The organism is Mitsuaria sp. RG, assembly GCF_028369275.1.
GTDB lineage: Bacteria > Pseudomonadota > Gammaproteobacteria > Pseudomonadales > Pseudomonadaceae > Aquipseudomonas > Aquipseudomonas peradeniyensis.
Map to the genome: position 1 here is coordinate 55,435 of NZ_JAQMYQ010000019.1, position 42,629 is coordinate 98,063.

A 42,629-nucleotide genomic window follows, 5' to 3' on the forward strand; every position below is an offset into this window, starting at 1 on the left:
AGGATCCCCGCTGTGACCGATCTCCTGCGCAATCCGCTGCTGCAGTACCTTGCCCGCCTGGCCCCGTCCAGCCAGCTGACCATGCGCTACATCCTGCAGGATGCCGCCGACCGCCTGGGCTTCGCCGATGTCGATATCGCCGAGGTGCCCTGGCACCGACTCGAACCCGGCCATGTGATTGCCCTGGTCGCGGCGTTGCGCGCCGATGGCTATGCGCCCAATACCTCGTCGCTGTACGTCAATGCGGTGCGCGGGGTGATGAACGAGGCCTGGCGCCAGGGGCTGATCGACCACGAGCAACTGCTGATGATCCGCGAGGTCAAGCCGGCTGGCGGCAGCCGCCTGCCGCCGGGGCGCAATCTGCGACGCAACCTGATCCGTGAGCTGATGGACGTGTGCGCCGCCGACCCGCGCCCCCAGGGCGTGCGCGACGCGGCGATCCTGGCGCTGCTCTACGGCACCGGCATGCGCAAGTCGGAATCGGTGGACGTCGACCTGGACCAGGTGGACTTCCAGGAGCGCAGCGTGCAGGTGCTGGCCAAGGGTAACCGCCAGCTGGTCAAGTACGCCCCGGCCTGGGCCTTCGACAAGCTGCAGGCCTGGCTCGACCTGCGCCGCCAGCACCTGCCCGCCGGCGAGCGCGACGACAGCTTCCTGTTCAACCGCATCCGCCGCGGCAGCCATATCACCCGTGCGCGCATCACCAAACACGCGATCTACTACATCGCCCGCCAGCGCGGAGCGCAGGTGGGGGCCAAGATCATGCCCCATGATTTTCGCCGGGCGTTCATCACCCGGGTGATCGAGGAGCACGATCTGTCGATCGCGCAGAAGCTCGCGCACCATGCCAACATCCAGACCACGGCGAGCTATGACCGGCGCGATGACAACGAGCGGCGGCGGGCGGTGGAGCGCTTCGACTACTGAGAGGGATCAAGGGCGTCAGGACACCTCGGCATAGCGCAACACCCGGCCACGCCCCTGTTGCTTGGCCGCATACAGCGCCCGGTCGCCCATCGACAGCAGCCGCGACAGCTCGCCTTGCGCGGCCGGCTGGCTGACGATGCCGATGCTCACGCCCAGCAGCCCCGGCTCCAGCAGCGCCAGCCCGGAAAACCCGGCGCAGATCCGCTGCGCCACCTGTTCGGCCTCGGCTTCGCTGGCGCCGCGCAGCAGGCAGGCGAACTCCTCACCACCGATGCGCGCAAACAGGTCGTCCCGGCGCAGGTGGCGGGCGGTTTCCCGGGCGAACGCCAGCAGTACCTCGTCCCCGACGGGGTGGCCGAAGCGGTCGTTGATCCGTTTGAAGTGGTCCAGGTCGCACAACAGCAACGCCACCGGTGCCTGGCCTGCCGCGCAGTCATGCAGCAACTGCGCGCCGCGCTCCATGAACGCCCGACGGTTGTCGATGCCGGTCAGCGGGTCGCTGTAGGCTGCGGCGCGGAGCAGGATCTCGGCGCGCTCGCGGACCATCGCCAGGGTCACATAAGAGATGCCGATGGCGAAAAGCATCGACTCGAACAGGATGAAGGCGAAGAAGCCCGGGCTGGCGCCGCCGCTGTTGATGGCGTGGTCGAGGGCGACACCGTCCTCGAGCAGCGTGCGCATCAGGTAGAGCGCTGCATGCAGGGTGGTCAGGATCAACGCCGGGGTATAGGACACCTGCAGGCGCACCCGTGGCCGCAGCAACTCGCCGATGCTCAGGCAGGTGTAACCCAGGGTCAGCAGCGAATACACTTTCACCCGCAGGCCGAGATCGCCGTAAAAACCCGGCCACAGGCTGAACAGCCCCCAGAACACGGCACCGGCCAGCAGCAGCGGCCAGTGCGGTTTGCGCCCGCCGAGCACGCGCATGGCCGTCCAGCCCAGGCCGGTGCCGACCAACAGGACGATGTTGCCCAGCACCAGGGCCAGGTAGTCCATGTCAATGCCACGCAGGGCATTCAGGCTGACCCCCAGGGCCGAGAGCAGCAGCATCGCGCCCAGGTAGCCCAGGCTCGGATCGCTGGCGCAACGCCGCCAGGCGTGCAGGGTCAGGATGCCCGTCAGGGCCAGGATGAAAACGGCGACCAGGGTCAGGGTCGGCAGGCTAAGCGGCACGATACAAGGGCTCAAAGGGCAAACCGGCGATGCTAAGCCATGCGCATGGCCATTTGCTACCTTGCTCAGTGAATGCTCGACGCCAGCTCGAAGATCGGCATGTACATGAGGATCACGATCAGCCCGATCAGCAGGCCGATGAAGGTCATCAGCAAGGGCTCGAACAGCTTGACGAACCATTCGACCCAGCGGCCGATTTCCTGGTCGTGGAAGTCCGCGCAGCGCTCGAGCATCTCGCCGAGGTTGCCCGACTGCTCGCCGGCGCGCAGCAGCCGTAGCGAAACCGGCGTGACCAGTTGCCCGGCCTGCAGCGCATCGGACAGCGGCAGGCCCTCGGCGACCCGCCGGCTGGCCTGCTCCAGGCCTTCGGCCGCGCTGCTGCCCAGCAGTCCCCGGGCCATGCCCAGGGCGGTGAGGATGGGAATGCCGCCTTGCAGGAGAATCCCCAGCGAGCGATAGAAACGCGCCAGTTCGTACATCACCAGGCGCTGGTGCAGGGCCGGCACCCGCCGCAGCAAGCGGCCGGCGCCACGGCGCAGCGCCGGATGGCGACGCAGGGCGACCAGCGCGCCGATGCCGATGAGCGTGCCCAGCCCCAGAGGCAGTTGCTGGGCATGCAGGAACAGGCCGATGCGCATCAGCACCCGCGACAGCCAGGGCAGCTCGGTGCCCATGCCCTCGAATACCAGGCTGAAGCGCGGCACCACATAGCCGAGCAGGAACAGCACCACGCCGCCGCCCACCAGCAACAGCAGCAGCGGGTAGACCGAGGCGCCGACCAGCTTCTGGCGCACCAGGTCCAGGCGCTGGCGATAACCGATATAGCGGTTCAGGGCGTCGCCCAGGGCGCCGGTGCGTTCACTGGACTGCACCAGGGCCACGTACAGGGCGGGGAACACCCGTGGCTGCAGGGCCAGGGCCTGGGACAGCGAGCGCCCCTCGTACAGCTGGCGCACCAGTTGCTCCAGGGTCTTGCGCATGGCGCCGCCCGGGGCTTTCTCGGCCAGGCTCTCGAGGGCGTCGATCAGCGGCAGGCCGGCGCCGAGCAGGGTGGCCAGTTCCTGGCTGAACAGCATCAGGTCGAACGCCGCCGGGCGCCGGCGCAGGGCCAGGCCCTGGCTGCGCACGCTGAGCACGCGCAGGCCCTGGTCCTCGGCCTGGCGCCGGGCCTGGTCGCTGTCCTCGGCTTCCACCTGCAATTGCACCACGCCCTGGCTGCCCAGGGCCTTGAGCTGATAGCGCATGGCCGGGCTCCTCACTGCCAACTGGTGATCTCGGCGTTTTCCCCGTCACCGCCGGGCTGGCCGTCCTTGCCCATCGACAGCAGGTCATACTCGCCGCCGTTCTCGCCGGGCTGCTTGTAGATGTAGGGGCGTCCCCAGGGGTCCTGGGGAACGGCTTTCTGCAGGTACGGCCCCGACCAGCGCGCCTCGCCGCCGGGTGCGACCACCAGGGCCTGCAGGCCCTGTTCGCTGCTGGGGTAGTGGCCGACTTCCAGGCGATAGAGGTCCAGGGCCTTGCCCAGGCCTTCGATCTGCGCTCGCGCCACCTTGGCCTCGGAGCGGCCCAGCTGGCTGAAATACTTGGGCGCGACGATGCCGGCCAGCAGGCCCAGCACCACCAGCACCACCAACAGTTCGAGCAGGGTGAAGCCGCGTTGGTTATGGATGTTGCGCTGCATGGTGAAACCCTCCAGTGCGTTTGCCCCTGCCATGCAACAGCCGTGCACGTCTGCGTCGGGCCCTTGCGCCGTGCGTGATGGCGGGCGGCACGGCGCTTGCGTCATAGCTGAAAAGCCCGGATCGACGGGGCATATCCCCCACATCGGGGGCCACTCTTGATCTTGTGCGACGGGAGGCGACCGACATGCGTGGACTGATCCTGGGACTGGCGGTGGGGCTGATGGCGTTTGGCGCCCAGGCCGACATCTACATCTCCAGCGATGGCAAAGGCGGCTTCGTGCTGTCCAACGTGCATCGGCCAGGACGGCACTATGAGCGGGTGATCCAGGAGAACGGGGTGGCTGGCGGGCCGGTCAACGCCCAGCTGGTCACCGGGAGGCCCTATGCCGACCTGGTGGCGGCCGCGGCCCTGGCCAACGGTGTGTCACCGGCGCTGCTGCATGCGCTGATCAAGGCCGAGTCCGGCTACAACCCCAAGGCCCGCTCGGCCAAGGGCGCGGCGGGGCTGATGCAGCTGATGCCGGACACGGCGAAGGAGATGGGCGTGGCGGATGTGCTGGACCCGGCTTCCAACGTGCAGGGTGGGGCGCGCTATCTCAAACGCATGCTCAAGCTGTTCGACAACGACATCACGTTGGCGGTGGCGGCCTACAATGCCGGGCCCGATGCCGTGCTCAGCCGGGGGCGGGTGGTGCCGCCGTTTGCCGAGACGCGGCGGTATGTGCCGGCGGTGTTGCGTGAGTATCGGTTGTTGCGGGGGTTGGCTGAGGATGCGCCGCTTTGATCGGGGTGGGATTTCTAGGTGTTCGCCGAAAGTTTTGCAGCGCCTACAAGATCGAGCGCCGCCCGCGCGGCGCTCGATCTCACAGGCGCTGCAAGGGTTACGACAAGCACCTGGCAGCCCTCACACGATCAATAGCTCCCCAACACCCCATGCTTCCCCCAACTCTGGGCTATAACCTCTAGAGGTGCCCAGCCGCGGAGCCCGCCATGGACCTCGCCCCACGTCCCGACACGTTGCCGCCCGCCGACACCGGCCCGGCGCGCAAACCGTTCAACATGTTGCGCTGGTACGCCTGGGTGAGCCTGGCCATCATCCTCTCGGTGGGTGTCGGCCTGGGCCTGATCTCCAGCCGCTTCATCATCGACGAGAGCGTCGAGCGCGACGCCTTGCTCACCGCGCAGTTCATCACCTCCATCGCCGATGCCGAAGTGCGCCATGTGTCGATCCCCAACGTGCGGACCATGGGCGAGCTACTCGATCCGCGCACCGACCACGCCCTTTCGGACGTCGATCCCGAGGCCCGGCGCCGGGCCCGGGGCGAGTTCCTCGACCATATCGCCCACCTGCCGGACATGCTCCTGGCCAACATCTACGCCCCCGACCGCACGGTGATCTGGTCGAGCAACCCGGCGCTGATCGGCAAGCTGATCGAGTCGGACGACGACCTCGACCGGGCGTTCGAGTACAAGATGCGGGTGTCGGCCAGCTACCACGACTTCGAGCAGGCGCGCAGCGAGCAGAAGTTCGTCACCCCGCCCGAGCAGCTGTTCATCGAGAACTACATCCCCCTGTTCGATGCCGACGGCGAACATGTCACGGCCATGGTCGAGATCTACAAGGAGCCCCACGACCTGATCGTGCGCATCGAGCACGGCCTGCTGCTGATCTGGCTGGCCATTGCCGTGGGGGTCGGCCTCGTCTATGTCGGCCTGTACGGCATCATGCGCCGCGCCGCCCGGTTGATGGCGGTGCAGCAGAAGCGGCTGATTGGCAACGAAACCTTCGTCGCCCTGGGCGAAGTGTCGTCGGCTGTGGCGCACAGCCTGCGCAACCCGCTGGCGAGCATCCGCTCCAGCGCCGAACTGGCCCAGGCGTTCGACGAAGGCCCGGCGCAGAAGAACATCAGCGACATCATCAACCAGGTCGATCGCATGTCGCAGTGGGTGCGCGAGCTGCTGCAGTCGCTGCGCCCGCTCGGCGACGAGGCTGTGCCGGTGGATGTGGCCCAGGCCCTGCGCGACAGCCTCCAGGCCCATGGCCAGGCGCTGCAACAGGGTGGTGTACGGTTGGTCCTGGCCGACCTGCCGACGGTCCGGGTGCTGGGCCAGCCGGCCTTGCTCGGGCAGATCTTCAACAGCCTGATCGCCAACGCCCTGGAATCGATGGAGGCGGGCGGAGAGTTGCGCGTGGAGGTGGTGCGCCACGACCGACGCACCCTCAGCCTGCGTCTATCGGATACCGGCAAGGGCATGAGCGAGCAGCAGCAGCGCATGGCCTTCCGGCCATTCTTCACCACCAAGCAGGGTGGCGTGGGGGTAGGGCTGATGCTGGTCAAGCGGATCATGGAGTGCTTTGGTGGTTCGGTGCGGTTGAGCAGTCGCGAGGGGATGGGGACACGGGTGCTGTTGAATTTTCGCGTCGCAGCAGTGTGATGTGTAACGGTAGAAATGTCTCTTAATTGATTGTTTTATAAGGAATTTATTGGATGTGGGTAGCAATTCCCCAAAAGTGGGGGGTTTTTCAACATTTAGTATTAACAAATTTATTTAAGTCTATGATTTATAATAAAAAATAGAATATTGAATGTACTGGCTGAGTTTTTGCTAGACCTGATACAGGCCTGAGGCGGCATCGTCTGTCCGGGCTCAATGGAGTCACTTTGCTACCACCGGTAGCAAGGGCATGCCGATAGCCCTCATCGGCCCCAGGCGGGAGCGACGCGATGCAGACGCTCGAAAACGAAGCCCCAGACAAGCCCGGCGCCTCCGCCAGCGGGTTGGCCGCGCCGCTGCGCGAGTTCAACCTGCTGCGCTGGTTCTCGCTGGTCAGCCTGCTGATCATCGCCTCGGTCGCCGGCGGGCTGGGGTACGTCTCGACGCGTTTCGTGGTACGCGACAGCGTCGAGCGCGACGCCATGCTCACCGCCCAGTTCATCCAGGCCATGGCCCAGGCCGAGGTGCGTCACTCGCAACTGCCGCCGGGCATCACCATGGGCGAGTTGCTTGACCCGCGCCTGGACCAGCAACACCTGCAGTTCACCCCGCAGTTGGCGGAGTCGACCCGGGTCGAGTTTCTCGACCACGTCGAACACCTGCCCGACACCCTGCTGGCCAATGTCTACGCCCGCGACCGCCTGGTGGTCTGGTCGACCAACCCCAACCTGATCGGCAAGCGCATCGACGAGGACGACGACCTGGAGCATGCCTTCCACTCGCGCAAGGCGGTATCGGCCAGCTACCACAAGGCCGACGAGGACCGCGAGGAACAGAAGTTCCAGCGCGAGCCCCGGCACCTGTTCATCGAGAACTACATCCCGCTGTTCGACAGCCAGGGTGAACAGGTGCTGGCCATGGTCGAGATCTACAAGGAACCCCAGGACCTGGTGCGACGTATCCAGCGCGGCTATGTGCTGATCTGGGCCTCGACCCTGGTCGGCGGGGCGCTGATCTACTTCGGCCTGTTCTGGATCGTGCGCCGCGCCGCCAGCCTGCTGCACCACCAGCAGGACCGCCTGGTGGCCAGCGAGACCTACGTGGCCCTGGGCGAGATGTCCTCGGCGGTGGCCCACAGCCTGCGCAACCCGTTGGCCAACATCCGCTCCAGCGCCGAACTTGCGCAGGACATCGCCAGTCCGGCGGCGCAGAAGAACATTGGCGACATCATCACCCAGGTCGACCGTATGTCGCGCTGGGTCCGCGACCTGCTGGTGTCGCTGCGCCCGACCAGCGACGAAGCCGAGTCGGTGGACCTGGTGGCGGCCATCGAGGATGCGCGCCAGGCCTTCGCCCCGCAGATCGAGCGCAACGGCGTACGTTTCGCCTTCGACGGGCCGCCGGCGCAATGGGTGGCCAGCCAGCCGCTGCAACTGACGCAGATCCTCAACAGCCTGTTCGCCAACGCCCTGGAGGCCATGCCCCAGGGTGGCGAGCTGCGCGCCGAGGTGCGCCAGCTGGAGGGCCAGCAGGCCCAGCTGCAGCTCAGCGACACCGGCAAGGGCATGAGCGAGCAGCAGCGGCGCATGGTGTTCAAGCCGTTCTTCACCACCAAGCAGGGCGGGCTGGGTGTCGGCCTGGCCCTGGTCAAACGGATCATGGAACGCTTTGGCGGCGCGGTCGAACTGACCAGCCGCGAAGAGGAAGGAACCCGCGTCAGCCTGACTTTCAACATTGCAGCGGGAGGGGACCATGGAGCACAGCATCCTGGTGGTAGAGGATGATGAAATCCTTGCAGATAACATTCGCACCTACCTGGGCCTGAAAGGCTTCGAGGTCACGGTGTGCCACAGTGCGGAACTGGCGCTGGAGCAGATCAAGCGCGCCCAGCCGGACGCCGTGCTGACCGACAACTCGCTGCCCGGCATGAGCGGCCACGACCTGCTGCGCACGCTGGTGGCACAGGCGCCGGAGCTCAAGGTGATCATGATGACCGGCTACGGCAACGTCGAGGACGCCGTGCTGGCGATGAAGGAGGGGGCGTTCCACTACCTGACCAAGCCGGTGGTGCTGGCCGAGCTCAAGCTGATGCTGGACAAGGCCCTGGCCGCCGAACGCATGGAGCGCACGCTGTCGTTCTACCAGGAGCGCGAGGCGCAGAAGTCCGGGTTGCAGGCGCTGATCGGCGAGTCGCCGGCCATGCTCGAGCTCAAGCACACCCTGCGCCAGCTGCTCGACGCCGAGCAGCGCATGGCCAGCGGCGACCTGCCGCCAGTACTGGTGGAGGGTGAGACCGGCACTGGCAAGGAGCTGGTGGCCCGCGCCCTGCATTTCGACGGCAGCCGGGCCAAGGGTCCGTTCATCGAGTTCAACTGCGCCTCGATTCCCGCCAACCTGCTGGAGGCCGAGCTGTTCGGCCATGAAAAGGGCGCCTTCACCGATGCCAAGGAACGTCGCGTGGGCCTGGTCGAGGCGGCCGACGGCGGCACTTTGTTCCTCGACGAGATCGGCGAGATGGACCTGGTGCTGCAGGCCAAGCTGCTCAAGCTGCTGGAGGACCGCACCATCCGCCGCATCGGCGCGGTCAAGGAGCGCAAGGTCGACCTGCGGGTGATCAGCGCCACCAACTGCAACCTCGAGCAGATGGTCCAGCAGGGCAAGTTCCGCCGCGACCTGTTCTTCCGCCTGCGCATCATCGCCCTCAAGGTACCGCGCCTGTACGCGCGCGGGCAGGATATCCTGCGCCTGGCCCGGCATTTCCTGGCCCACCACGGGCGGCGCTACGGTAAGCCCAACCTGCGTTTCTCGGCCGAGGCCGAGGCGCTGATGCTGGGTTACGGTTGGCCGGGCAATGTACGCGAACTGCGCAACATGCTCGAGCAGACGGTGCTGCTGGCCCCCAGCGAGGTGATTGGCGCCCATCAGCTGAACCTGTGCCTGACCCTGGTCGACGAGCCGCCGGCGCAACCCGCGCAGGTGCTAGCGTTCGAAGCACCGCGCCACGAACCACAGGGCACCGCAAGCCTGCCGGACATGGAGCGCGACATGGTCTGCCGCACGCTTGATCGCACCGACTGGAACGTCACCAAGTCGGCACGGCTGCTGGGGCTGTCGCGGGACATGCTGCGCTACAAGATCGAAAAGCTAGGCCTGACCCGTCCAGACAAGCGCCAGTGGTAACCAGCCCAGCGCAATCCCTGTAGGAGCGGCCTTGTGCCGCGAAAGGGGTGCGAAGCGCCCCCAGGATTCGTGCATCAAGCCGATATCGCCGGGGCTGCCTTGCAGCCCTTTCGCGGCACAAGGCCGCTCCTACAGGGACCGAGTAGCGTTGTGAGCTCAAGGTTTCCCGCCAGTCCCTGACCCACCACCGTCACGCCCCATCCCCTCCGATCCACTACCTCCCATCCCCGGCAGATCACGATCATCGTTCTGTTCGGCCGGCGGACTTTCCGGGTCATTGCCCTTGATCCGCGGGTCGGTATCCCGCGGCATGGGCTTCTCGATCGGGTTGAGGGTGCTGTCGACCCCCGGCTGTGGCGCCGGATTGTGCGGATCGTCAGGGTAGGTGGCGCCGGTACCGGCGGCCAAGGCCAGTGGCGAGGCGAGCAGGGCGGCGAGGAGGAAGGCGTGTTTCATGGGGCAGGCTCCTTTGCGACGGAGAAAGCGGCCCTGCCAGCGCAGGGCCTCTGTCTCACTTGGGCCTGTGGCCCGTCAGCAAGGTGCCATGACGGCGACCAACGGTCACACCACCAGCGACAGCAGCATGATGAAGATGATGCCGACCACCGAGAGGATGGTCTCCATCATGCTCCAGGTCTTGAAGGTCTCGGCCACGGTCATGTTGAAGTACTGCTTGACCAGCCAGAACCCGGCGTCGTTGACGTGGGACAGGATCAACGAACCGGCGCCAGTGGCCAGCACCAGCAACTCCCGGTTGACCCCCGGCACCAGGTCGATCACCGGGGCGACGATGCCGGCGCCGGTGATGGTGGCCACGGTGGCGGAGCCGGTGGCGATGCGGATCACCGCCGCCACCAGCCAGGCCAGCAGGATCGGCGAGATCTCGGCCTGTACCGCCATCTGCCCGATCACGTTGCCGACGCCGGTGTCCACCAGCATCTGCTTGAAGCCGCCGCCGGCGCCGACGATCAGCACGATGGCGGCGGTGGGCGCCAGGCTCTGGTCGAGCATCTTCATGATCTGCTGGCGGTTGAAGCCGCGGGCCGAGCCGAAGGTGTAGAAGGCCAGCAGCAGGGCGGCGAGCAGGGCGGTGATCGGATGGCCGATCAGGTCCATCCACTGGCGCACGATGTGCTCGGCCGGCAGTACCACGTCGGCGAAGGTTTTCAGCAGCATCAGCACCACCGGCAGCAGCACGGTGATCAGGGTCACGCTGAAACTCGGCAGGTTCTGCTGGTTCGACTCGCGGGCGATCTGGTCCATCAGCTCCTGGGACGGGTTGCCCGGGATGTAGCGCGAGATGAAGTTGCCGAACAGGGGGCCGGCGATCACCGCGGTCGGCAGGGCCACCAGCAGGCCGTAGAAGATGGTCTTGCCGATGTCGGCGTGGAAGATGCCGATCGCCAGCAGCGGCCCCGGGTGCGGCGGCACCAGGCCGTGCACCACCGAAAGGCCCGCCAGCAGCGGGATGCCGATCTTCACCAGCGACACGCCGGAGCGGCGGGCGACGATGAACACCAGCGGGATCAGCAGCACGAAGCCGATCTCGAAGAACAGCGGGATGCCCACCAGGAAGGCGGCGAACATCATCGCCCAGTGCACCTTCTGCTTGCCGAAGGCGCGGATCAGGGTCTGGGCGATCTGGTCGGCGCCGCCGGAGTCGGCCATCAGCTTGCCGAGCATGGTGCCCAGCGCCAGGACGATGCCGACGAAGCCGAGCACGCCGCCGAAGCCGTCCTGGAACGATTTCATCACCTTGGCCACCGGCATGCCGGAGGTCAGGCCGAGAAAGCCTGCGGCCAGGGTGAGGGCGACGAAGGGGTGGACTTTGAAATGGGTGATCAGCAGGATGAGCCCGACGATGGTGACCAGTGCGTCGAGCAACAGGAAGGTATCGGTAGCCAGTCCGAACATGGTTCGTGAACCTCGGTCTTTTCGTTGTTGTTTTGGTGTCGCGTGTCTTGCGTCATTGCGTCTTGAGAAGCATGGAGACAGCGCTGTCTTTGGTGAGCCGGAAAAACCGCCGGATCAGGCAGTCCGCGCCAGCGCCTGCTCACCGCAAGGCTTTAGCCATTGGTGCACGTCCTCGGCCAGGGTAATCAGCGGGCGGGTGGCATCCAGGGCCAGGGTCAGGGGCTCGGCGTGCGGCGGTTCCAGCGCGGCGAACTGGCTGTCGATCAGGCTGGCCGGCATGAAGTGGCCGGGGCGGGCCAGCACGCGCTTTTCCGCTTCCTGCGGGGTCAGTTCGAGGAACACGAAGCACAGTTCGGGCACGGCCTGGCGCAGGGTGTCGCGGTAGCGGCGCTTGAGGGCCGAGCAGGTCAGGATTGGGCGTTCGCCGGCGGCCAGGGTGTCTTGCAGCTCCTGGCCCAGACGCACCAGCCAGCCGGCGCGGTCGTCGTCGTCCAGGGGAATACCGGCACTCATCTTGGCGATGTTCGCGGCGGGGTGGAAGGCATCGCCTTCGATCAGGCGGCCGCCGCTGCGGGTGGCGATGGCGGCGCCGACGCTGCTTTTACCACAGCCGGCTACGCCCATGACCACGATCGCGGACAGGGTAGGGTTCATCTGTACCTCCTGCTGGGTGAGATAGCGCTGTCTCGGTCGGGACGAACCGAAGGTCTTGCGCCACCCTCCCGGGTGTTATTGATCTTGTCTTTGGCAGTATGGACGCTGAACGCATGCCTGCTACCAAGATTGCATTGCCTGCATTCAGAGACAGCGCTACCTTAGTGACCGTTCCCCATTCCTGCAAGCGGTAAAATTACAACACTCATGTCCCGCACTGGCTCGCGCACTACCGGTCGTCCCACCCTGGCGGAAGTCGCCAGGCTTTCCGGGGTTTCCCCCATCACCGCCTCCCGCGCCCTGCGCGGCGTCAGCACGGTCGCGCCGGAACTGGCGCAGAAGGTCATGGCCGCGGCGGCCAGCCTGGGCTACGTCGCCAACCCGGCGGCGCGTGCCCTGGCCTCGGCGCGCAGCCAGTCGGTGGTGGTGTTGATCCCGTCGCTGTCCAACCAGCTGTTCATCGATACCCTCGAGGCCATCCACGAGGTGATGCGCCCCCGTGGCCTGGAGGTGCTGATCGGCAACTATCACTACGATATCGCCGAGGAAGAGAACCTGATCCGCAACTACCTGGCCTACCAGCCGTGCGGCATGCTGCTCACCGGCTTCGAACGCAGCGACGCCTCGCGGCAGATGCTCGCCGCCAGCCGGGTGCCGTGCGTGCATATGATGGAGCTGGGTGGTGAGGCCGATGCCCTGTCGGTGGGCTTCTCCCAGCACGAGGCCGGGCGCGCCGCAGCGCGCCACCTGATAGAGCGTGGCCGGCGGCGCCTGGGCTTCATCGCCGCGCAGCTCGACCCGCGGGTGATGCAGCGCGCCGAGGGCTTCCGCCAGGCCCTGGCCGAGGCCGGACTGCAGGCGCCCGAGCTGGAAATGCTCGATCCGCAGCCGTCGTCCATCGGCCTGGGCGGCACGCTGTTCAGCCGCCTGCTGGCCAAGGCGCCGGACGTAGACGGGATCTTCTTCTGCAACGACGACCTGGCCCAGGGCGCGGTGCTGCAGGCGCTGCGCGAGGACGTCGAGGTGCCTCAGCGGGTGGCGATGGTCGGCTTCAACGACCTGCCGGCCTCGGCGCACATGGTCCCGCGCCTGACCTCGATCCGCACCCCGCGCGCGGCGGTCGGCCGCGGCGCGGCCCAGGCGCTGCTGGCGCTGCTCGACGGCAAGCGGGTGGCCACCGGGCAGCAGGACCTGGGGTTCGAGCTGATGGTGCGGGAGAGCTCCTGAGCCGCTACAGGCACTGCATGATTCTGCCTGCACAAAACGGATAGCACTCTGCACAATCCGGATATCCCCGTCCCACCCAGGGACCTAACCTGACCCGGCCTGAACAATAACAACGGAGGCCCTGGCCATGTCCCTGGGATTCGACTATCTCAATGCCTTGCTCGAGGATGACCGGGAGAAGGGCGTCTATCGCTGCAAGCGGGAGATGTTCACCGACCCGCGCCTGTTCGACCTGGAGATGAAGCACATCTTCGAGGGCAACTGGATCTACCTGGCCCATGAAAGCCAGATTCCCGCCAACAACGACTTCCTCACCCTGACCATGGGGCGCCAGCCGATCTTCATCGCGCGCAACAAGGACGGCGAACTCAATGCCTTCCTCAACGCCTGCAGCCACCGCGGCGCCATGCTCTGCCGGCACAAGCGCGGCAACCGGTCCAGCTACACCTGCCCGTTCCACGGCTGGACCTTCAACAACAGCGGCAAGCTGCTCAAGGTCAAGGACCCGGGTAACGCCGGCTACCCCGACAGCTTCAACTGCGACGGCTCCCACGACCTGACCAAGGTTGCCCGTTTCGAGTCGTACCGGGGCTTCCTGTTCGGCAGTCTGAATGCCGAGGTCAAGCCACTGGTCGAGCACCTGGGCGAGTCGGCGAAGATCATCGACATGATCGTCGACCAGTCGCCCGAGGGCCTGGAAGTGCTGCGCGGCGCCAGCTCCTACATCTATGAAGGCAACTGGAAGCTCACCGCCGAGAACGGCGCCGACGGCTACCACGTCAGCTCCGTGCACTGGAACTACGCCGCCACCCAGAACCAGCGCAAGCAGCGCGAGGCGGGCGACGAGATCAAGACCATGAGCGCCGGCGCCTGGGCCAAGCAGGGCGGCGGCTTCTACTCCTTCGAGCACGGCCACCTGCTGCTCTGGACCCGCTGGGCCAACCCCGAGGATCGCCCGGCCTACGAGCGCCGCGAGCAACTGGCCGCCGACTTCGGCCAGGCCCGCGCCGACTGGATGATCGAGAACTCGCGCAACCTGTGCCTGTACCCGAACGTCTACCTGATGGACCAGTTCAGCTCGCAGATCCGCGTGGCCCGGCCGATCTCGGTGAACAAGACCGAGATCACCATCTACTGCATCGCGCCTAAGGGTGAAAGCGCCGAGGCCCGCGCCCGGCGCATCCGCCAGTACGAGGACTTCTTCAACGTCAGCGGCATGGCCACTCCGGACGACCTGGAGGAGTTTCGCTCCTGCCAGACCGGCTACGGCGCAGGTGCCGGCTGGAACGACATGTCCCGGGGGGCGAAGCACTGGATCGAAGGCGCCGACGCGGCGGCCAGCGAGATCGCGCTCAAGCCGTTGCTGTCGGGCGTGCGCACCGAAGACGAAGGCCTGTTCGTGCTGCAGCACAAGTACTGGCAGGACACCATGGTCCAGGCCCTGAAGGACGAACAACAGCTGATCCCTGTGGAGGCCGTGCAATGAGCCTGCATGACACCGTGCGCGATTTCCTCTACCGCGAGGCGCGCTACCTGGACGACGCCCAGTGGGACCAATGGCTGGAGCTGTACGCCTGCGACGCGACCTTCTGGATGCCCTCCTGGGATGACGACGACACCCTGACCGAGGACCCGCAAAGCGAGATCTCGCTGATCTGGTACGGCAACCGTGGCGGCCTCGAGGACCGGGTGTTCCGCATCAAGACCGAGCGCTCCAGCGCCACGGTCCCGGATACCCGCACCTCGCACAATCTAAGCAACATCGAGATCGTCGCGGCGGACGAGGGCAGCTGCCAGGTGCGTTTCAACTGGCACACCCTGAGCTTTCGCTACAAGACCACCGACAGTTACTTCGGCACCAGCTTCTACACCCTCGACCTGCGCGGCGAACAGCCGCTGATCAAGGCCAAGAAGGTGGTCCTGAAGAACGACTACGTGCGCCAGGTCATCGACATCTACCACATCTGATTCACCGCCGAGCCTGTCGGTGTGCCTGAGGGCGCGCCGCGCCCAGGCTCGCCCGCGAGGTGCACCATGAGCTACCAGATCGCACTGAATTTCGAGGACGGGGTCACCCGCTTCATCGAGGCCGCCGGCCACGAGACCGTGGCCGACGCCGCCTACCGCCAGGGCATCAACATCCCGCTGGACTGCCGCGACGGCGCCTGCGGCACCTGCAAGTGCAAGGCCGAGTCCGGGCAATACGACTTGGGCGACAACTTCATCGAGGACGCCCTGAGCCAGGAGGAAATCGCCCAGGGTTACGTGCTGACCTGCCAGATGCGCGCTGCCAGCGATTGCGTGGTGCGCATCCCGGCTTCGTCGCAACTGTGCAAGACCGAGCAGGCCAGCTTTGAAGCGGCCATCAGCGACGTGCGCCAGCTGTCGGCCAGCACCATCGCCCTTTCGATCAAGGGCGAGGCGCTCAGTCGCCTGGCATTCCTGCCGGGGCAGTACGTCAATCTCAAGGTGCCGGGCAGCGAGCAGAGCCGCGCCTATTCGTTCAGTTCGCTGCCCAAGGACGGCGAAGTCAGCTTCCTGATCCGCAATGTGCCGGGCGGGCTGATGAGCAGCTTTCTCACCCAGCTGGCCAAGGCCGGCGACAGCCTCAGCCTGGCCGGGCCGCTGGGCAGCTTCTACCTACGGCCGATCCAGCGCCCCCTGCTGCTGCTGGCCGGCGGCACGGGACTCGCGCCATTCACCGCAATGCTGGAGAAGATCGCCGAGCAGGGTAGTGGGCATCCGCTGCACCTTGTCTACGGGGTGACCAACGACTTCGACCTGGTCGAACTGGATCGCCTGCAAGCCCTGGCCGCGCGCATTCCCAACTTCACCTTCAGCGCCTGTGTGGCCAACCCCGACAGCCAGTATCCGCAAAAGGGCTACGTCACCCAGCACATCGAGCCACGCCACCTCAATGACGGCGATGTCGATGTGTACCTGTGCGGCCCGCCGCCGATGGTCGAGGCGGTCAGCCAGTACATCCGCGAGCAGGGCATCACCCCGGCCAATTTCTACTACGAGAAGTTCGCGGCGGCGGCCTGAAGCTTTTATGGGGCTGCCTGCATCGTGCGGGTGGGGTGGCCTCTTTTTATCCATGAATTTCGAGAGCGCCGGGGCCGCGTTGCGGCCCTTTCGCGGCACAAGGCCGCTCCTACAAGGGATCGCGCTTTTCTGTAGGAGCGGCCTTGTGCCGCGATGGAGGGCGGAGCCCTCCCGGCATTTCCGGATCAAGCAGGAGATCTACATGAACAACCGATTCCAAGGCAAAGTCGCCCTGGTCACCGGCGCCGCCCAGGGCATCGGCCGCGCCGTGTGCTGGCGGCTCAAGGCCGAGGGCGCGCAGGTGGTGGCGGTGGACCGCTCCGAACTGGTCCACGAACTGGCGGGCGAGGGCGTGCTGACCCTCACCGCCGACCTCGAACGGCATGCCGACTGCGCCCAGGTCATGGCCCGCGCCGTCGAGACCTTCGGCCGCCTCGACATCCTGGTCAACAACGTCGGCGGCACCATCTGGGCCAAGCCCTTCGAGCATTACCAGGTCGAGCAGATCGAGGCCGAGGTGCGCCGCTCGCTGTTTCCCACCCTGTGGTGCTGCCACGCCGCGCTGCCGTACATGCTCGAACGCGGCAGCGGCGCCATCGTCAACGTCTCGTCCATCGCCACCCGGGGCGTCAACCGCGTGCCTTACGGCGCGGCCAAGGGCGGCGTCAACGCGCTCACCGCGTGCCTGGCCTTCGAAACCGCCGGGCGCGGCATCCGGGTCAACGCCACCGCTCCCGGCGGCACTGAGGCGCCACCGCGGCGCATTCCGCGCAACGAGGCCGAGCAGAGCGCCCAGGAGCGGGCCTGGTACCAGCAGATCGTCGACCAGACCCTGTCCAGCAGCCTGATGAAACGCTATGGCAGCCTCGACGAGCAGGTCGGCGCGATCCTCTTCCTGGCTTCTGACGAGGCCTCGTACATCACCGGCGTGACCCTGCCGGTGGGCGGTGGCGACCTCGGCTGAAGGCCGCCCCGGCAAGGTTTCTCTGCACACAACAAGAACAACGGAGACAGATGCCATGCGAACACTCGACGTCCACGCGATCATCGACAATGCCCGCTTCACCCCCTTCCACTGGAGGGTCATGGCCTGGTGCGGCCTGCTGCTGATCTTCGACGGCTACGACCTGTTCATCTACGGCGTGGTGCTGCCGGTGATCATGCAGGAGTGGGCGCTGACCCCGCTGCAGGCCGGCGCCCTGGGCAGCTACGCGCTGTTCGGCATGATGTTCGGCGCCCTGGCGTTCGGCAGCCTGGCCGACCGCATCGGGCGCAAGAAGGGCATCGCCCTGTGCTTCGCGCTGTTCTCGGGGGCGACCATCCTCAACGGCTTCGCCAGCAGCCCCAGCGAGTTCGGCCTCTATCGTTTCTTTGCCGGCCTCGGCTGTGGCGGGCTGATGCCCAACGCCGTGGCGCTGATGAACGAGTACGCGCCCAAGCGCCTGCGCAGCACCCTGGTGGCGATCATGTTCAGCGGCTACTCGCTGGGCGGCATGCTCTCGGCGGGCATCGGCATCCTCCTGCTGCCGCGCTTCGGTTGGGAGTCGATGTTCTTCGCTGCCGCCGTACCGCTGCTGTTCCTGCCGGTGATCCTGTTCTACCTGCCGGAGTCCATCGGCTTCCTGGTGCGCCAGGGCCGCGTCGATGAAGCGCGCCAGTTGCTCAAGCGCCTCGACCCCGATTGCGGTGTCACCGAGCACGATGACCTGGTCGTGGGGGCGGGCTTGCCCCGCGATGCCGGTAAAGCCTCATCAGTGCTCGAACTGTTCCGCAACGGCCTGGCGATCCGCACCCTGGCCCTGTGGCTGGCGTTCTTCTGCTGCCTGCTGATGGTCTACGCCCTCAGCTCCTGGCTGCCCAAGCTGATGGCCAGCGCCGGCTACAGCCTCGGCTCGAGCTTGTCGTTCCTGCTGGTGCTGAACTTCGGCGGCATGGCCGGGGCGATTCTCGGCGGCTGGCTGGGCGACCGCTACAACCTGGTCAAGGTCAAGGTGGCGTTCTTCCTCGCCGCCGCGCTGTCGATCAGCCTGCTGGGGGTGAACAGCCCGATGCCGGTGCTGTACCTGCTGATCTTCATCGCCGGCGCCACCACCATCGGCACGCAGATCCTGCTGTATGCCGGTGCCGCCCAGCTGTATGGCCTGGCGGTGCGCTCCACGGGCCTGGGCTGGGCCTCCGGCATCGGCCGCAACGGCGCCATCGTCGGGCCGTTGCTGGGCGGCGCGCTGATGGGCATCAACCTGCCGCTGCAACTGAACTTCATCGCCTTCGCCATCCCCGGCGCCGTCGCCGCGCTGGCCATGGCCGTGCACCTGGCCAGCGGCCGGCGGCACGCCCTGGCCGCGGCGGCCTGAACCCCCACCCTGACTGAACTGGAGCCTGCATGACACGCCCGACCATCGACCGGCTGGAGACGCTCATCGTCGACCTGCCGACTATCCGCCCGCACAAGCTGGCCATGCACACGATGCAGCGCCAGACCCTGGTGATCCTGCGCCTGCGTTGCAGCGACGGCGTCGAGGGCATCGGCGAGGCCACCACCATCGGCGGCCTGGCCTATGGCTACGAAAGCCCCGAGGGCATCAAGGCCAATATCGACGCGCACCTGGCGCCGGCACTGATCGGCCTGCCCGCAGGCAACATCAACGCCGCCATGCTCAGGCTGGACACGCAGGCCAAGGGCAATACCTTCGCCAAGTCGGCGATCGAGACGGCCTTGCTCGACGCCCAGGGCAAGCGCCTGGGGCTGCCGGTCAGCGAGCTGCTCGGCGGGCGGGTACGCGACAGCCTGGAGGTGGCCTGGACCCTGGCCAGCGGTGACACCGCCCGGGATATCGCCGAGGCCGAGCACCTGCTGGAGATCCGCCGTCACCGGCTGTTCAAGCTGAAGATCGGCGCCAACCCGCTGGAGCAGGACCTCAGGCACGTGCTGGCGATCAAGCGCGAACTGGGTGAGCGCGCCAGTGTGCGGGTCGACGTCAACCAGTACTGGGATGAGTCCCAGGCCATCCGCGCCTGCCAGGTGCTGGGCGACAACGGCGTCGACCTGGTCGAGCAGCCGATCTCGCGCATCAACCGTGGCGGCCAGGTCCGCCTCAACCAGCGCAGCCCGGCACCGATCATGGCCGACGAGTCCATCGAAAGCGTGGAGGACGCCTTCAGCCTGGCCGCCGAGGGCGCGGCAAGCGTCTTCGCCCTGAAGATCGCCAAGAACGGCGGCCCCCGCGCCGTGCTGCGCACCGCGCAGATCGCCGAGGCCGCCGGCATCGCGCTGTATGGCGGGACCATGCTCGAAGGGGCGGTGGGCACCCTGGCCTCGGCCCATGCCTTCCTCACCCTGCGCCAGCTGACCTGGGGCACCGAGCTGTTCGGCCCGTTGCTGCTGACCGAGGACGTCGTCTGCGAGGGGCCGGTCTACCGCGATTTCCACCTGCACGTTCCGGCCACCCCCGGCCTGGGCCTGACCCTGGACGAGGCGCGGTTGTCGCGCTTCGCCCGCCGCTGAAGAAACACCCAGTCCTGTAGGAGCGGCTTCAGCCGCGAAGCAGGCGACACGGTGGATGGCACCGGCTGCGCCGGTGTTCGCGGCTGAAGCCGCTCCCACAGGGTCCCTGCCTGAATGATTCCGTCATACGTAAGGAGAGACGCCATGCTGTTCCACGTGAAGATGACCGTGAAACTGCCGGTCGACATGGACCCGGCCAAGGCCGCGCAACTGAAGGCCGATGAAAAGGAACTGGCCCAGCGCCTGCAGCGCGAGGGCACCTGGCGGCACCTGTGGCGCATCGCCGGCCACTACGCCAACTACAGCGTGTTCGACGTGCCCAGCGTCGAGGCGCTGCACGACACCCTGCTGCAACTGCCGCTGTTCCCCTACATGGACATCGAGGTCGCCGGCCTGTGCCGCCACCCCTCGTCGATCCATGCCGACGACCGCTGACCCCACACGACAAGAACAACACGAGGTACCTGATCATGACCGTGAAGATTTCCCATACCCCTGAGGTGCAGCAGTTCTTCGAAGAGGCCGCGGGCCTGCACAACGACAACGGCAGTCCGCGCCTCAAGCGTATCGTCCAGCGGGTGCTGCAGGACGCCGCGCGCCTGATCGAAGACCTGGAGATCAGCGAGGACGAGTTCTGGCACGCCGTCGATTACCTCAACCGCCTCGGCGGACGCGGCGAGGCCGGTTTGCTGGTGGCAGGGTTGGGCCTGGAGCACTTCCTCGACCTGCTGCAGGACGCCAAGGATGCCCAGGCCGGCCTGGGTGGCGGCACCCCACGCACCATCGAAGGCCCGCTGTATGTGGCGGGCGCGCCGATCACCGAGGGCGAGGCGCGCATGGACGATGGCAGCGAGGAGGGCGTGGCCACGGTGATGTTCCTCGAGGGGCAGGTGTTCGGCCCGCAGGGCCAGCCACTGGCCGGCGCCACGGTCGATCTGTGGCACGCCAACACCCGGGGCACCTACTCGTTCTTCGACCAGAGCCAGTCCGCCTACAACCTGCGTCGACGCATCGTTACCGACGCCCAGGGCCGCTACCGCGCCCGTTCGATCGTGCCGTCGGGCTACGGTTGCGACCCGCAGGGGCCGACCCAGGAGTGCCTGGACCTGCTCGGCCGCCACGGCCAGCGCCCGGCGCACATTCACTTCTTCATCTCGGCACCGGGCTACCGCCACCTGACCACCCAGATCAACCTCGCCGGCGACCGCTACCTGTGGGACGACTTCGCCTATGCCACCCGCGATGAGCTGGTGGGCGAGGTGGTGTTGCGCGACGACGGGCAGGGGCGGGTTGCCGAACTGACCTTCGACTTCCAGCTGCAGCAGGCGCAGGACAGCGAGGCCGAGCAACGCAGCGCAAGACCACGGGCCTTGCAGCAGGACTGAGGGCCTCATCGCGGGGCAAGCCCGCTCCCACAGATCAAACCGTGGCCCTTTGGTTTGCCAAGGGCCGCGTGGGAGCGGGCTTGCCCCGCGATCGAAGGCGCAGCCTTCGCCATGCCCAGGAGGAGGGCATACCAGCGTTTCACCCCCGTTCCAGCACTTCATCACATAACAACAAGATCAGAGAGCTTCGGAATGAACCACACCCCTTGCGTCGTCCTGGGCCTGACCCTGCTCAGCCCCACCCTGCTGGCCGCCGAAGGCGGCTTCCTCGAAGACGCCAAAGCCAGCCTCGGCGCGCGCAACTACTATTTCAGCCGCGACTACGGCGACATCGTCGGCGCCAACCGGCAGTCCCGGGCCGAGGAGTGGGCCCAGGGCTTCATCCTCGACTTCAAGTCCGGCTATACCCCCGGCACCGTCGGTTTTGGTGTGGACGCCCTGGGCCTGTTGGGCATCCGCCTGGACAGCAGCCCCGATCGGGTCAACAGCGGGCTGCTGCCGGTGCACGGCGATGGCCGCGCCGCGGCCGAGTACAGCCGCCTGGCGCCGACCTTCAAGGCGCGCTGGTCGAAGAGCGAACTGCGCCTGGGCGAGCTGCAACCCAACCTGCCGGTCCTCACCTTCAGCGATATCCGCCTGCTGCCGCCGACCTACCAGGGCATCAGCCTCAGCTCCGCCGAACTGGAGGGCCTGACCGTGCAGGCCGGTCACCTGGGCAGCACGCACCTGCGCAACGAGGGTGGCGACGACAGGATGAGCGCCATGCTCGGCCATGTGCCCATGCGCCAGGTACAGAGCGACGCCTTCGACTATGCGGGCGGCGACTACGGGTTCAATGCCGGGCAGAGCAGTGTCAGCCTGTGGTATGGGCAACTGCAGGACATCTACCGGCAGGGCTTTGTGGGTCTCAAGCACAGCAAGCCCGTGGGCGACTGGGTGCTCAGCGCCAACCTCGGCTACTTCAGCGCCCGCGAGGCGGGCGACGCGCGGCTGGGGCGGATCGACAACCAGGCGTTCTTCTCGCTGCTGACTGCCCGGCGTGGCGGGCACGGCTTTCATGTCGGCTACCAGGGCATCTACGGCGACAGCCCGTTTCCCCGGGTGTTCGCCAACATATCGCCGCTGGGCAACGAGGTGCCGACCTACGAGTTCGCCTACACCGACGAGCGCTCCTGGCAGCTGCGTTACGACTACAACTTCGCCGCCCTGGGCATCCCCGGGTTGACCGCGACGGTGCGCTACATCACTGGCGACAATGTCGACACCGGGCAGGGCTTCGAAGGCCGGGATCGCGAGCGCGACATCGACCTGGGCTACGCGGTGCAGAGCGGGGTGTTCAAGGGGCTGGGGATCCGGGTGCGCAACGCCATGGCACGTTCGAACTATCGCAGCGACATCGACGAGAACCGCTTGATCCTGGTGTACACCTGGCAGCTGTTCTGACTGCCACGATGGCTATTTGCATATTCACTGGCGAAGCAGGTAGCTTGCGCAGGTCTCGCTCAGGAACCGTTCCCTTTGGACTCACTCACCCAAGCCGTACTCGGCGCCGCCCTGCAGGGCACCGTGCTGGGCCGCCTCCAGGGGCGCCGTGCGCTGCTCTACGGCGCCGCCCTTGGCACCGTGCCCGATCTGGATGTGGTGATCCGCTACGCCGATCCGGTGTCGCAGATGACCTTCCACCGTGGCTTTTCCCATTCGATCTTCGTCCTGACCGGCCTGGCCTTGCTGCTGGCCTGGCTGGTCGCCTGGCGCTGGCCGGACAAGGGCTACACCCGGCCCCGGCTGTTCCTGGCCTTCTGGCTGGCGCTGGTCACCCACCCGATTCTCGACGCGTTCACCGTCTACGGTACCCAGCTGTTCTGGCCCTTGCACCTGACGCCGGAAAGCTGGGCCGCGGTGTTCATCATCGACCCGGTATACACCGTGCCGTTGTTGCTGGCGGTCGGCTATGCGGCGGTCAAGGGCCTGAAGGGCAGGGCGACCGTGTTGCTGTCCCTGGCGCTGGCGTTCAGCACTGCATACCTGGGCTTCGGCCTGGCTGGGCGGATGGCTGCCGAGCAACGTTTCGCCATGGCCCTGCAGGCGCAAGGCGTCAGCAACAGCGAGGTCCGCGCGGTGCCCATCGCCTTCAACAGCCTGATCTGGCGAGTGCTGGCGAAAACCCCGGAGGGCGACTACTACGAGGGCGTGAGCAGCTGGTTTGATCGCGAGCCGCCCGAGATGCTGCGTCAGTCGCGCAACCTGGAGACGGCCGGGATACTGGCGGGAGCCGCGTTACACGAGCGGCTGCGCTGGTTCACCGATGACTGGTTGCGCTACGACATCATCGGCGACTCGCTGGTGGTCACCGACCTGCGCATGGGCATGCCTGGTAGCTACAGTTTCCGCTTCGAGATGGCCCGGCGTGACGCTGCCGGACAATGGGCGGTCTCCCAGCCCCGGGGCTGGATCGGTGGCGGAGCCGCGTCCCTGTTCGATGGCGGCAGGTTGGCCTTGATCTGGCGTCGCATCCTCGAGCAGCAACCGCCGCTGCCTTTGGCGGCATGGGCGACGCCGGGCTCCGGGCACTTGTGAGGCAAAAAAAGCCCGCCATGACGGCGGGCAACAAGAGGCGTAGGGAGCAACGCACAACAAATTCGGGGTCAGGCGGCGAACGTCTCGCCGAGCAGGCGGTCGGCCAGGGTCTCGGCCGAGCGGCGGCTGGTCAATGGGCCGCTGATGGTTTCACCGTTGCGCAACAGGTACCAGCAGGCCAGCAGGCCTTGTTGGCGCAGGCTGCTGGGTACCGCGCTGCCGACAACGGACATGATCTGGATCGGGGCCATGGTGTATCTCCTCTCGAACATGGCCCCACCTTACGCAGATGCCCTCAGGGTTTGAAATCAATGTCCTCGATAGTGGTCATTGCTTTTATCAACTATGCCCCCTTACCAGCGTGGCGGACCGTAGTACACCGGTGGCGGGCCGTAGTAGCGACGGTACACCGGTGGCGGCGGGGCGGGGACATAGCGCTCGACCACGTAGGGCTGGTAGTAGACCGGCGGCGGTGGCGCCTGCACGTAGACCGGTGGCGGCGGGTAGTAGGCCGGCTGGCGCTCGACATAGACGGTACGGTCGTGGCCGCCCGATACCGCCGCCCCGACCACCGCGCCCACTACCGCCGCGCCGATCACAGGCCCCGGGCCATACCAGCCGCCACCATGGGCCGATGCCTGCCCGCTGATGGCCAGCGCACCGACCAGCAGGGCGATTCCGGGGATGAAACGCTTCATGGCGAACACCTCGCAAGACAACCCCACGCACGGGGCCTGATAACTATGACCGCAGCCACGGTAAAGTGCGTGCCGGCAAAGGGTAAAGGTTGTGTAAGGGGCGATCGGCGGCAGGGTCTGGTACGCTGGAAAAATCGATTCAGCCACATGACAGAGGAACCGCGATGAGCCATTCTCCGAGCCGGGACACGGTGCTGTGCATCTCCCTGGCAGGGCGCCCCGGGACGTTCGGCGTGCGCTTTCACAACCACCTCTACCGCCAGCTCGGGCTGGATTACTACTACAAGGCCATGACCACCCATGACCTGCCCGCCGCCGTGGCCGGCATCCGCGCCCTGGGCATCCGTGGCTGCGGCGTGTCGATGCCGTACAAGGAGGCGTGCCTGGCGCTGGTGGACGAGGTCGATCCGTCCGCCGCGGCCATCGCCTCGGTGAACACCCTGGTCAACACCGATGGCCATCTCAAGGCCTACAACACCGACTACCTGGCGGTGCGCCAACTGTTGACCCGGCATGAGGTCGATCCGAGCACCGCGTTCGCCCTGCGCGGCAGCGGCGGCATGGCCAAGGCGGTGGCCAGTGCGCTGCGGGACGCAGGATTCCGTGAGGGCACCATCGTCGCCCGCAACGAGCAAGCCGGGCGGCAGTTGGCGGACACCTGCGGGTACCGCTGGTTGCCGGACCTGGGCGACCGGTGTCCGCCGATGCTGGTCAATGTCACGCCGATCGGCATGGCAGGAGGGCCTGAAGCCGAGCAGTTGGCGTTCAGCGAAACCGCCATCGCGGCGGCGCAGCAGGTATTCGACGTGGTGGCCATGCCCGTGCGCACGCCCTTGATCCGCGCCGCCGAGGCGCTGGGCAAACCGGTGATCACCGGGCTCGATGTCATCGCGTTGCAGGCGCTGGAGCAGTTCGTGCTGTATACCGGGGTGCGGCCGACGGCCGAGCAGGTGGCGGCGGCAGTGGCGCATGCCCGGGAGATCTGACCTGAAACCTTGCCCAGAAACATCAGACTTAATCGCTTTCTTCTGACCCTGGTCGGGGTGGTGGAGAGCGACCCACGCATGGTCTGGGCCGCTCACTATCTCAGTGCCCTGGCCAAGGCGTTGATGGACGATGCCGAACTGGGCCCGGCTTGTAATCGCCGGGGCTGCCTTGCAGCCCTTTCGCGGCACAAGGCCGCTCCTACAGGGGCGCGCGATCCTCTGTAGGAGCGGCCTTGTGCCGCGAAAGGGTCGCAAAGCGACCCCGGCAATCTTGAAAACCGCAAAAGCCTTGAAAAGCGGCGCAAAGCGCCCCCGTCTTTGGGGCAGCCTCCCCAGTATTCTCCACTTGTTTCTCCAACACACTGATTCAAAACACTTTTATTGATGGCATAACGCTTGCTTCCACCCTCCACAGAACCCTTGAGCCCCGTGGAGGTGCAGCATGGTCATCCCGCTCGAAGGCGCTGCCCCGTGCGCGCCCACCCGTGCCAGCGGAGCGCGGGCATGAACCGCAAGCTGCGCCCAGCCTACCTGGGCCTGCTGCTGGGCACGGCGCTGATCGGCCTTGGCGTCGCCTACGAAAAGCTCTGGTGCGACCCCCGCGAGCTGCTGCAGGAAGCCGCCGACCCCCAAGCCCTGCATACCCTCAACCGCGATGGCGTGACCGTGGAGTTCGAGGCCCGCCCCCTGAGCGGGGGGGAGCTGCGCGAGGGGGATTTTGCCAACATCCGCTTCAAGGTCAGCGACCAGACCAGCGGCCAGCCCTTGTCGGGCATGGCCCCCGGTGCCTGGCTCGACCCCGCGCAGTCGGCGCCGGTCGGCGACCGCGACAGCAGCTGCAAGGCGCGAGTGGCGTTGTTCCTCAAGAGCAGCATCGGCGCTCGCCCTTTGCTCGACCTGAACAGCTACTTCCTGCTGGTGCTGAACAAGGACGCGAGCCTGACCGTGATCGACCCGACCGTGTCGGTGGGCGGGGTCACCAGCACCCTGGCGCGCATCGACCTGCCGGGGCGGCCCATGGACTGGGTGGCCACCGGCGATGACAAGCAGGTGTTCGTGTCCATGCCCGAACGCAACCAGGTGGCGCTGATCGACACCGAGACCTTCACCCGCGTGGCCACCCTGGAGGCCGGCGAGCAGCCGCTGCGGGTGGCGCTGCAACCCGACCAGCGCCTGCTGTGGGTGGGCAACAACAGCCAGGACCCGGCCAAGGGCGGGGTAACGGTGATCGACGTGCCCAGCCGCACCAAGCTCAAGTCGTTCGTCACCGGCTCCGGCCACCACGAGATCGCCTTCAGCGCCGATTCGCGTTTCGCCTTCGTCAGCAACCGCGACGGCGGCACCCTGAGCGTCATCGACACCGCCCAGATGCGTCTGGTGAAGACCCTCGAAGTCGGCCCGCATCCGCTGTCGGTGGCGTACTCGCCCTTGTCGCAGGCGGTGTATGTGGTCGATGGCCAGGAGGGCTCGGTGCGGGTGATCGATGCGCGCAGCCATAGCCTGCGCCATACGGTCAAGGCCGAGCAGGGCCTGGGGCCGATGCGCTTCAGCCACGATGGCCGCTACGGCGTGGTGCTCAATACCCTGGAGAACCAGGCGCTGGTGATAGATGCCAGTACCGACCAGCTGATCCACCGCATCCCGGTGGCCGCCGAGCCTTACCAGCTGACCTTTACCAAGGCCTACGCCTACGTGCGCGGCCTGGCCTCACCGAAGGTGAGCATGATCAACCTGGCAAGCCTCGGGCAGGGGCGCACGCCGATCGTCCAGGGCTTCGAGGCCGGCTCGGCGGCGCCGCGCCAGGCCGGCGACCTGCCGCTGGCCCAGGGGGTGAGCATCTCCCGCGACGACAACTCGGTGTTCGTGGTCAACCCGGTGGACAACACCACCTACTTCTACGCCGAGGGCATGAACGCACCGATGTCGGGCTACAACAACCGCGGCCACCAGGCCCGCGCCGCGCTGGTCGTCGATCGCAGCCTGCGCGAGGTGGCGCCGGGGGTGTATGGCTCGACGGTCAAGCTGCCGGCGGCCGGCACCTTCGACGTGGCGTTCCTGCTCAACCAGCCGCAGATCATCCACTGCTTCAGCACCGAGGTCGCGGCGCTGCCGCAGTCGAGCCTGCGCAAGCGGGCCCATGCCGAGTTCATCGGCACCGCGCGGCCATTGCTGCAGCACGCGCCCTACATGGCCCAGGTACGCATCCTCGGCGAGGACGGCAAGCCGCGCCAGGGGCTCGATGACCTGAGCCTGCGCTACTTCCTGGCGCCTTCGTCGCTGCCGCGTGACGTGGCGCTGGTCGAGGTGGGCGACGGGCTCTACCAGGCACCGCTGGAGCTGGCCGAGGCCGGCGCCTGGTACCTGCACGTGCAGTCGCCCAGCCTCGGGCGCGCCTTCACCGAAGACAACTACACCAGCCTGCGCGTCCTGCCGGCCGCAGCAAAGCCCAGTACTTCCCAAGGGGAAGCCAGGAGTGTGCGATGACGCGTCTGCATGGCGGAAAACTGCTGGGCCTGAGCCTGCTGCTGGCCAGCAACCTGGCCCTGGCCCACGCCGGCCACGATCACGGCGGCCAGCCCGAGCAACCCCCGGCCGCACGCCAGGAGAAAGCCAGCGTGCGCTTCGCCGACGTGGCGCTGCTGGACCAGGACGGCATGCCAGTGCGTCTGGAGCAAGACCTGGTGGGCGATCACCTGGTGGTCATGGGCTTCATCTACACCAGCTGTACCACGGTGTGCCCGGTGGTCTCGTCGATCATGAGCAAGGTCCAGCAGCAGTTGGGCGGGCGGGTGGGCGAGGAGATCCGCCTGGTATCGATCAGCGTCGACCCGCAGCGCGACGATTCGAAACGCCTGGCCGGCTATGCCCGGGCGTTCCAGCACGGGCCGGGGTGGAGCTGGCTGACCGGTTCGCCCTATGCCATCAGCGAGACGCTCAAGGGGCTGGGCAGCTTCAGCGCCAACCTCAGCGAGCACCCGCCGCTGATCCTGGTCGGGGACGGTCGCAGCGGGCACTGGACGCGCTACTACGGCTTCACCGACCCCAACGTGTTGATCGGCGAGATCAACCGCCTGAGCGCGCGCCGGGTGCACGCCAAGAGCACGGCCATCGCCGGCCAGGAGGTGCGGCCATGAGCGCGCAGACCTCCCGCCATGCCGGCATGCGCAGCCTCGACTGGCTGGTGCTCGGCGGCTGCCTGTGGATCCTCGCTTCGGTCGCGTTCGCCCACGAGGGCCACGCGCCGGCACCGCAACCCGCGCCGCAGCCCATGGTTAGCGGCGGCGGTACCCGCGATGCGCAGACCTGGTTCACCGACACCGTGCTCAAGGACCAGGACGGCCGCGAACTGCGCTTCTACAGCGATGTGCTCAAGGACAAGGTGGTGATGCTCAACGTGATCTTCACCCACTGCAACGATGCCTGCCCGCTGATCACCCGCAAGTTGCGCGAGGTGCGCGAAGCCATGGGCGCCGAGCTTGCGGCGCAGGTGACCTTCGTCTCGGTGAGCAGCGATCCGCTGAACGACACGCCCGAGGTGCTCAAGGCGTTTGCCCGCAAGCAAGGGGTGGACGGGCCGAACTGGCTGTTCCTCACCGGCGACAAGGCCAGCGTCGACCTGGTGCTCGGGCGCCTGGGGCAGTTCCTGCCCAGCCCCGAGCAGCATTCGACGCAGTTGATCGCCGGTGATGTGGCAGGCAAGCGCTGGAGCAAGATCCGCCCGGACGCGCCACCGGCGGCAATCGCCCAGCGCATGCAGCTGCTGGCGCAACCGCTGGCGGGGCGGTGACTACCATGTACTTACCGACCCCTGTAGGAGCGGCCTTGTGCCGCGATCGGGCGCGAAGCGGCCGTAAATCAGGCGACGCCGATATGCCTGATATACCCCATCGCCTGTCATGGCGGCCGCTGCGCGCCCGATCGCGGCACAAGGCCGCTCCTACAGGGGCACTGTGGCTGGTGCTGCTATGCACCCCAGCCCTGGCCCTGGACCTCACCGACCACGAACAAGCGGGCAAACGCCTCTACCGCGAAGGCCTCTCCAGCAGCGACGCCCAGTTGCTGGCCCGGGTCGGCCCCGCTGACATGAGCGTGCCGGCCAGCGTGCTGCCCTGCGCCAGTTGCCACGGCAACGACGGGCGCGGCCGCAGTGAGGGCGGGGTGCGACCGCCGAGCCTGGACTGGCAGCGCCTGGCCCTCGGCCCAGGCGATCGCGAGGTCAACAACCGACGCTACCCGGCCTATACCGAAGCCAGCCTGGCGCGGGTTGTGCGCAGCGGCGTCGATCCCGCCGGCAACCACCTGGACCCGGCCATGCCACGCTTCGAGCTGAGCCTGGCCGACCAGCGCAACCTGGCGGCCTACCTCAAGCGCCTGGGCGAAGACCGCGACCCGGGCGTGGAGGAGGGCACCCTGCGCCTCGGTACCTTGCTGCCCGAACAGGGCCCGCTGGCCGAGGCCGGGCGAACGGTGCGGGCGGTGCTGGAGGATGGTGTCGCTCAGCTGAACCAGGCGGGGGGCATCCATGGCCGTCGACTGCAGCTGATCGCGCTGGACCCAGGGCCGGATCCAGCCAGTACCGCACAGGCGCTGGACCAGCTGATCCAGCGCGAGCGGGTTTTCGCCCTGATCGCGCCCGTGGCACCGCTGCTCGACAGTCGTCAGTTGGCACAAGCGGGCCTGCCGCTGATCGGCGCCACGCCGCGCAGTGGCGGCAGCGCGCAGGTGTTCGACCCTTTGCCGGGCGTGCCCGAGCAATTGCTCAGCGTGGCCTTGCATGCCCGCGACAGCCTTGGCCTGGCAGCCGATGCCGTGCAGGTGATCTACGCCGGTGACGATCAGGCCGAGGCGGCGCAGGTTGTACAGCAGCGCTTGCGCCAGTTGGGCTTTCCTGGCGTATCCGCGCAAGCGTTCACCGGCCAGGCGCTGGCGGGCGAGGGCATCGTCTTCCTGGGGCGCGCCCAGGCGTTTGCCGAGCTGGCCGCCAGCCTGCAGGCCGGCGGACGCAACCCATACCTGATGGCCGCGTCGAGCCAGGTGGCCGGTGCCGTGCCGGGGCTGGCACCGGCCTGGTCGCGACGCGTGCTGCTGGCCTATCCGTTCGTGCCTGGCGACTGGACCGCGAGGGGCCGGGCTACCCTGGCCGGCGTGCAGCAGCGCCAGGGGCTGGAACCGCGCCAGGCGTCGCTGCAGGTGAGCACGCTGTGCGCCTGGCAGTTGCTGGTCGAAGCCCTGAAACAGGTGGGGCGCGACGCCAGCCGTGAACAACTGCTCGGCGCCCTGGAACAGTTGCATGACGTCGAGACCGGGCTGACGCCGTTGCTGGGCTTCGGCCCTGGGCGCCGCCAGGGCATGGCCGGCGCCCACGTGGTGGTGGTGAGCCTGCCGGGGCCGGGCTATGTCGAGGTGGCGCCGTATCGTCCGGTACCGGACTCACCATGACCCTTTCAGGAGTGGATGACCATGCGTGTACTGATTGCCTGCCTGCTGTCACTGCTTGCCCTGGCAAGCCACGCCGACACGCCGGCGGCGCGGGTCAATGGCGTGGACATCGGCGTGCTGCGGCTGGAGCGCTATTTCAGCGAATACCTGCAGGCCCAGGGGCGGGCGGTGGCGAGCATCCGCAACCCCAACCTTTACCAGCGCCTGCGCGAGCAGGCCCTGGATGAACTGATCGACAAGGAGCTGCTATGGCAGGAGGCCAAGCGCCAGGGCGTCGAGATCAGTGATGCGCAGCTGACGGCCCGAATCGACGAGGTGGAGGCGGCCTTCGGCAGTCCCGCGGTGTTCGAGCGCCGCCTGGAGGAGGCGGGCTTCGATCGGCGCAGCTTCGCTGACTACACTCGTCAGGAGATGGCCGCCCAGCAGGTCTACGCCCGGCTGACGGCGGTGGTCGAGCCCAGCGAAGCCGAGGTCGCGGCCTTCCATCAGGCCAATCGGCAAAGACTGCAAGGGATGCAGAACCAAAGTGATAATACTTCTGTCTTACCTGAACACGGCCTGCGCCTGGCCAGGGCAGCGCTCGTCGCGCAATTGCAGGCCCAGGCGCGTCAAGCGGTGCGCCAACGTTTGCGTGATTCCGCTACAGTGGAGCGCGCCGATTGAAGCCGCGCCAGGGCGTTCCCCCACTGTTGGGGAATGCCCCAAAGGCAAAGTGCCATCAGCTTCCCCGGTTGTGGGGGGACGGCCTGCCGGCACGGCTTGAAGTGGATTGAAAGCAACAACGATATCAATGACTTGAAAGCGGTGCGCAATGACTTTTCATGCCTGGCACGAAGCCTGCTCAAGCCTCTACAAGGCCGCACTTCGCAGACCGGGAAACCGGGCAGTTCATGGGAGTGGACCTTGGTGAACAGAGTATTGGTAGTCGATGACGAACAGACCCTTGCGCAGAACCTGCAAGCGTATCTGCAGGCGCAAGGCCTGGAGGTCCATCTCGCCCATGACGGTGCCAGCGGCATCGATCAGGCCGAGAACCTGGCACCGGACGTGATCGTGCTGGATTACCGCTTGCCCGACATGGAGGGGTTTCAGGTCCTGGAGACCGTGCGCAGGAACAGGTCGTGTCATTTCGTGCTGATCACCGCCCACCCGACCGCCGAGGTCCGTGAGCGCGCCGCCGAGCTGGGTGTGACCCATGTCCTGTTCAAGCCGTTCCCGCTGATGGAACTGGCCCGCGCCGTCTTCGACCTGATGGGCATCGAGCGCCAGCGCAGGAGCACCGACCAGCCGGCCACGGGGTTCGTCGAACGACGCCAGAACAGGAACGAGTCGTTCCCCTTGCAGTTGTACGATGGCAGCTGGGTCCTGGCCGACCGCCGACGCAACGGCGCCAAGCCTCCCGAACCTGACGACGATCAACTGCTCACCGGGGAATAGCGGCGCCCAAGGTCCCCCAGCCTGCAGCGCCGCCCCTGAGCGGAGTCGCAGGCCATGTCCCAGGCATTCGATACAGATCCACTGGCCCCATCGCGGGGCAAGCCCGCTCCCACGCAACTGGCTACGGACTCGTGGGAGCGGGCTTGCCCCGCGATTGCTGGCTACCCCCGCGATCTCCTGACCCAGGCCCGCCAGCAAGCCGGCGAAGAGCGCCTGCTGGCCTGTCTGGAACGCCTCGCCGGTGACACGCCCGCCACCTTCACCCAGCGCCTGGCCGCCACCCTGCATTACCCGGCACTCGCCACCCAGACCCTGTTCGCCTGCGCCCCGGCCTTCGACCAGGTCAGCCTGGCGCAATGCCTGAAGCGCGAATTCGCCCTGGTCGAGCACAACGGCGAGCGGGTCGGCGTGTTCGCCGACCCCTTCGACAGTGCCCGCCTGGCCTGGATCGACGACTGCCTGCAGGGCGCGCCGCTGTACCTGGTCCACGCCGCCGACCTGGCCGCGTTCCTGGCCCGCCACGAAGAGAGCTTCCACGCCGTCGACGCCCTCGGCCACGACGCCGAGGCCGGTGGCGAGGCCGACCCGCTGCAGCGCCTGTCGCTGACCAGCATCAGCGAAGACCAGAGCCGGGTGGTCAAGCTGGTCAACTCGACCCTGTACGACGCCCTCAAGCTGCACGCCAGCGACATCCACTTGGGCATGACCGGCCAGGGCCTGACCATCAAGTACCGCATCGACGGCGTGCTCAACGGTGCCGGCAAGGCCAGCGGCAGCGCCTTCGCCGAGCAGGTGATCTCGCGCATCAAGGTCATGGCCGAGCTGGACATCGGCGAGAAGCGCGTGCCCCAGGACGGGCGCTTCAAGGTGGCCATCGGCGAGCGGCAGATCGACTTTCGCGTCTCGATCATGCCGAGCATCTTCGGCGAGGACGCGGTGCTGCGGGTGCTGGACAAGCAGGACCTGTCCGACCAGGTCAGCGGCGTACAGCTGCAGGCGCTGGGTTTCGAGGAGCACACCCTGCGCGCCCTGCGCCGCCTGGCCAGCGAACCCTACGGCATGATCCTGGTCACCGGGCCCACCGGCAGCGGCAAGACCACCACGCTGTACGCCATGCTCAGCGAGATCAACCACGGCGTCGACAAGATCATCACCATCGAAGACCCGGTCGAGTACCAGCTGCCCGGCGTGCTGCAGATCCCGGTCAACGAGAAGAAGGGCCTGACCTTCGCCCGCGGCCTGCGTTCGATCCTGCGCCACGACCCGGACAAGATCCTGGTCGGCGAGATCCGCGACCCGGACACCGCGCAGATCGCCGTGCAGTCGGCGCTCACCGGGCACCTGGTGTTCACCACCATCCACGCCAACAACGTGTTCGACGTGATCGGCCGCTTCAGCCAGATGCAGGTCGACCCCTACAGCTTCGTCTCGGCGCTCAACGCCGTGCTGGCCCAGCGCCTGGTACGCCTGGCCTGCCCGCATTGCGCGGTGCCCTGCGAGCCCGACGACGAACTGCTGGCCGCCTCGGGCCTGGCCCGTGACGCGGTGGCCGGCTGGCGCTTCGTGCGCGCCCAGGGTTGCGGCCAGTGCCGTGGCAGTGGCTACCGCGGGCGCAACGCCATTGCCGAGCTGCTGCACCTGGACGACGACCTGCGGCAGATGATCGTCGAACGCCGCCCGCTCGCACAGATCAAGCAGCTGGCCTGCCAACGCGGTCTGCGCCTGCTGCGTGCCTCGGCCCTGGACCTGGTCCGCAACGGCCGCACCACACTCGAGGAGATCAACCGTGTCACATTTATCGCCTGATCGGTATTGCGCCGTACTCGGCGCCGAGGGTGTCGGCCTGGGCCGCTGGCACGGTCATCAACACCAGTGGCTGGGCAGTCGCGCCTTCAACTGCGACGCCGCCCAGCCGGCCTGGGCCGCGGCCCTGGAGGCCCTGGCCGGCCTGCTCGACGAGCACCCGGCACGCGGCGCGCAACTGCGGGTGCTGCTCTCGGCCCGCTACAGCCGCTTCTGCCTGGTGCCCTGGAGCGACGCCATAGGCAACCCGGGCGAGCTGGACAGCTACGCCCGGGCCTGCTTCGAACATCTCTACGGCCAGGCCCTGGACGATTGGCGCATCGTCCTGTCGCCGGAGCCGGCAGGCGCCGCGCGCATCGCCACCGCGCTGCCCGAGGCGCTGCTCCAGGGCCTGCAGGCCCTGGGCCGGGAAAGCCGGCTGAGCCTGCGCTCGGTGCAGCCGTACCTGATGGCCGCCTACAACCGCTGCTCGGCACAGCTGGCCCAGGGCGACTTCCTGTTCGTGCTCGCCGAGCCGCGCCGCAGCGTGCTGCTGCTGGCCGCCGGCGGCGCCTGGCAACAGGTGCTGGCCCAGGGCTGCGCCGACAGCGACCAGGCCCTGCAGGCGCTGATCGAGCGCACCTGCGAGCTGTACGGCGAGCAGCTGCCGCGGGTGTACCTGCACGCGCCGGGACGCACGGCGGCCTCGCAGCTGGCGGCGGTGCAGCTGTGCGCGCCTTGCGCCGAGGCCGACCCGCTGTGCGCCATGTGGCGGGCGGTGGCCTGACATGCGCCGCCTCGACCTGGAATTCCAGCCCCGTCACAGCAGCCCCCTGGCCTGGTCGCTGCTGGCCCTGGGCGGCGCCGTGCTGGCGGTGCTGGTGCTGGCCCAGCAGCAACTGGTGAGCGAGCAGGTGGACCTTGAAGGCCGCGTGCATCAGCTCGAACTCAAGCTCGGCCGGCGCCCGGCCACCGCCGCCGTGCAGAGCAGCGCGGTGATCCGCGAGCAGGCCGAGCGCCTGGCACAGATGCGCAGCGTCTCGCAGCAGTTGCAGCGTCCCTGGCAGCAACTGTTCGCCATGCTCGAGGCGATGCCACAGGAAGACGTGGCGTTGCTCAGCCTCACCCCAGACGCACGCAAGGGCCAGGTCCGCATCAGCGCCGAGGCGCGCAACCTCGAGGCGATGCTGCAGTACCACCAGCGCCTGGAGCGCAGCGCCGAGCTGTCCGACGTGTCGCTGCTCAACCACGAAGTGCTGGCCGGGCAGGCCGAGCATCCGGTGCGTTTCAACCTCACCGCCACCTGGGAGACCGGCCATGCGCGTCCCTAGCCTGATTGTCCACGAAGCGCTGCGGCGCCTGGGCCGGGCAGGGCTGGCGGCGCTGCTGGTTGGCGCCCTGGCGCTGGCCATCGCCCTGGCCGGGGTGCTGCCGCACTGGCAGGCGGTGCGCGAGCTGCGCGCCAGCGAGGCCGATGCCAGCGCCCAGGTGCAGCGCCTGGCGCGCGGCGAGCTGAAGGTCCAGGCCCGGCCCGAGCAGCAGGCCCTGGACGAACTGCGCCAGCAGTTGCCCGGCCAGCCCCAGGCCAGCGAGCTGATCGAGCGCCTGTACCACCTGGCCAGCGCCGAGCGCATCAGCCTGTCCCGCGGCGAGTACGCCCTGGGGGTGGACCCTAGGACCCAGCTGGCGCGCTACCAGATCGTCCTGCCGGTGCGTGGCAGCTACCCGCAGATCCGCGGCTTCCTCAAGGCACTGCTCGGCCAGTTGCCGACCCTGGTGCTGGAAGACCTGGAGCTGCAGCGCAAGCGGATCGGTGACCGGGAACTGACCGGTCGTGTGCGCATGACCCTTTACCTGTCGAGGTCGTGATGAACACTCAGCGTGCGGTGATGTGGGCCGGGTTCCTCGGGGTGAGCGCCGCGCTGGCGTGGGCGCCGGGGCACTGGTTCGGCCTGGAGGACGAGGCGGCCGGCCCGATCGCGGGGCAAGCCCGCTCCCACGCAGCCCCCACCAACGTGGGAGCGGGCTTGCCCCGCGATGAGGCCACTAGCCCTTCACGCGACCTGTTCCCCAGCCAGCAATGGACCCCACCCCAGGCCCTGGCCACTGTCACCGAACAACCCGTGGTCACCGCCCCGGTGGCCGCCGCGCCCACCGCGCCGACACTGCCGTTTCGCTTCATCGGCCGCATGGGCGAACGCGACGACCTGCAGATCTTCCTGCAGAGCGGCGACAAGCTCTACGTCGTGCGCCAGGGCGACGTGATCGATGACACCTACCGTCTGGACCACGTCTCGGCCACCGAGCTGAGCCTGGTCTACCTGCCACTGCACCAGCCACAGACCCTGTCTGTCGGGAGCGCCCCATGAAATCGTCGAAGTTGTGCAAGCCTGCACCGTTCATGCTCCTGGCCCTGTGCGTGGCCATCGGCGGATGTGGCTCGAGCGCCGCGCGCAAGGACAGCCAGGAGCTGATCAAGGAAGGCCAGTACGAGGCCGGGATCGCCCGCCTGGAAGAGGCCCTGCGCGAGGACCCGCGTGACACCGAACTGAACATCGCCCTGGCCCACGGCCGCCAGGCCGCGGTCGAGGCGCTGCTGACCCAGGCCGACAGCGACCGTGTGCGCCACGACTTCGCCGGCGCGCGCATGGGCTACGGCCGGGTGCTGACCATAGAGGCCAACAACCGCCGTGCCCAGGAAGGCATCCGCCAGCTGGAGCTGATCCGCACCCTCGACGATCGCGTCGCCCTCGGCCAGGCGGCGTTGCGCCAGGGCGACCTGTTCGGCGCCGAGCGCTACATGCGCGAGGTGCTGCGCCTGGATCCGCAGAACCAGAAAGGCCAGATGCTGCGCAGCGACATCGAGAACGTCCAGGCGCGCACCGCCACGCCGTACCCGCAGCTGCGCAGCAAGCTGGAGCGCCCGGTGACCCTGGAGTTTCGCGATGCTGACCTGAAGACCATCTTCGAGGTGCTGGCCCAGGTCGCCGGGATCAACTTCATCTTCGACAAGGACCTGCGCCCGGACATGAAGGCCACCATCTTCGTGCGCGAGGTACGCATCGAGGACGCCGTGGCCCTGCTGCTGGAGCAGAACCAGATGCGCCAGAAGATCGTCAACGACAACACCCTGCTGATCTACCCGGACTCGCCGCAGAAGACCAAGGACTACCAGGAACTGGTCATGCGTACCTTCTACCTGACCAGCATCGACGCCAACACCGCGCTGAACATGGTCAAGACCATGCTCAAGACCCGCGACGTGTTCGTCGACGAGCGCCTCAACACCCTGACCATGCGTGACACCCCCGACGCCGTGCGCATGGCCGAGAAACTGCTGCAGTCCCAGGACCAGTCCAACCCCGAGGTGGTGCTGGAAGTGGAGGTGATGGAGGTGGCCACCTCGCGCATCCTCGACCTCGGCCTGCAATGGCCCAACACCTTCGGCGTGCTGACCAGCGACGGCAAGTCGGTGAGCGTGCTCGACCAGCTGCGCGGCATCGACTCCAGCCGCATCAGCATCTCGCCGGCGCCGCAGGCCAAGATCAACGCCCAGGACAAGGACATCAACACCCTGGCAAGCCCCGTGATCCGGGTCAGCAACCGCGAGCAGGCGCGCATCCACATCGGCCAGCGGGTGCCGATCATCAGCGCGACCTCGGTGCCCTCGACCCAGGGCCCGGTGATCACCGAGAGCGTCACCTACCTGGACGTCGGCCTCAAGCTCGAAGTGCAGCCCACCGTGCACCTGAACAACGAGGTGGCGATCAAGGTGGCGCTGGAAGTGAGCAACGCCACGCCCCTGGAGGCGACCCGCCAGGGCACCATCCCGGTCCAGGTCGACACCCGCAACGCCCAGACCAGCCTGCGCCTGCACGATGGCGAGACCCAGGTGCTGGCCGGGCTGGTGCGCAACGACCACAACGCCAGCGGCAACAAGATCCCGGGGCTGGGTGACATTCCCGGCCTGGGCCGGCTGTTCGGCAGCAACAAGGACGACATGAGCAAGTCCGAACTGGTGCTGGCGATCACCCCGCGCATCGTGCGCAACCTGCCGTACCAGAGCCCGTCGGACATGGAGTTCGCCACCGGCACCGAGTCGGCCCTGCAGGTGCGCCAGCTGGCCCAGCCGGTGCCGGCCAGCGCGGTGCCCACCGAGGTGCCGGGCAGCGAGTCGCAGGAGGCGCCGCTGGTGGAAGGGCAGATGGCGGTGGTGCCCGCCAGCCCGAGGCCACGGCCATGACACGCCGCCAGCAGGGCTTCAGCCTGATCGAGGTGGTGCTGACCCTGGCGCTGCTCGGGCTGCTCGCCAGCATGGCCGCGCCACTGACCGAGACCGTGGTGCGCCGGGGCAAGGAGCAGCAACTGCGCGAGGCCCTGTACCAGATCCGCGACGCCATCGATGCCTACAAGCGCGCCTTCGACGCCGGCTACATCGAGAAGCGCCTGAACGGCAGCGGCTATCCACCGAACCTGCAGGTGCTGGTGGACGGCGTGCGCGATGTGCGCAGCGCCAAGGGCGCGAAGTTCTACTTCCTGCGGCGCATCCCCCACGATCCGCTGCGCGCCGCCAAGGCCGACGACCAGGGCGGCTGGGGCCTGCGCGCCTACGACAGCGCGGCCGACAACCCGCGCGAGGGCGAGGACGTGTTCGACGTCTATTCCACGGCCGCCGGCAAGGGCCTCAACAACGTTCCCTACGGGCAATGGTGACGGCGATGAAACCGAGCAAGGGCTTTACCCTCATCGAACTGCTGGTGGTGATGGCGATCATCGCCACCCTGATGACCATCGCCATGCCGCGCTACTTCAACAGCCTGGAGGCCTCCCGCGAGGCCACCCTGCGCCAGAGCCTGGCGGTGCTGCGCGAGGCCCTGGACCACTACTACGGCGACACCGGGCACTACCCCGATTCCCTCGACCAGCTGGTGGAGCAGCGCTACCTGCGCAACACCCCGGTCGACCCGATCACCGAGCGCCGCGATGCCTGGCAGCTGGTGCCGCCGCCCGAGGGCGTGGCTGGCGGGGTGGCCGACATCAAGAGTGGAGCCAGCGGGAGGGCGCGTGATGGCAGCCTCTATGCCGAATGGTGAAACCGGCTTCACCTACCTGGGCGTGCTGCTGCTGATCGCCGTCAGCAGCGTGGCCCTGGCGGCCACCGGCACCCTGTGGGCCACCAGCGTGCAGCGTGAGCGCGAGCGCCAGCTGCTGTGGGTGGGTGGTCAGTATGCCCAGGCCCTGCGCAGCTACTACCGCGCCTCGCCGGGCCTGGCCCAGTACCCGCAGGAGCTGGGCGAGCTGGTGGAGGACAACCGTTTCCCGGCGCCGCAGCGCCACCTGCGCAGGCTCTACCCGGACCCGGTCGGCGGCGGCGAGGAGTGGGGCCTGCTGCGCGCGGTCGATGGCCGTATCACCGGGGTGTACAGCCGCTCCGAGACCGCGCCGCTCAAGCGCAGTGGCTTCGACGCCCAGTGGAGCGCTTTCGAAGGGCTGGAACACTACAGCGACTGGCAGTTCGTCGCCGAGCAGGCCTTTGCCGAGAGTGCCGGCGGCGCCCGTCAACACGCAGGCCCGGGAGAGGCGCCATGAAACGCCTGGCCACGTTGCTGTGCCTGTGCCTGGCCCTGCTGCAGGGTCAGGCCCGGGCGGGTGCCGAGGACGAGATGATGGGTTTTATCGTCGACAACACCATCTCGCACATCGGCCACGACTTCTATCACGCCTTCAGCGACCGGCTGCGCGCCACCAGCCGGCTCGACTTCAACCTGGTGGTGCGCGAACGCCCGGATGCCCGCTGGGGCAGCCTGGTGACGGTGGAATACGAGCGCGAGGTGCTGTACCGGCGTTTCCTGCCGCCCAACACCACGCAACTCAACGACGAGGCCATCGCGGCCGCCGACCTGGTCAGGCAACAGATCATCCAGCGCAAGCTGCAACGACTGCTGCAGGACACAACCGATCTGGAGAGGGACGAGCTATGAGCACCCATCTTGCACGACGCATCGCCGCCTGCCTGCTGGCTGCCGGCCTCGGTGGCCAGGCCCTGGCCACCGAGTTGGTGTACACCCCGGTCAACCCGTCCTTCGGCGGCAACCCGATCAATGGCACCTGGCTGCTGAACAACGCCCAGGCGCAGAACGACTACGACGATCCCGACCTCAAGGACCGCAGCTCGGCATTCGCCGGCACCTCGGCCCTGGAGCGCTTCAGCAACCAGCTCGAGTCGCGCCTGCTCGGGCAGCTGCTGGACAACATCAGCAACGGCAACACCGGCAGCATGTCCACCGACGCCTTCCTGATCGACGTCATCGACGACTCGGGGGCGCTGAGCATCAAGGTCACCGACCGGGCCACCGGGGAAGTCTCGATCATCGAGGTCAGCGGCCTGAACCCCTGAGAGGGACGGGTCTTTACTGGGGAGAGAACGCCATGAAACGCCTGCTGAGCACACTGCTGGTCCTCGCCGCCCTGGGTAGCCTGCCAGGCTGCGGCCTGCGCGAGCCGATGCCCGCCGAACAGGACCCCGAGACCCCGACGCTGACGCCGCGGGCCTCGACCTACTACGACCTGGTCAACATGCCCCGGCCCCGCGGCCGGCTGATGGCGGTGGTGTACGGTTTCCGCGACCAGACCGGGCAATACAAGCCGACCCCGGCCAGCTCGTTTTCCACCAGCGTCACCCAGGGGGCGGCGAGCATGCTGATGGACGCGCTCAACGCCAGCGGCTGGTTCGTGGTGCTGGAGCGCGAGGGCCTGCAGAACCTGCTGACCGAGCGCAAGATCATCCGCGCCTCGCAGAAGAAGCCCGACGTCGCGGAAAACATCCAGGGCGAGCTGCCGCCGCTGCAGGCGGCCAACCTGATGCTTGAGGGCGGCATCATCGCCTACGACACCAATGTGCGCAGCGGCGGTGAGGGCGCCCGCTACCTGGGCATCGGCCTGTCCCGCGAGTACCGGGTCGACCAGGTCACGGTCAACCTGCGGGCGGTGGACGTGCGCACCGGCCAGGTGCTGGCCAACGTGATGACCAGCAAGACCATCTACTCGGTCGGGCAGAACGCCGGGGTGTTCAAGTTCATCGAGTTCAAGAAGTTGCTCGAGGCCGAGGTGGGCTACACCACCAACGAACCGGCGCAGCTGTGCGTGCTGTCGGCCATCGAAGCCGCGGTGGGCCACCTGCTGGCCCAGGGCATCGAGCGGCGGTTGTGGCAGGTGGCGGGGGATGGGGCGGGGGACAAGGCGGTGCTGGACAAGTACCTGAGTCAGTATCAGCAGCCGTAAGTCGAGGTTACGCGCTTGCCTGTAGGAGCGGCCTTGCGCCGCGAAAGGGCCGCACAGCGGCCCCGGGATTTGCGCGCTAATGCAAAGATCGGCGGGGCTGCTTTGCAGCCCTTTCGCGGCACAAGGCCGCTCCTACAGGGGAAGTGCATTGCGGGGGGATCCTGGGTCCGGCCTCTTATCGTAGCGTTGCCGAGCTTGAACTATCGCCGGCATGTTCGACTCCGCCCAATGCGCCAGTTGTTCCACCGTGCCGCCCAGTGTCGCGCCCAGTTCGGTCAGGGCGTATTCGACGGTGGGCGGCACGGTCGGGTGTACCTGGCGTTCCACCAGACCATCGCGCTCGAGCCTCTTCAGGGTCTGCGACAGCACCTTCTGCGAGACCCCGGCGATATCCCGGCGCAGTTGGTTGAAGCGCACCCGCTCACCAGCGCTGAGGCGGTCGATGAGCAGCAGCACCCATTTGTCGGCCAGGCGATCGAGCACCAGGCGTGCCGGGCAGTTCGGGGCGAAGACGTCGTAGGCCGGGCATTCGCGGTAGTGGGCCATGGGTTACTCCAAGGTAATCAGGTGAGTGAAAAGTGCCTTCTTGAGCGCTTGGTCGGGGCTGGTTAGGCTGTTGTCCATGGTTCGCGGCCGCGCCATGCCCCCTTGTAAACGCACTGAAGGAAATCAGGATGAACACCGAAACCAAGGCTTCGGCGCTGCGTGCCGCCCGCTGGATCTCCACGCTGCTGCTGACTGCGGCGGCCAATCTGGGCAACGCCAGCGAACTGGTGACGCCGGTCACGCTGGTGGTCGACCAGAGCCTGCCCGAGGCCCAGGCGCAGCAGCAGATCCTCGCCGCCCGCCGCTACGACACCTTCTGGAACACTGGCGACGAGGCCATGGCCCGCGCCGCGCTGGCCGCCGACTTTCGCGACAACACCCTGCCGCCGGGGCGGGTGCAGGGCGTCGAAGGGCCGCTGAAGGCTTCCCGGGCATTCCGCGCGGCGGTGCCGGACCTGCGCTGCGAGGTGCTGCAGATGATCGTCGCGGGCGACCGGGTCACCGCTGCGCTGCGCTTCACCGGCCATTTCACCGGCACGCTGGGCGAGCACCAGGGTCAGGGCCAGGCCATCGACTTCATCGCCATGGACATCTATCGCATCGCCGATGGCCGCATCGCCGAGGACTGGCATCTGGAGGACAACCTGGCGTTCATGCGTCAGGCGGGGTTGGTGGGGCTGTAGGAGCGGGGGGGGGGGGGGGGGCGGGGGGGGCCCCCCCCCCCCCCCCCCACAGGGCCGCAAAGCGGCCCCCAT

General features: G+C 67.4%; 46 protein-coding genes. 37 read left to right on the plus strand and 9 right to left on the minus strand.

Annotated features, from left to right (window positions below; translation table 11 throughout):
• Window positions 1-12 precede the first annotated feature (12 nt).
• The gene (locus POF53_RS12830; protein WP_203646763.1) at window positions 13-927 is read left to right on the plus strand and encodes a site-specific integrase; all 915 of its coding nucleotides are present in this window, start codon (window positions 13-15) and stop codon (window positions 925-927) included.
• Between the two features lie 15 nt (window positions 928-942).
• On the opposite strand, the gene POF53_RS12835 is transcribed toward POF53_RS12830, so the two are convergent.
• The 3 genes from POF53_RS12835 to gspG all read right to left on the minus strand — a co-directional run bounded on the left by POF53_RS12835 (window position 943) and on the right by gspG (window position 3,781).
• Window positions 943-2,100: a GGDEF domain-containing protein gene (locus POF53_RS12835; protein ID WP_254464014.1), complete on the minus strand. Its 1,158-nt coding sequence runs from the start codon at window positions 2,098-2,100 to the stop codon at window positions 943-945.
• Between the two features lie 65 nt (window positions 2,101-2,165).
• Window positions 2,166-3,344 (minus strand): type II secretion system F family protein, encoded by a 1,179-nt coding sequence (locus tag POF53_RS12840; RefSeq protein WP_254464013.1) that lies wholly within the window; start codon window positions 3,342-3,344, stop codon window positions 2,166-2,168.
• Window positions 3,345-3,355: 11 nt separating this feature from the next.
• The gene (gspG, locus tag POF53_RS12845) at window positions 3,356-3,781 is read right to left on the minus strand and encodes a type II secretion system major pseudopilin GspG (RefSeq protein WP_203646760.1); all 426 of its coding nucleotides are present in this window, start codon (window positions 3,779-3,781) and stop codon (window positions 3,356-3,358) included.
• Between the two features lie 185 nt (window positions 3,782-3,966).
• Here gspG and POF53_RS12850 point away from each other — a divergent pair, with 185 nt between their 5' ends.
• From POF53_RS12850 to POF53_RS12865, 4 genes are all read left to right on the plus strand, one after another.
• Entirely contained in the window at window positions 3,967-4,566 is a 600-nt protein-coding gene (locus POF53_RS12850) for a lytic transglycosylase domain-containing protein (RefSeq protein WP_203646759.1), read from the plus strand.
• A gap of 206 nt (window positions 4,567-4,772) precedes the next feature.
• Window positions 4,773-6,218: an ATP-binding protein gene (locus POF53_RS12855; RefSeq protein WP_203646758.1), complete on the plus strand. Its 1,446-nt coding sequence runs from the start codon at window positions 4,773-4,775 to the stop codon at window positions 6,216-6,218.
• Between the two features lie 290 nt (window positions 6,219-6,508).
• Entirely contained in the window at window positions 6,509-8,002 is a 1,494-nt protein-coding gene (locus POF53_RS12860; protein WP_203646756.1) for a sensor histidine kinase, read from the plus strand.
• The gene (locus tag POF53_RS12865) at window positions 7,971-9,398 is read left to right on the plus strand and encodes a sigma-54-dependent transcriptional regulator (protein WP_254464011.1); all 1,428 of its coding nucleotides are present in this window, start codon (window positions 7,971-7,973) and stop codon (window positions 9,396-9,398) included. The genes POF53_RS12860 and POF53_RS12865 overlap by 32 nt, the downstream gene beginning before the upstream one ends.
• A 156-nt stretch (window positions 9,399-9,554) precedes the next feature.
• Here the strand turns inward: POF53_RS12865 and POF53_RS12870 are convergent, their stop codons facing one another.
• The 3 genes from POF53_RS12870 to POF53_RS12880 form a co-directional block, all read right to left on the minus strand.
• On the minus strand, window positions 9,555-9,854 hold the full coding sequence (locus POF53_RS12870) for a hypothetical protein (RefSeq protein ID WP_232855152.1): 300 nt from the start codon (window positions 9,852-9,854) through the stop codon (window positions 9,555-9,557).
• A 105-nt stretch (window positions 9,855-9,959) separates the two neighbouring features.
• Window positions 9,960-11,312: a GntP family permease gene (locus tag POF53_RS12875; protein WP_203646753.1), complete on the minus strand. Its 1,353-nt coding sequence runs from the start codon at window positions 11,310-11,312 to the stop codon at window positions 9,960-9,962.
• Between the two features lie 114 nt (window positions 11,313-11,426).
• Entirely contained in the window at window positions 11,427-11,966 is a 540-nt protein-coding gene (locus POF53_RS12880) for a gluconokinase (RefSeq protein ID WP_232855150.1), read from the minus strand.
• 207 nt (window positions 11,967-12,173) lie between these two features.
• Here POF53_RS12880 and gntR point away from each other — a divergent pair, with 207 nt between their 5' ends.
• From gntR to POF53_RS12935, 11 genes are all read left to right on the plus strand, one after another.
• On the plus strand, window positions 12,174-13,193 hold the full coding sequence (gntR, locus tag POF53_RS12885) for an HTH-type transcriptional regulator GntR (RefSeq protein WP_203646752.1): 1,020 nt from the start codon (window positions 12,174-12,176) through the stop codon (window positions 13,191-13,193).
• 127 nt (window positions 13,194-13,320) lie between these two features.
• Complete coding sequence (benA, locus tag POF53_RS12890; protein WP_232855143.1) at window positions 13,321-14,679, plus strand: benzoate 1,2-dioxygenase large subunit; 1,359 nt, start codon at window positions 13,321-13,323, stop codon at window positions 14,677-14,679.
• Window positions 14,676-15,161: a benzoate 1,2-dioxygenase small subunit gene (gene benB, locus POF53_RS12895; protein WP_186714351.1), complete on the plus strand. Its 486-nt coding sequence runs from the start codon at window positions 14,676-14,678 to the stop codon at window positions 15,159-15,161. Before benA ends, benB begins: the two co-directional genes overlap by 4 nt.
• Window positions 15,162-15,227: 66 nt before the next feature.
• Window positions 15,228-16,238 (plus strand): benzoate 1,2-dioxygenase electron transfer component BenC, encoded by a 1,011-nt coding sequence (gene benC / locus POF53_RS12900; protein ID WP_498967989.1) that lies wholly within the window; start codon window positions 15,228-15,230, stop codon window positions 16,236-16,238.
• Between the two features lie 202 nt (window positions 16,239-16,440).
• Window positions 16,441-17,202 (plus strand): 1,6-dihydroxycyclohexa-2,4-diene-1-carboxylate dehydrogenase, encoded by a 762-nt coding sequence (locus POF53_RS12905; RefSeq protein ID WP_050705109.1) that lies wholly within the window; start codon window positions 16,441-16,443, stop codon window positions 17,200-17,202.
• 55 nt (window positions 17,203-17,257) lie between these two features.
• A complete protein-coding gene (locus POF53_RS12910; protein ID WP_232855140.1) occupies window positions 17,258-18,592 on the plus strand; it encodes an MFS transporter in 1,335 nt (444 codons plus the stop codon).
• Window positions 18,593-18,621: 29 nt separating this feature from the next.
• Window positions 18,622-19,743 carry a muconate cycloisomerase family protein gene (locus POF53_RS12915; RefSeq protein WP_232855139.1) on the plus strand — a complete coding sequence of 374 codons (1,122 nt, stop codon included), beginning with the start codon at window positions 18,622-18,624 and terminating at the stop codon, window positions 19,741-19,743.
• Between the two features lie 144 nt (window positions 19,744-19,887).
• Window positions 19,888-20,178: a muconolactone Delta-isomerase gene (gene catC / locus POF53_RS12920; protein ID WP_203646744.1), complete on the plus strand. Its 291-nt coding sequence runs from the start codon at window positions 19,888-19,890 to the stop codon at window positions 20,176-20,178.
• 35 nt (window positions 20,179-20,213) lie between these two features.
• Window positions 20,214-21,128 (plus strand): catechol 1,2-dioxygenase, encoded by a 915-nt coding sequence (gene catA, locus POF53_RS12925; protein ID WP_232855133.1) that lies wholly within the window; start codon window positions 20,214-20,216, stop codon window positions 21,126-21,128.
• A gap of 192 nt (window positions 21,129-21,320) precedes the next feature.
• Window positions 21,321-22,571, plus strand: coding sequence for an OprD family porin (locus POF53_RS12930; protein WP_254464005.1), 1,251 nt, complete (start codon window positions 21,321-21,323; stop codon window positions 22,569-22,571).
• Between the two features lie 75 nt (window positions 22,572-22,646).
• A complete protein-coding gene (locus tag POF53_RS12935) occupies window positions 22,647-23,705 on the plus strand; it encodes a metal-dependent hydrolase (protein ID WP_232855131.1) in 1,059 nt (352 codons plus the stop codon).
• Window positions 23,706-23,773: 68 nt separating this feature from the next.
• Here POF53_RS12935 and POF53_RS12940 read toward each other — a convergent pair whose 3' ends face one another.
• Window positions 23,774-23,977, minus strand: a complete 204-nt coding sequence (locus POF53_RS12940) for a hypothetical protein (RefSeq protein ID WP_498967993.1) — start codon at window positions 23,975-23,977, stop codon at window positions 23,774-23,776.
• An 81-nt stretch (window positions 23,978-24,058) separates the two neighbouring features.
• Window positions 24,059-24,403, minus strand: a complete 345-nt coding sequence (locus POF53_RS12945; RefSeq protein WP_186735574.1) for a hypothetical protein — start codon at window positions 24,401-24,403, stop codon at window positions 24,059-24,061.
• Window positions 24,404-24,567: 164 nt separating this feature from the next.
• Between POF53_RS12945 and POF53_RS12950 the strand changes: the two genes are divergently transcribed.
• The 20 genes from POF53_RS12950 (at window position 24,568) to POF53_RS13045 (ending at window position 41,328) form a co-directional block, all read left to right on the plus strand.
• Complete coding sequence (locus POF53_RS12950; protein ID WP_498967996.1) at window positions 24,568-25,389, plus strand: shikimate 5-dehydrogenase; 822 nt, start codon at window positions 24,568-24,570, stop codon at window positions 25,387-25,389.
• 60 nt (window positions 25,390-25,449) lie between these two features.
• The gene (locus POF53_RS12955) at window positions 25,450-25,614 is read left to right on the plus strand and encodes a DUF3077 domain-containing protein (protein ID WP_498968015.1); all 165 of its coding nucleotides are present in this window, start codon (window positions 25,450-25,452) and stop codon (window positions 25,612-25,614) included.
• Between the two features lie 279 nt (window positions 25,615-25,893).
• Window positions 25,894-27,873, plus strand: a complete 1,980-nt coding sequence (locus tag POF53_RS12960; protein WP_498967997.1) for a cytochrome D1 domain-containing protein — start codon at window positions 25,894-25,896, stop codon at window positions 27,871-27,873.
• Window positions 27,870-28,523, plus strand: coding sequence for an SCO family protein (locus POF53_RS12965; protein WP_203646734.1), 654 nt, complete (start codon window positions 27,870-27,872; stop codon window positions 28,521-28,523). Before POF53_RS12960 ends, POF53_RS12965 begins: the two co-directional genes overlap by 4 nt.
• On the plus strand, window positions 28,520-29,176 hold the full coding sequence (locus POF53_RS12970) for an SCO family protein (protein WP_203646732.1): 657 nt from the start codon (window positions 28,520-28,522) through the stop codon (window positions 29,174-29,176). The genes POF53_RS12965 and POF53_RS12970 overlap by 4 nt, the downstream gene beginning before the upstream one ends.
• Before the next feature lie 83 nt (window positions 29,177-29,259).
• Window positions 29,260-30,828 carry a cytochrome c/ABC transporter substrate-binding protein gene (locus POF53_RS12975; protein WP_498968000.1) on the plus strand — a complete coding sequence of 523 codons (1,569 nt, stop codon included), beginning with the start codon at window positions 29,260-29,262 and terminating at the stop codon, window positions 30,826-30,828.
• A 21-nt stretch (window positions 30,829-30,849) separates the two neighbouring features.
• Window positions 30,850-31,491 (plus strand): SurA N-terminal domain-containing protein, encoded by a 642-nt coding sequence (locus tag POF53_RS12980; protein WP_254463547.1) that lies wholly within the window; start codon window positions 30,850-30,852, stop codon window positions 31,489-31,491.
• A gap of 243 nt (window positions 31,492-31,734) precedes the next feature.
• On the plus strand, window positions 31,735-32,265 hold the full coding sequence (locus tag POF53_RS12985) for a response regulator (protein ID WP_498968003.1): 531 nt from the start codon (window positions 31,735-31,737) through the stop codon (window positions 32,263-32,265).
• A 54-nt stretch (window positions 32,266-32,319) separates the two neighbouring features.
• Window positions 32,320-34,071 (plus strand): GspE/PulE family protein, encoded by a 1,752-nt coding sequence (locus POF53_RS12990; protein WP_498968005.1) that lies wholly within the window; start codon window positions 32,320-32,322, stop codon window positions 34,069-34,071.
• Entirely contained in the window at window positions 34,052-34,834 is a 783-nt protein-coding gene (locus POF53_RS12995) for a hypothetical protein (protein WP_498968007.1), read from the plus strand. The genes POF53_RS12990 and POF53_RS12995 overlap by 20 nt, the downstream gene beginning before the upstream one ends.
• Window position 34,835: 1 nt before the next feature.
• Window positions 34,836-35,378 carry a PilN domain-containing protein gene (locus tag POF53_RS13000; RefSeq protein WP_110739465.1) on the plus strand — a complete coding sequence of 181 codons (543 nt, stop codon included), beginning with the start codon at window positions 34,836-34,838 and terminating at the stop codon, window positions 35,376-35,378.
• Window positions 35,365-35,916 (plus strand): GspMb/PilO family protein, encoded by a 552-nt coding sequence (locus tag POF53_RS13005; protein ID WP_203646726.1) that lies wholly within the window; start codon window positions 35,365-35,367, stop codon window positions 35,914-35,916. Before POF53_RS13000 ends, POF53_RS13005 begins: the two co-directional genes overlap by 14 nt.
• Complete coding sequence (locus POF53_RS13010; RefSeq protein WP_232855121.1) at window positions 35,916-36,416, plus strand: hypothetical protein; 501 nt, start codon at window positions 35,916-35,918, stop codon at window positions 36,414-36,416. The genes POF53_RS13005 and POF53_RS13010 overlap by 1 nt, the downstream gene beginning before the upstream one ends.
• Window positions 36,413-38,290: a secretin GspD/PilQ domain-containing protein gene (locus POF53_RS13015; protein ID WP_232855120.1), complete on the plus strand. Its 1,878-nt coding sequence runs from the start codon at window positions 36,413-36,415 to the stop codon at window positions 38,288-38,290. Before POF53_RS13010 ends, POF53_RS13015 begins: the two co-directional genes overlap by 4 nt.
• Window positions 38,287-38,760 (plus strand): type II secretion system protein, encoded by a 474-nt coding sequence (locus POF53_RS13020; protein WP_232855119.1) that lies wholly within the window; start codon window positions 38,287-38,289, stop codon window positions 38,758-38,760. The genes POF53_RS13015 and POF53_RS13020 overlap by 4 nt, the downstream gene beginning before the upstream one ends.
• 5 nt (window positions 38,761-38,765) lie before the next feature.
• Entirely contained in the window at window positions 38,766-39,140 is a 375-nt protein-coding gene (locus tag POF53_RS13025) for a type II secretion system protein (RefSeq protein WP_096050074.1), read from the plus strand.
• Window positions 39,127-39,636 (plus strand): type II secretion system protein, encoded by a 510-nt coding sequence (locus tag POF53_RS13030; RefSeq protein WP_498968011.1) that lies wholly within the window; start codon window positions 39,127-39,129, stop codon window positions 39,634-39,636. The genes POF53_RS13025 and POF53_RS13030 overlap by 14 nt, the downstream gene beginning before the upstream one ends.
• A complete protein-coding gene (csgE, locus tag POF53_RS13035; protein ID WP_203646718.1) occupies window positions 39,633-40,028 on the plus strand; it encodes a curli production assembly/transport protein CsgE in 396 nt (131 codons plus the stop codon). Before POF53_RS13030 ends, csgE begins: the two co-directional genes overlap by 4 nt.
• The gene (locus POF53_RS13040) at window positions 40,025-40,444 is read left to right on the plus strand and encodes a curli assembly protein CsgF (RefSeq protein ID WP_050705917.1); all 420 of its coding nucleotides are present in this window, start codon (window positions 40,025-40,027) and stop codon (window positions 40,442-40,444) included. Before csgE ends, POF53_RS13040 begins: the two co-directional genes overlap by 4 nt.
• A gap of 32 nt (window positions 40,445-40,476) precedes the next feature.
• On the plus strand, window positions 40,477-41,328 hold the full coding sequence (locus POF53_RS13045) for a CsgG/HfaB family protein (protein WP_186735546.1): 852 nt from the start codon (window positions 40,477-40,479) through the stop codon (window positions 41,326-41,328).
• A 132-nt stretch (window positions 41,329-41,460) separates the two neighbouring features.
• On the opposite strand, the gene POF53_RS13050 is transcribed toward POF53_RS13045, so the two are convergent.
• Window positions 41,461-41,874 carry a winged helix-turn-helix transcriptional regulator gene (locus POF53_RS13050; RefSeq protein ID WP_232855117.1) on the minus strand — a complete coding sequence of 138 codons (414 nt, stop codon included), beginning with the start codon at window positions 41,872-41,874 and terminating at the stop codon, window positions 41,461-41,463.
• A 128-nt stretch (window positions 41,875-42,002) separates the two neighbouring features.
• Between POF53_RS13050 and POF53_RS13055 the strand changes: the two genes are divergently transcribed.
• Complete coding sequence (locus tag POF53_RS13055) at window positions 42,003-42,557, plus strand: ester cyclase (RefSeq protein ID WP_232855116.1); 555 nt, start codon at window positions 42,003-42,005, stop codon at window positions 42,555-42,557.
• Window positions 42,558-42,629 lie beyond the last annotated feature (72 nt).

What these genes read in the sequence shown, in the direction of transcription:
- POF53_RS12840 (WP_254464013.1), bottom strand. Translation starts at nt 3,344, where the DNA reads ATGCGCTATCAGCTCAAGGCCCTGGGCAGCCAGGGCGTGGTGCAATTG.
- gspG (WP_203646760.1), bottom strand. Translation starts at nt 3,781, where the DNA reads ATGCAGCGCAACATCCATAACCAACGCGGCTTCACCCTGCTCGAACTG.
- POF53_RS12850 (WP_203646759.1), top strand. Translation starts at nt 3,967, where the DNA reads ATGCGTGGACTGATCCTGGGACTGGCGGTGGGGCTGATGGCGTTTGGC.
- POF53_RS12855 (WP_203646758.1), top strand. Translation starts at nt 4,773, where the DNA reads ATGGACCTCGCCCCACGTCCCGACACGTTGCCGCCCGCCGACACCGGC.
- POF53_RS12860 (WP_203646756.1), top strand. Translation starts at nt 6,509, where the DNA reads ATGCAGACGCTCGAAAACGAAGCCCCAGACAAGCCCGGCGCCTCCGCC.
- POF53_RS12865 (WP_254464011.1), top strand. Translation starts at nt 7,971, where the DNA reads ATGGAGCACAGCATCCTGGTGGTAGAGGATGATGAAATCCTTGCAGAT.
- POF53_RS12870 (WP_232855152.1), bottom strand. Translation starts at nt 9,854, where the DNA reads ATGAAACACGCCTTCCTCCTCGCCGCCCTGCTCGCCTCGCCACTGGCC.
- POF53_RS12875 (WP_203646753.1), bottom strand. Translation starts at nt 11,312, where the DNA reads ATGTTCGGACTGGCTACCGATACCTTCCTGTTGCTCGACGCACTGGTC.
- POF53_RS12880 (WP_232855150.1), bottom strand. Translation starts at nt 11,966, where the DNA reads ATGAACCCTACCCTGTCCGCGATCGTGGTCATGGGCGTAGCCGGCTGT.
- gntR (WP_203646752.1), top strand. Translation starts at nt 12,174, where the DNA reads ATGTCCCGCACTGGCTCGCGCACTACCGGTCGTCCCACCCTGGCGGAA.
- benA (WP_232855143.1), top strand. Translation starts at nt 13,321, where the DNA reads ATGTCCCTGGGATTCGACTATCTCAATGCCTTGCTCGAGGATGACCGG.
- benB (WP_186714351.1), top strand. Translation starts at nt 14,676, where the DNA reads ATGAGCCTGCATGACACCGTGCGCGATTTCCTCTACCGCGAGGCGCGC.
- benC (WP_498967989.1), top strand. Translation starts at nt 15,228, where the DNA reads ATGAGCTACCAGATCGCACTGAATTTCGAGGACGGGGTCACCCGCTTC.
- POF53_RS12905 (WP_050705109.1), top strand. Translation starts at nt 16,441, where the DNA reads ATGAACAACCGATTCCAAGGCAAAGTCGCCCTGGTCACCGGCGCCGCC.
- POF53_RS12910 (WP_232855140.1), top strand. Translation starts at nt 17,258, where the DNA reads ATGCGAACACTCGACGTCCACGCGATCATCGACAATGCCCGCTTCACC.
- POF53_RS12915 (WP_232855139.1), top strand. Translation starts at nt 18,622, where the DNA reads ATGACACGCCCGACCATCGACCGGCTGGAGACGCTCATCGTCGACCTG.
- catC (WP_203646744.1), top strand. Translation starts at nt 19,888, where the DNA reads ATGCTGTTCCACGTGAAGATGACCGTGAAACTGCCGGTCGACATGGAC.
- catA (WP_232855133.1), top strand. Translation starts at nt 20,214, where the DNA reads ATGACCGTGAAGATTTCCCATACCCCTGAGGTGCAGCAGTTCTTCGAA.
- POF53_RS12930 (WP_254464005.1), top strand. Translation starts at nt 21,321, where the DNA reads ATGAACCACACCCCTTGCGTCGTCCTGGGCCTGACCCTGCTCAGCCCC.
- POF53_RS12940 (WP_498967993.1), bottom strand. Translation starts at nt 23,977, where the DNA reads ATGTTCGAGAGGAGATACACCATGGCCCCGATCCAGATCATGTCCGTT.
- POF53_RS12945 (WP_186735574.1), bottom strand. Translation starts at nt 24,403, where the DNA reads ATGAAGCGTTTCATCCCCGGAATCGCCCTGCTGGTCGGTGCGCTGGCC.
- POF53_RS12950 (WP_498967996.1), top strand. Translation starts at nt 24,568, where the DNA reads ATGAGCCATTCTCCGAGCCGGGACACGGTGCTGTGCATCTCCCTGGCA.
- POF53_RS12960 (WP_498967997.1), top strand. Translation starts at nt 25,894, where the DNA reads ATGAACCGCAAGCTGCGCCCAGCCTACCTGGGCCTGCTGCTGGGCACG.
- POF53_RS12965 (WP_203646734.1), top strand. Translation starts at nt 27,870, where the DNA reads ATGACGCGTCTGCATGGCGGAAAACTGCTGGGCCTGAGCCTGCTGCTG.
- POF53_RS12970 (WP_203646732.1), top strand. Translation starts at nt 28,520, where the DNA reads ATGAGCGCGCAGACCTCCCGCCATGCCGGCATGCGCAGCCTCGACTGG.
- POF53_RS12975 (WP_498968000.1), top strand. Translation starts at nt 29,260, where the DNA reads ATGCCTGATATACCCCATCGCCTGTCATGGCGGCCGCTGCGCGCCCGA.
- POF53_RS12980 (WP_254463547.1), top strand. Translation starts at nt 30,850, where the DNA reads ATGCGTGTACTGATTGCCTGCCTGCTGTCACTGCTTGCCCTGGCAAGC.
- POF53_RS12990 (WP_498968005.1), top strand. Translation starts at nt 32,320, where the DNA reads ATGTCCCAGGCATTCGATACAGATCCACTGGCCCCATCGCGGGGCAAG.
- POF53_RS13000 (WP_110739465.1), top strand. Translation starts at nt 34,836, where the DNA reads ATGCGCCGCCTCGACCTGGAATTCCAGCCCCGTCACAGCAGCCCCCTG.
- POF53_RS13005 (WP_203646726.1), top strand. Translation starts at nt 35,365, where the DNA reads ATGCGCGTCCCTAGCCTGATTGTCCACGAAGCGCTGCGGCGCCTGGGC.
- POF53_RS13010 (WP_232855121.1), top strand. Translation starts at nt 35,916, where the DNA reads ATGAACACTCAGCGTGCGGTGATGTGGGCCGGGTTCCTCGGGGTGAGC.
- POF53_RS13015 (WP_232855120.1), top strand. Translation starts at nt 36,413, where the DNA reads ATGAAATCGTCGAAGTTGTGCAAGCCTGCACCGTTCATGCTCCTGGCC.
- POF53_RS13020 (WP_232855119.1), top strand. Translation starts at nt 38,287, where the DNA reads ATGACACGCCGCCAGCAGGGCTTCAGCCTGATCGAGGTGGTGCTGACC.
- POF53_RS13025 (WP_096050074.1), top strand. Translation starts at nt 38,766, where the DNA reads ATGAAACCGAGCAAGGGCTTTACCCTCATCGAACTGCTGGTGGTGATG.
- POF53_RS13030 (WP_498968011.1), top strand. Translation starts at nt 39,127, where the DNA reads ATGCCGAATGGTGAAACCGGCTTCACCTACCTGGGCGTGCTGCTGCTG.
- csgE (WP_203646718.1), top strand. Translation starts at nt 39,633, where the DNA reads ATGAAACGCCTGGCCACGTTGCTGTGCCTGTGCCTGGCCCTGCTGCAG.
- POF53_RS13040 (WP_050705917.1), top strand. Translation starts at nt 40,025, where the DNA reads ATGAGCACCCATCTTGCACGACGCATCGCCGCCTGCCTGCTGGCTGCC.
- POF53_RS13045 (WP_186735546.1), top strand. Translation starts at nt 40,477, where the DNA reads ATGAAACGCCTGCTGAGCACACTGCTGGTCCTCGCCGCCCTGGGTAGC.
- POF53_RS13050 (WP_232855117.1), bottom strand. Translation starts at nt 41,874, where the DNA reads ATGGCCCACTACCGCGAATGCCCGGCCTACGACGTCTTCGCCCCGAAC.
- POF53_RS13055 (WP_232855116.1), top strand. Translation starts at nt 42,003, where the DNA reads ATGAACACCGAAACCAAGGCTTCGGCGCTGCGTGCCGCCCGCTGGATC.